At 52.9% G+C, this 57,671-nt stretch carries 50 protein-coding genes (2 of these 50 cut by a window edge); 31 read left to right on the top strand and 19 right to left on the bottom strand.

What is annotated here, in order from left to right; genetic code table 11:
- Nucleotides 1–309, bottom strand: the start of a protein-coding gene (locus PSE_RS04275) for a nucleotidyltransferase family protein (protein ID WP_014283733.1). 369 nt of this gene lie to the left of the window's left edge; 309 of the gene's 678 nt are visible here — the first part of the coding sequence; it begins with the start codon at nt 307–309; its stop codon lies beyond the left edge, outside the window.
- A gap of 403 nt (nt 310–712) precedes the next feature.
- On the opposite strand from PSE_RS04275, the gene pyrC reads away from it, so the two are divergent.
- From pyrC to PSE_RS04260, 3 genes are all read left to right on the top strand, one after another.
- Complete coding sequence (gene pyrC, locus PSE_RS04270; protein WP_041767949.1) at nt 713–1,765, top strand: dihydroorotase; 1,053 nt, start codon at nt 713–715, stop codon at nt 1,763–1,765.
- 185 nt (nt 1,766–1,950) lie between these two features.
- Complete coding sequence (locus tag PSE_RS04265; protein ID WP_014283731.1) at nt 1,951–2,646, top strand: orotate phosphoribosyltransferase; 696 nt, start codon at nt 1,951–1,953, stop codon at nt 2,644–2,646.
- A gap of 346 nt (nt 2,647–2,992) precedes the next feature.
- A complete protein-coding gene (locus tag PSE_RS04260) occupies nt 2,993–5,860 on the top strand; it encodes a pitrilysin family protein (protein WP_041767947.1) in 2,868 nt (955 codons plus the stop codon).
- A 56-nt stretch (nt 5,861–5,916) separates the two neighbouring features.
- On the opposite strand, the gene PSE_RS04255 is transcribed toward PSE_RS04260, so the two are convergent.
- Complete coding sequence (locus tag PSE_RS04255; RefSeq protein WP_083841547.1) at nt 5,917–6,717, bottom strand: MBL fold metallo-hydrolase; 801 nt, start codon at nt 6,715–6,717, stop codon at nt 5,917–5,919.
- Nucleotides 6,718–6,832: 115 nt separating this feature from the next.
- Between PSE_RS04255 and PSE_RS04250 the strand changes: the two genes are divergently transcribed.
- Nucleotides 6,833–7,825 (top strand): GlxA family transcriptional regulator, encoded by a 993-nt coding sequence (locus PSE_RS04250; protein WP_014283726.1) that lies wholly within the window; start codon nt 6,833–6,835, stop codon nt 7,823–7,825.
- Here the strand turns inward: PSE_RS04250 and PSE_RS04245 are convergent.
- Both PSE_RS04245 and PSE_RS04240 read right to left on the bottom strand, forming a co-directional pair.
- On the bottom strand, nt 7,822–8,307 hold the full coding sequence (locus PSE_RS04245) for a RidA family protein (RefSeq protein ID WP_014283725.1): 486 nt from the start codon (nt 8,305–8,307) through the stop codon (nt 7,822–7,824). The genes PSE_RS04250 and PSE_RS04245 overlap by 4 nt on opposite strands.
- A 94-nt stretch (nt 8,308–8,401) precedes the next feature.
- Entirely contained in the window at nt 8,402–9,376 is a 975-nt protein-coding gene (locus tag PSE_RS04240) for a hypothetical protein (protein ID WP_014283724.1), read from the bottom strand.
- Nucleotides 9,377–9,746: 370 nt separating this feature from the next.
- On the opposite strand from PSE_RS04240, the gene PSE_RS04235 reads away from it, so the two are divergent.
- The 4 genes from PSE_RS04235 to PSE_RS04220 all read left to right on the top strand — a co-directional run bounded on the left by PSE_RS04235 (nt 9,747) and on the right by PSE_RS04220 (nt 13,017).
- On the top strand, nt 9,747–10,058 hold the full coding sequence (locus PSE_RS04235) for a hypothetical protein (protein ID WP_014283722.1): 312 nt from the start codon (nt 9,747–9,749) through the stop codon (nt 10,056–10,058).
- 23 nt (nt 10,059–10,081) lie between these two features.
- Nucleotides 10,082–10,519, top strand: coding sequence for a cysteine rich repeat-containing protein (locus tag PSE_RS04230; RefSeq protein WP_014283721.1), 438 nt, complete (start codon nt 10,082–10,084; stop codon nt 10,517–10,519).
- 405 nt (nt 10,520–10,924) lie between these two features.
- On the top strand, nt 10,925–11,197 hold the full coding sequence (locus PSE_RS04225; RefSeq protein ID WP_162097433.1) for a hypothetical protein: 273 nt from the start codon (nt 10,925–10,927) through the stop codon (nt 11,195–11,197).
- A gap of 41 nt (nt 11,198–11,238) precedes the next feature.
- Nucleotides 11,239–13,017, top strand: a complete 1,779-nt coding sequence (locus tag PSE_RS04220; protein ID WP_148266084.1) for a M10 family metallopeptidase C-terminal domain-containing protein — start codon at nt 11,239–11,241, stop codon at nt 13,015–13,017.
- Between the two features lie 60 nt (nt 13,018–13,077).
- Here the strand turns inward: PSE_RS04220 and PSE_RS04215 are convergent, their stop codons facing one another.
- A complete protein-coding gene (locus tag PSE_RS04215; RefSeq protein ID WP_014283717.1) occupies nt 13,078–13,662 on the bottom strand; it encodes a DJ-1/PfpI family protein in 585 nt (194 codons plus the stop codon).
- Between the two features lie 238 nt (nt 13,663–13,900).
- Here PSE_RS04215 and PSE_RS04210 point away from each other — a divergent pair, with 238 nt between their 5' ends.
- Nucleotides 13,901–14,377, top strand: coding sequence for a hypothetical protein (locus PSE_RS04210; RefSeq protein ID WP_014283716.1), 477 nt, complete (start codon nt 13,901–13,903; stop codon nt 14,375–14,377).
- 47 nt (nt 14,378–14,424) lie between these two features.
- Here PSE_RS04210 and gltS read toward each other — a convergent pair whose 3' ends face one another.
- On the bottom strand, nt 14,425–15,642 hold the full coding sequence (gene gltS, locus PSE_RS04205) for a sodium/glutamate symporter (RefSeq protein ID WP_008548638.1): 1,218 nt from the start codon (nt 15,640–15,642) through the stop codon (nt 14,425–14,427).
- Between the two features lie 203 nt (nt 15,643–15,845).
- On the opposite strand from gltS, the gene PSE_RS04200 reads away from it, so the two are divergent.
- Entirely contained in the window at nt 15,846–16,664 is an 819-nt protein-coding gene (locus PSE_RS04200) for a methyltransferase (protein ID WP_041767945.1), read from the top strand.
- A gap of 162 nt (nt 16,665–16,826) precedes the next feature.
- Nucleotides 16,827–17,789 carry a 2Fe-2S iron-sulfur cluster-binding protein gene (locus tag PSE_RS04195; RefSeq protein ID WP_014283714.1) on the top strand — a complete coding sequence of 321 codons (963 nt, stop codon included), beginning with the start codon at nt 16,827–16,829 and terminating at the stop codon, nt 17,787–17,789.
- Between the two features lie 7 nt (nt 17,790–17,796).
- Here PSE_RS04195 and PSE_RS04190 read toward each other — a convergent pair whose 3' ends face one another.
- Together PSE_RS04190 and PSE_RS04185 are read right to left on the bottom strand one after the other, a co-directional pair.
- Nucleotides 17,797–20,715 (bottom strand): bifunctional diguanylate cyclase/phosphodiesterase, encoded by a 2,919-nt coding sequence (locus tag PSE_RS04190; protein WP_008548206.1) that lies wholly within the window; start codon nt 20,713–20,715, stop codon nt 17,797–17,799.
- 196 nt (nt 20,716–20,911) lie between these two features.
- On the bottom strand, nt 20,912–21,376 hold the full coding sequence (locus PSE_RS04185) for an Rrf2 family transcriptional regulator (protein ID WP_208608943.1): 465 nt from the start codon (nt 21,374–21,376) through the stop codon (nt 20,912–20,914).
- 333 nt (nt 21,377–21,709) lie between these two features.
- On the opposite strand from PSE_RS04185, the gene PSE_RS04180 reads away from it, so the two are divergent.
- The 6 genes from PSE_RS04180 (at nt 21,710) to PSE_RS04155 (ending at nt 28,778) form a co-directional block, all read left to right on the top strand.
- On the top strand, nt 21,710–23,044 hold the full coding sequence (locus tag PSE_RS04180; RefSeq protein ID WP_083841546.1) for a globin-coupled sensor protein: 1,335 nt from the start codon (nt 21,710–21,712) through the stop codon (nt 23,042–23,044).
- Between the two features lie 435 nt (nt 23,045–23,479).
- Nucleotides 23,480–24,826: a substrate-binding protein gene (locus tag PSE_RS04175; protein ID WP_193384386.1), complete on the top strand. Its 1,347-nt coding sequence runs from the start codon at nt 23,480–23,482 to the stop codon at nt 24,824–24,826.
- Between the two features lie 221 nt (nt 24,827–25,047).
- Entirely contained in the window at nt 25,048–26,076 is a 1,029-nt protein-coding gene (locus tag PSE_RS04170) for a branched-chain amino acid ABC transporter permease (RefSeq protein ID WP_014283711.1), read from the top strand.
- Nucleotides 26,077–26,079: 3 nt separating this feature from the next.
- Entirely contained in the window at nt 26,080–27,234 is a 1,155-nt protein-coding gene (locus PSE_RS04165) for a branched-chain amino acid ABC transporter permease (RefSeq protein ID WP_008548761.1), read from the top strand.
- A 12-nt stretch (nt 27,235–27,246) separates the two neighbouring features.
- Nucleotides 27,247–28,002 (top strand): ABC transporter ATP-binding protein, encoded by a 756-nt coding sequence (locus PSE_RS04160; RefSeq protein WP_008548698.1) that lies wholly within the window; start codon nt 27,247–27,249, stop codon nt 28,000–28,002.
- Nucleotides 27,999–28,778 (top strand): ABC transporter ATP-binding protein, encoded by a 780-nt coding sequence (locus tag PSE_RS04155; protein WP_008548317.1) that lies wholly within the window; start codon nt 27,999–28,001, stop codon nt 28,776–28,778. The genes PSE_RS04160 and PSE_RS04155 overlap by 4 nt, the downstream gene beginning before the upstream one ends.
- 186 nt (nt 28,779–28,964) lie before the next feature.
- Here the strand turns inward: PSE_RS04155 and PSE_RS04150 are convergent, their stop codons facing one another.
- Complete coding sequence (locus tag PSE_RS04150) at nt 28,965–29,960, bottom strand: hypothetical protein (RefSeq protein ID WP_041768867.1); 996 nt, start codon at nt 29,958–29,960, stop codon at nt 28,965–28,967.
- Nucleotides 29,961–30,171: 211 nt separating this feature from the next.
- On the opposite strand from PSE_RS04150, the gene PSE_RS04145 reads away from it, so the two are divergent.
- On the top strand, nt 30,172–31,503 hold the full coding sequence (locus PSE_RS04145; RefSeq protein ID WP_014283709.1) for a cyclic nucleotide-binding domain-containing protein: 1,332 nt from the start codon (nt 30,172–30,174) through the stop codon (nt 31,501–31,503).
- 50 nt (nt 31,504–31,553) lie between these two features.
- On the opposite strand, the gene PSE_RS04140 is transcribed toward PSE_RS04145, so the two are convergent.
- The 3 genes from PSE_RS04140 to PSE_RS04130 all read right to left on the bottom strand — a co-directional run bounded on the left by PSE_RS04140 (nt 31,554) and on the right by PSE_RS04130 (nt 37,041).
- Nucleotides 31,554–34,742 carry an efflux RND transporter permease subunit gene (locus PSE_RS04140; protein WP_014283708.1) on the bottom strand — a complete coding sequence of 1,063 codons (3,189 nt, stop codon included), beginning with the start codon at nt 34,740–34,742 and terminating at the stop codon, nt 31,554–31,556.
- A gap of 3 nt (nt 34,743–34,745) precedes the next feature.
- Complete coding sequence (locus PSE_RS04135) at nt 34,746–35,903, bottom strand: efflux RND transporter periplasmic adaptor subunit (RefSeq protein WP_208982232.1); 1,158 nt, start codon at nt 35,901–35,903, stop codon at nt 34,746–34,748.
- A 208-nt stretch (nt 35,904–36,111) separates the two neighbouring features.
- Nucleotides 36,112–37,041, bottom strand: a complete 930-nt coding sequence (locus tag PSE_RS04130) for an SDR family NAD(P)-dependent oxidoreductase (protein ID WP_014283707.1) — start codon at nt 37,039–37,041, stop codon at nt 36,112–36,114.
- Between the two features lie 231 nt (nt 37,042–37,272).
- On the opposite strand from PSE_RS04130, the gene PSE_RS04125 reads away from it, so the two are divergent.
- From PSE_RS04125 to PSE_RS04110, 4 genes are all read left to right on the top strand, one after another.
- Complete coding sequence (locus tag PSE_RS04125) at nt 37,273–38,058, top strand: ion channel (protein ID WP_014283706.1); 786 nt, start codon at nt 37,273–37,275, stop codon at nt 38,056–38,058.
- Nucleotides 38,059–38,218: 160 nt separating this feature from the next.
- Nucleotides 38,219–39,049, top strand: a complete 831-nt coding sequence (locus tag PSE_RS04120) for a PHB depolymerase family esterase (RefSeq protein ID WP_208998083.1) — start codon at nt 38,219–38,221, stop codon at nt 39,047–39,049.
- 197 nt (nt 39,050–39,246) lie between these two features.
- Nucleotides 39,247–40,530, top strand: coding sequence for a CaiB/BaiF CoA-transferase family protein (locus tag PSE_RS04115; protein WP_148266083.1), 1,284 nt, complete (start codon nt 39,247–39,249; stop codon nt 40,528–40,530).
- A gap of 2 nt (nt 40,531–40,532) precedes the next feature.
- Complete coding sequence (locus tag PSE_RS04110; protein ID WP_014283703.1) at nt 40,533–42,170, top strand: thiamine pyrophosphate-binding protein; 1,638 nt, start codon at nt 40,533–40,535, stop codon at nt 42,168–42,170.
- Nucleotides 42,171–42,190: 20 nt separating this feature from the next.
- Here PSE_RS04110 and PSE_RS04105 read toward each other — a convergent pair whose 3' ends face one another.
- Together PSE_RS04105 and PSE_RS04100 are read right to left on the bottom strand one after the other, a co-directional pair.
- Entirely contained in the window at nt 42,191–42,715 is a 525-nt protein-coding gene (locus PSE_RS04105) for a DUF302 domain-containing protein (protein ID WP_008548580.1), read from the bottom strand.
- Between the two features lie 113 nt (nt 42,716–42,828).
- Entirely contained in the window at nt 42,829–44,034 is a 1,206-nt protein-coding gene (locus PSE_RS04100; RefSeq protein ID WP_014283702.1) for a YeeE/YedE family protein, read from the bottom strand.
- A gap of 467 nt (nt 44,035–44,501) precedes the next feature.
- Here PSE_RS04100 and PSE_RS04095 point away from each other — a divergent pair, with 467 nt between their 5' ends.
- Together PSE_RS04095 and PSE_RS04090 are read left to right on the top strand one after the other, a co-directional pair.
- A complete protein-coding gene (locus PSE_RS04095; RefSeq protein ID WP_014283700.1) occupies nt 44,502–45,887 on the top strand; it encodes a tetratricopeptide repeat protein in 1,386 nt (461 codons plus the stop codon).
- Between the two features lie 100 nt (nt 45,888–45,987).
- Nucleotides 45,988–47,139: an OpgC family protein gene (locus PSE_RS04090; protein ID WP_051125875.1), complete on the top strand. Its 1,152-nt coding sequence runs from the start codon at nt 45,988–45,990 to the stop codon at nt 47,137–47,139.
- 108 nt (nt 47,140–47,247) lie between these two features.
- On the opposite strand, the gene mdoH is transcribed toward PSE_RS04090, so the two are convergent.
- Nucleotides 47,248–49,122, bottom strand: coding sequence for a glucans biosynthesis glucosyltransferase MdoH (gene mdoH, locus PSE_RS04085; protein ID WP_014283698.1), 1,875 nt, complete (start codon nt 49,120–49,122; stop codon nt 47,248–47,250).
- Nucleotides 49,123–49,236: 114 nt separating this feature from the next.
- On the opposite strand from mdoH, the gene PSE_RS04080 reads away from it, so the two are divergent.
- The 4 genes from PSE_RS04080 to PSE_RS04065 are packed head-to-tail and all read left to right on the top strand — an operon-like array spanning nt 49,237 to nt 52,572.
- Entirely contained in the window at nt 49,237–50,214 is a 978-nt protein-coding gene (locus PSE_RS04080) for a zinc-binding alcohol dehydrogenase (protein WP_041767940.1), read from the top strand.
- Between the two features lie 18 nt (nt 50,215–50,232).
- Nucleotides 50,233–50,652: a 6-carboxytetrahydropterin synthase gene (locus tag PSE_RS04075; protein WP_041767938.1), complete on the top strand. Its 420-nt coding sequence runs from the start codon at nt 50,233–50,235 to the stop codon at nt 50,650–50,652.
- Complete coding sequence (locus tag PSE_RS04070) at nt 50,645–51,754, top strand: glycosyltransferase family 4 protein (RefSeq protein ID WP_208998082.1); 1,110 nt, start codon at nt 50,645–50,647, stop codon at nt 51,752–51,754. Before PSE_RS04075 ends, PSE_RS04070 begins: the two co-directional genes overlap by 8 nt.
- Entirely contained in the window at nt 51,751–52,572 is an 822-nt protein-coding gene (locus PSE_RS04065; RefSeq protein ID WP_014283694.1) for a glycosyl transferase family 1, read from the top strand. Before PSE_RS04070 ends, PSE_RS04065 begins: the two co-directional genes overlap by 4 nt.
- Before the next feature lie 32 nt (nt 52,573–52,604).
- Here PSE_RS04065 and PSE_RS04060 read toward each other — a convergent pair whose 3' ends face one another.
- On the bottom strand, nt 52,605–53,174 hold the full coding sequence (locus PSE_RS04060) for an NUDIX domain-containing protein (protein ID WP_014283693.1): 570 nt from the start codon (nt 53,172–53,174) through the stop codon (nt 52,605–52,607).
- 84 nt (nt 53,175–53,258) lie between these two features.
- Nucleotides 53,259–54,086, bottom strand: coding sequence for a RibD family protein (locus PSE_RS04055; protein WP_014283692.1), 828 nt, complete (start codon nt 54,084–54,086; stop codon nt 53,259–53,261).
- 137 nt (nt 54,087–54,223) lie between these two features.
- On the opposite strand from PSE_RS04055, the gene PSE_RS04050 reads away from it, so the two are divergent.
- A complete protein-coding gene (locus PSE_RS04050) occupies nt 54,224–54,781 on the top strand; it encodes a cytochrome b (RefSeq protein WP_014283691.1) in 558 nt (185 codons plus the stop codon).
- Here the strand turns inward: PSE_RS04050 and PSE_RS04045 are convergent.
- Together PSE_RS04045 and PSE_RS04040 are read right to left on the bottom strand one after the other, a co-directional pair.
- A complete protein-coding gene (locus PSE_RS04045; protein ID WP_014283690.1) occupies nt 54,771–55,550 on the bottom strand; it encodes a cobalt-precorrin-6A reductase in 780 nt (259 codons plus the stop codon). The two genes, PSE_RS04050 and PSE_RS04045, sit on opposite strands and share 11 nt — an antisense overlap.
- Nucleotides 55,547–56,665 (bottom strand): cobalt-precorrin-5B (C(1))-methyltransferase, encoded by a 1,119-nt coding sequence (locus tag PSE_RS04040; protein WP_014283689.1) that lies wholly within the window; start codon nt 56,663–56,665, stop codon nt 55,547–55,549. Before PSE_RS04040 ends, PSE_RS04045 begins: the two co-directional genes overlap by 4 nt.
- A gap of 107 nt (nt 56,666–56,772) precedes the next feature.
- Here PSE_RS04040 and cobA point away from each other — a divergent pair, with 107 nt between their 5' ends.
- Together cobA and PSE_RS04030 are read left to right on the top strand one after the other, a co-directional pair.
- Nucleotides 56,773–57,603, top strand: a complete 831-nt coding sequence (gene cobA / locus PSE_RS04035; protein ID WP_083841545.1) for a uroporphyrinogen-III C-methyltransferase — start codon at nt 56,773–56,775, stop codon at nt 57,601–57,603.
- Nucleotides 57,600–57,671, top strand: partial view of a cobyrinate a,c-diamide synthase gene (locus tag PSE_RS04030; protein WP_014283686.1) — the 5' portion only. 1,287 nt of this gene lie beyond the right edge of the window; the window shows 72 of its 1,359 coding nt (coding positions 1–72); its start codon is at nt 57,600–57,602; its stop codon lies off the right edge, out of view. Before cobA ends, PSE_RS04030 begins: the two co-directional genes overlap by 4 nt.

Here is a 57,671-nt window from a genome sequence, read left to right as displayed (position 1 = left end):
GGAGTCATCATGATAGATCAGGTCGTAATCCTTGATGCCATGGCCTGCGTCCCTACCCGTCAGTGCATTCCAGACGCTTTGGTATATTGCGCCAGAGGCGAGCCATGCATCTGGCAGCCCCGCATCACGCAGGATTTTCAGCAGATCATAGAGGGTGGTGGAGCGGATGACCTCTTCAATAAAATACACGCGCCCCTGCTCACCTGCGCCATGGTGAACAGGGGAGACACGTGTTGGCAAGGAGGGGATCTTCTCCTTGGGAGTGGCATAGCCGGATGGAGCGGAGGTCGCAGAAACTGACATGGACATGATTTTCGTTTGAAAGAGATCAAGCTGCGAAGACTGCCGTAACGACTCGCCCTCAAAAACCAGAACCAAGAGTGAATTAATTTAGTACATAACGGGAACATTATGATAATCTACCACCCAAATCAATCCATGCAAATTTGGGGCTTGGCTGCCTGCGAGAATTGACAGGTAGATTCGCTCAGGGTTTATGCGGGGTGCTTTCGACCCACGAAGATGTGGATAGCAGAAACTGCATGATCACCTTATTTTTGACTGGTTACGCAGCGCATTTCACCCGAAGGTCCAGTTCCCTTGCATACGTATTTGTGCGAGATGCTCCCGAACCGCAGATTTTCCTTGAGATTTGGTGTCATTGGGCAGTAAACCGATGTCGCGCAGCCTTTCGACCACACGGAGCATGAAGATGACCGAGACCCGCCTGACCATTAGACGGCCTGATGACTGGCACCTGCACTTACGTGATGGCGACATGTTGAAGTCTGTTTTGCCATCAACTTCGGCAAACTTTGGCCGCGCGATTATCATGCCCAATCTGGTGCCGCCTGTAGTCACCAGTCAGGATGCTGAGGGTTACCGGGATCGCATTCTGGCAGCGATGCCAGAGGGCCACGACTTTACCCCACTCATGACGCTTTATCTCACCGAGACCACGGATGCTGATGATCTGGAACAGGCTGCCAAGTCTGGTCTTGTCACAGCGGTGAAGCTTTATCCTGCTGGCGCGACAACCAACTCGCAGAGTGGTGTACGCGACTTTGATAAGGTGGCTGGCGTTCTGGAGCGGATGGCAGAGATTGGTCTGCCGCTTCTGGTGCATGGCGAAGTGACCACACCAGACGTGGACATCTTTGACCGTGAGGCGGTGTTCATTGAAACTGTGCTGGACCCGATCCGCCGCAAGTTTCCTAAGCTGAAAGTGGTGATGGAACACATCACGACAGAAGAAGGCGTCAATTACGCCAAGTCTGGCGGTGACAATCTGGGCGCGACGATCACCACGCACCACTTGATCATCAACCGCAATGACCTTCTTGTTGGCGGCATCAAGCCTCACTTCTACTGCCTGCCAGTGGCGAAGCGTGAAAAGCACCGCCTTGCGCTGCGGGCTGCGGCAACCTCCGGTGATGCACGGTTCTTCCTTGGCACAGACAGTGCTCCGCACCTTGACCAGAACAAGCTGTGCGAGTGTGGCTGTGCGGGTATCTTCTCTGCACTCAACACAATGAGCTGTCTGGCGCATGTGTTTGAAGAGGAAGGTGCTCTCGACAAGCTTGAGGCCTTTGCCTCGCTCAACGGCCCGGCGTTTTATGGCATGGCGCCCAACACAACCACCGTTGATCTGGTGAAGACCGATGAGAAGGTTGTTTACCCGCCAAACATTCCGACGCCGGAAGGGCCGGTGACCCTCTTCAATCCGGGATTTGATATATTCTGGAAGGTTGAGAACGAGAAATAAGTTTCAAAGCAGTTTGCACCTAATATGGCCGGGGCAAGCTGCTTTTTTTTGATGTGAACGCGGGCGGCATCTGCACCAGATCCCCGCTCGTGTTTCAGATCTTTGTTTGTGCGCGTATTCCCGAGGACCGGAACAGCTTTTAGGGAATACGCTCTAAACCACCTACTGTGACTTGAGGGACAGCGATGTTTTCCAATTCTTTTCCTGACCGCGAAGTGATGGCGGAACTGACCGCAAAAATGCTCATGGAAATCAAGGCGGTGAACTTCCGTCCAGAAGAGCCGTACATTCTGGCTTCCGGCCTTGCGAGCCCGGTTTATATCGACTGCCGCAAGCTGATCTCCTACCCACGCATTCGTGGCACCCTGATGGAGTTTGCTGTAGCAACCCTGCTGCGTGATGCGGGCTTTGAGAAGTTTGATGCGATTGCAGGTGGCGAGACTGCTGGCATTCCGTTTGCTGCATGGATTGCAGACAAGATGGCCCTGCCGATGCAGTATGTGCGCAAGAAGCCAAAGGGTTATGGCCGTGATGCGCAGATTGAGGGCGACATCCACGAAGGGCAGAACGTGCTGCTGGTGGAAGACCTGACCACTGATGGCGGTTCCAAGATCAAGTTCTGTGAAGCGCTGCGCACAGCTGGTGCTGAAGTGACCGACACGCTGGTGGTGTTCTACTACGACATCTTCCCGGAGACGAAGGGCAAGCTGGCAGAGCATGGTGTGAACCTGCACTACCTTGCCACCTGGCACGACATCCTGCGTGTTTGCCGCTCCAACGACTACTTCTCTCCTGAGAAGCTGAATGAAGTTGAGAAGTTCCTCAATAACCCACTGGAATGGTCCGCAGCCAACGGCGGCGTCAGCGAGCTTCCGATTTAACGGATTACGGCCTGACAAACTGGCTCAAAGAAAACGCAGGGCTTTGGCTCTGCGTTTTTTGTTGGGTGAGCGGCTTTGATGTTTCTGCCTGCGCTGCTTTGCCACAAAAGCAACATGAAGCAAAAGCATATGAAAAACAGCGAAGTTTATGATAATTACGCTGATGTAGCTTTTGCCAAGCCAAGCTCTTACGGGACACTCGGGTTCAGCTCGCACTCAAACAACTGGATTTCTTGCAGATCCACTGCGTGCAAAGCATGGGGTTGTGCTGTGTTGAACAGCAGCACACGTGGGGCGCCATTACAAAAGCAAACAAGCGATTCTGGCGGCACGCAGGGAAGAAAATATGCATGTAATCCGACACCTTATGGTGCCAGCACTGCTGAGTACCGGACTGGCCTTTTCTGTTCCTGTTTTCGCGCAGGATGCTGCCACGCCGCCTCAGCCCAAGCCGACTGCCGCTGTCCAACAATCACAATGGTTTCCTGAAACCGATCTGAAGCTGCATCCGCGCGTTATCTCCCGCCAACTGCCCAATGGCATGCGCTATCTGATGGTGCAGAGCCAATCGCCGAAGAACCAGATTGAAGTTCGCATGGCTGTTGATGCTGGCTCTTCCCTTGAAAAAGCACCGGAACCGGGCACGGCGCACTACCTTGAGCACATGGCTTTTAACGGTTCCACCAATGTGCCGGAAGGTGAAATGGTTGCCTTGCTGGAGCGTGAGGGACTGGCCTTTGGTGCGGGAACCAATGCAACGACCACACTGAACACCACAACTTATCGCCTGTCCCTGCCCTCCGCCGATGCTGAGCTGTTGGATACAGCCCTGTTCATCATGCGCGAGACTGCCAGTGAGCTGACCCTTTCTGACAGTGCGATTGATCGTGAGCGCGGGGTTGTTGCCTCTGAAATTCGCGGCAATTACGGGCCGGGCTATGACGCGATGGTTTCCCGTTTTGCCTTCCTTTATCCGGGCATCAAATCACGCACCCTGCTGCCAGTGGGCACCATGGAAGGCATCGATGCCATGGATCAGGCCACGCTGCGCGATTTCTACCAGAATTACTACACACCGGGCAGAACCACTCTGGTGATCACCGGTGACATTGATGTGCAGGCAACTGACGCTGCTATTCAAAAACACTTTGCGGATTGGAAGCGCCCTGCCAATGCAGAGGAGCTGGACAGCAAAGAGCCTGATTTCGGCACACTGCAGGTGGCGCAAGAACCACGTGCTGCAATCTTCGTTGAGCCTTCTTTGCCAACCGTGGTAAGCCTTTATCTGGTCAAGCCCTCTCAGGAGCGTGTCGACAATCTGCAGACCCGCATTGATAACGCAGTGCGCGGTATCGGGATCAGCATTTTGCAGGAGCGTCTGCGGGATGCAGCGCTTGCATCTCACGACACCATGGTGAGTGCCGGAACAAGCTATTACCACGAAGATTTTGCAGACACGATTGTTGCCAGCGCGACGCTTGCCACAGACAAATGGCAGGAAGGCTTTGCGCTGCTGGAGCAGAAGCTGCGCCAAACTCTGGCTTATGGCGTGACACAGGAAGAAGTTGATCGACAGTTGGTGGACCGGCTCAACTCTTTGGAAGTTGCCCTAAAGGCAGAAGAGACGCTGCCAAACCGGACCATTGCCAATATTCTGGTGCGTGATGTGCTCAATGAGCGGGTTACCACCTCATCTGCCGATAATCTGGCGTTCTTCAAAGATTATTTATCTGACTTGAAAGCGGCGCGGGTCTCTAAGGCTCTGCTGGAGCTTTGGGACAACGCAAAGCCAAACCTTTTCATGACCACCGCTGAGGCTATTCCAAATGCAGAGGAGACGCTTCTTTCTGTGTTTGCTGAAAGCCAGAAGCAGCCGGTTGCAGCTTTTGAGGCCAAAGCTCTGAGCAGCTTTGATTATGAGAGCTTTGGTGAGACAGGCAAAGTGGCCCAGCAGACCATCAGCAGCTTTGGTCAGATCCGCTCCTACACCTTTGAAAACGGTGTGGTGCTGAACTTCAAGCAGACGGATTTTGACAAGGGCAAGGTGTTTGTTTCACTGCGCACCGGCCATGGTATTGAGGATCTGCCTGCTAACAAAGATGGTTTGGCAGGTTTCTTCCAGAGCGCGTTTATTGTTGGCGGGCTTGGCAAGTACTCGGTTGCGGATCTGGACAAGGTTCTTTCCGGCACGCAGGTTGGTGTTGGTCTTTCCTTTGGTGAAGATGGCATTTCTGGCCAGTACAGCACGACGCCGGACGATCTGAAGCTGCAGTTGCAGGTGATTGCAGCGTATCTGACTGATCCGGCTTATCGTCCTGAGGGCGCGGCGTTTTACAAGAAGAGCCTGAAAGAAGCCTATAAGCACTCCCGCATTTCGCCGGAGGCTGTTCTGGGCCGTGAGTTCTCCCGTATTCTCCATGGCGGTGACAAGCGCTGGGGCACAGGCACCGAAGAAGAGCTGCTGCAGCGGAACTATGAAGAGCTGAAGCCGATCATCAGCCGTATTGCTCAAAACGGGCCGGTGGAGATTGGCATTGTAGGTGATCTGGAGGTTCAGGTGGCGCTTGATGCAGTTGCCGAAACCTTTGGCGCTTTGCAGCATACCTATGAGGTTCCGGCACACAGCTATGCGGCTGGCATTACGTTTCCTGATGCGCAGGCGGTGTCGTTGACGCACGAGGGCGACAAGGATGCGGCTCTGCTGCAGTATTACTGGAAGACCAGTGACGATGCAGATGCGGCGCAGAGCTATACCCTGCAGCTGCTGCAAGGGGTGATGGAGCTGCGTTTGCGCGATAAGCTGCGCGAGGCGATGGGTGCTTCTTACAGCCCTTATGCTTTCAACCTGAACTCCAACACGATCAAAGACTTCGGCTACATTGGCCTGTCCAGTTCGCTCAAGGTGGATGACGTTGAGGTGGCGGAGACGGTGTATCGGGATATCGTCAAAGGACTGCAGGTGACGGGTAACATCACCGAGGATGAGCTGCTGCGCGCACGCCAGCCGATCCTTGAGGCGATGAACAACGCTGAGCACAGCAACGGATTGTGGTTTGAGCTGGCCAGTCAGGCAGTCAGTTATCCGGAAGCGATCCAACGCTATCAGGATTACACGAAGATCCTGAAGCAGATTACGCCAGAAGATCTGGTGGTGGCAGCCACAGATTTCCTCGTGCCAGAGCGGAACGTGACGCTGAAGATTTTGCCGGAGTAAGGCAATTTGAAAAAACGCAGGGTTTGGGCCCTGCGTTTTTATTTGGTGCTGGCGGTCTATATAGCTTGAGCAAAGGCAGGTTCGGCGCTGAAGCTAAGGGTTTCTCCGTCTGCGGGGATCAGGAGTTTTTCGCTCAGGCCTGCTTTTTGGGCCAGTTCGCGCAGTTGAGGGCGGGTGACCGGGCAGTGGTTGATGGCTTCCAAGTGGTTGGCGATCACCTTTCCGGGGGCGATCCTGATGAACTCCATGATCTCATCCAGTGACATGAGGATGTCCTTACCGATATCCAGACTGGCGTTGCCTGCTGCGACGACGGCGATATCCGGTTTCAGCGTTTTGAGGCAGTGGCGGACGTCTTTGGTGAGGATGGTGTCACCGGAGATGTAGATGGTGGGGGCGCCCGGGAGTTCCAGAAAGTAGCCGACACCCGGCCCCATGAACCTTGCAATCCAACCGTAGCCGTGAATTGTTGGAATTGGCGTGATGTGGCCGTCGAAAAACGGCTGGCGGTGTTCGTCTTTGAGCGGAACTGTTGGAATGCCTTTCTTACCGATGAAGGTTTCATCATCCAGACGGCAGAAGACCGGGATTTTCTGAGACAGCAGGAACTTCTTGGCGGCGCCGTCCAGATGATCGGAGTGCCCCAGCTGGCAGTGGGTGACCAAGGCGGCGGTGATACCTTGCAGGTGGTCTTGCGCAACATCAGGCAGCGGAACCATAGGGTTCCGGCGGCTTTTGTGACGGATGAAGCTGTAGCTGGGGAGCGAGCCTACTTTACCCAACATGGGGTCTACCAGAATCCGGTGCTGTTCATGCTGGATGATGAGGGTTGCGTTGCGAAGAAAGTGAAGTTCCATCCTGACCTGCCGCTCTTAAAACTCTTCGGTATCTCCTGATCCTAGTTTTTGACGTGGAAGCTGATATAGTCTGACTAGACATAAACCATACATAATCCGCCAAGTGAGACCACGCATGCCTTCCACTATTGCCATATTGCTGCTGGAGAACTTTCTAGGGCTCGCAGCCTTTGGGTCGGCGGACATGTTTGAGACCGCCAACGAGATCGCCAGGGTGCGCGGTGATGAGGGCGCGCCGTTTGAGGTGAAGACTTACTCGTTGGACGGCCAGCCAGTGCGATCTTCCAACGGCATTCTGGTAACACCAGACGGTTCACTTGAAGACATCACCGCACCGGATGTTGTTTTTCTGCCGGGCATCGGCACCGCGACAGCTCCGCAATGCACGCTCAACACCAGCTGGTTTCAGGGCGTTGCGGAGACGCTTCAGCGCCTGTCTCAGGGCGGTGCGATTGTTGCGGCGAGTTGCACTGGCACGTTTTTGCTGGCGGAGGCCGGGTTGCTGGATGGCAAGAAGGGGACAACGACCTGGTGGAAACAGAAGGAGTTTTCATCGGCCTATAACGATGTTGAGTTGGATGGCGATGAGATCCTGATTGATGCGGGCAATGTGATTACCAGCGCAGCGGGGACATCTGCACTGGACCTTGCGCTCTACCTGATAAAGCGGTTGAAAGGCCCTGCCCTTTCCCGGCTGTGCGCACGGTTTATGGTGTTGGAAGAGAACCGCGGTTCTCAGCAGCCCTTCATGATCCCGTGGCATCAGAAGACCCGGGATGAGACGATTGAGCGGGCAGATCAGTGGGTGCAGAACAACTTGTCCTCTCAGCCCATCAAGGTGCAGGATATGGCGACTTTTCTTGGCATGAGCACTCGCAGCCTGTTGCGCCACTTCCAGCGCAAGCTTTCATTGTCGCCACAACAGTTCATCCTGAACATTCGCTGTGAACGCGCCAAGTCTCAGCTGGAGTATACGAACACTGCCATCGCGAAGATCGCAGAGGTGCTGGGGTATTCCGACGAGAATGCGTTTCGTCGGTCCTTTCTCTCACAGGTGGGCGTTTCCCCGGCACAGTACCGGCAGAAATTTCGCAGAGAAGCTTATTAATCGCCGGAGGACTTGTCTGGCACGACAGCAACTGCGTCGATTTCAAACTCGATGATTTCAGTTGCCAGTGCTGGGACTGGAATGAGTGTGCTTGCTGGTGGGCTGGCGCCAAAGACTTCACGGCGTTTTTTGTTTACGTAGTCCAGTCTGTCCTGATTGATGCCTTTGACCAGCACCGTGATCTTCACAGTGTCTTCAACACTGCTGCCAGCGGCTTCCAGCGCTTTGATGACGTTCTCAAAAGTGCGATCGACCTGATCTTCAAAAGTGTTGGACCCATCTTTATCAATGCCAACCTGCCCGGCCACATAGACCATGCGGGTGTCTGGTGCGACGACAACAATCTGCGAGTAACCAGAGCTGCTTGAATCTGACAGGGTGTCCGGATTGATAATGGTTTTCTGATCTGAACTTGCCGCCAGTGCGGAACCACTGAACAGGAGTGCGGCACAAAGGCCAAGCGCTTTGCTGGTAAGTTTCATAGGGGACTCATTCTTTAATTTTGAAGATGTTAAAGTCATTCGTGGTGGAGAGCCTAAGCAGGCTCTCCAAAACGCGTTGCTGAACTGTTGCAAGCTACTTCTTGCCAGATTTGCCTTTTGGCGGAGCTTTGGGCTTTGGCTCTTCTTTGAAGCAGGCTTTCATCTTTTCAACTTCAGCCTTCAGCTTTGGAATGTCAGAACGAACAGACTTGACCTTGCCGTTCTTGAGGGCTGCGTCGACTTTGGTCATGATTTTGTTTGCAGCTGCTTTGTGCTTGTCAAAATCCAGCTTTTTCTGCGGATCGGCCAGTGTCGCAAGTTTGCCAGAAAGCTTCTTGATTTCTTTGCGCGCATCTTCAACTGCGGCCTGATACTGCTTCTTGCGCTTCGCAATTTCCTCGCTGTTGCCAGGCTGTAGATCCAGCATCACGGTTTTGGCTTCTTCCAGTTCCTCTTCTGCTTCTAGGAACTTGTCCGCCTCCAATGTCTTTAGGGTCTGATCAAGGCCTGCCTTGGCTTCCTCGAAGATATCCTGAAACTCTTCGCGCGCGTTGTCGTCCTGGATCTTATCTTTTTCCTTGCCCAGCTCTTCCAGCTCAGCTTTTGCTTCATCAATCTTGGCACGCAGCTCTGCGAAGGCTTCTTCCGGATCTTTTGCTGAGGAGTAATAAGCCGCTTCCAGCGCGTCCCTCATGAACTCCAGCTGGTCCACCGCATCTTTGAGTGCATCACTTGCACCGCCCCTACCCGCACCGGCCTGGGCCTTATCAATGTTACTGTCTACGGCAACGTAGGCCTGATCGAAATATCGCAGCTGCTGTGCCAGATCGCGGTCGAGCTTGGCCTTGCCCTCGATCTCTGATCGTCTGGCGTAGGTGGCATTCAGTGTTTTTCGGAGATAATCAACATGCTCTGCAACAGGCGTTTTGCCATCAATGCGCAGGTTTTCTTTCTTGGGGCGGTCGAAGTTTGTTTTGGGTCCATCCCATTTGAGATTACAAGCGCTTAGGACTTCTTCAACCCATACATCAACCTCTGGAGAGATTGTTTGTTCGTCTACGTCAGACATATAGCAACTCCAGGTCAAAGGCGGTTACTGCTCAAAATTTTGCGGCATTATGCTTTGCTTCGAGCCATTTGAGTTCAGATTCCCTTGTTTGAGTGAAAACGGTTTGAAAGAGATGCCTCAAGCTTTGGGCAAACTTGAAGTGTTTGCCCCATGAAGCCTTGAGGCTGACTTGAAGCGAGGCCTCCCCCACCACTTTCAGACCCCAGATGGCTAAAACGCGATTGCACGCCGCAAGAGAACCCTAAGATTTGTGCCCAAGCATCAGCGCAGGCGCGAAAGCCAATGGCTGATGCGATTGGCGACAACACCAGTGCAGCTGTTGATGTGTCTGGTCTGGTGCCGATGACCGCATCAATAAAGGGAAACAAACATGCGACTGAAGTTACTCGCAGCAGCAGTCATTGCCGGTTCACTCGGCTATACCAGTCAACTCGACTTTGCAGATGCTCCAATGGGTGTCTCTCTCTTCTTTGGGATTGGCAAAGCCAACGCTCAGAACCCGCAAATCAATCAGTCCCGACGCGTCGCTCGCCGGACGTCACGCAGAACCTCCAGACGCACCAATTACCGCCAATCCATCTCGGGCTGCACACCTTACAACTCTTATTACAATTGCGGCGGCGTTTACTACCGGCCTGTCGTGCAAGACGGAGTAACCGTCTATGTGGTTGTTAATCCTTGATTTTACTGTTTTGGAGATCTGATATGATGAAATCAGTTAGCACTGCTTTGCTCGGCGTTGGCCTGATGTTTGCCGCCACCAGCTTCAATGCCTCCGCGCAGGATGCGACCAGAGGTGTGTTTCAGGCCTGTGAGCCGGAGATCAAAGCTCATTGCAGCGAGGTGACACCCGGTGAAGGACGCATCTTCGCCTGCATGTACGCCTATGAAGACAAGCTGAGCGCCAAATGCTCTCATGCAATTGATGATCTTGCTGATGCAATGGACTTCCTGTTTGCCAATGCCAATGAGGCTCTTGCAATCTGCGCGCCTGATATTGAGGCACAATGCTCAGAGACAGAGGTAGGCGGAGGCCGCATTCTGACGTGCCTGAGTGAAAAGCAAGACAACGTCGGTGCTGAATGCAAGCAAGTGATTGATGTCTTCAGCGAGAAGTTTGGCTTGAAGGATGACGGCTCCTAATAGTCTGCATGAGTTGCTGGGCGAGTTGATCCGCTTGCCCAGCCTCCTGCTTTCCAGCTTTTTCTAATGAAGAAAACTAAGCCAGCGCACTTTCCGCGAAACAATATTATCTGCACAACGCATGTTTTATTATAAAATAATGCACGATAAATCTGCCTAATCTATCGATCGCGTCAGGAGACTGACGAATAATGCTTTTTGCATTTATTCCCTTAAAGATAATTCGTTTTTCTGACGCTACGTAAGTTGCTAGAAAAACTGCGTACGCATGATCATTACATAAATTGTGGAAGGTCATCGGTAGGAGCCATTTCTGCCGGTCATGGATCATTGTTGCTTGTTGCCTGACCAGTGTTTTGTTCTTCTCTGACGATCTGTGAGCTTTTGACCTGGATGCTGTGACACATGAAGACCACCAGATTGTTTTTTGCGGTTGTTGTTTTCTGTTTTTCCGTTTTTGGTGCGAAAGCCTCCATGCCGGTCAATCCTGACCGGCCCTACTCAGAAACCACCTGTTCCTATGCCATTGAACGGTTGAAGGAGGCTGTGGCTGGCAGCCCTTTGCAAAGTCGCAAAGAGCAACAGCGGACTGTTCAATACGCCACCGAGCAAGTGGAGCGTGCGTGCCTGGAAGATGCTGGGCGGACGGACAAACCACCGAAGCCCCAGCGGAAATGAACTCATTCATCTGAATGTCCATTTTTAAGCTGGAGAACAGAATGACAAATCTCTACGAGACCAGAGATGCCGCAGACGACGCGTCAACATCCTACCGTTTGAGGGACACGGGGCAGGATGCGCAGGGCACTCAAGACAATATCTTCGAGACGGTTCAAGGCACTATTTCCAACGATGGCGATCACGACTGGTATAAGGTTGAGCTGGTCACCGGGCAGACCTACACCTTTGCGGCCATTGGAACTTTTGATGGCGAGAGCCGATTGGTAGACCCTTATCTGCGCCTGCGCGATGCAGAGGGCAACCTGTTGATGGAAGACGATGATGGCGGGCCGGGAGCTCATTCCAGCATCACTTTTACCGCAACCACCAGCGGCACCTACTACCTTGATGTGGCGAGCTATGGCGAACAGGGAACCGGACAGTATGGCCTTTCTGTCGTGGAGGGCGACAAGGCTTATTATGATGGCAACATGGGTGCCGGTGCCTTGCTTCGTCCGGGTCTTTCGTGGAGTGGACCGGGCACGCCTGCGACCGTGACCTATGGATTCCGTGAGAACAACAACGGGGTTGAGGATACGTTTGCCCACGTGACGGATGCGCAGATTGCCGCCATTGAAGGCGTGTTGGCTTCTTATTCTGAAGTGGCCAACATCTCGTTTGAGCGGGTGAACCCGGACGGTTTCACGGATGATGCGACCATTCTGTTTTCTAATTATCACTCCACCACAGACGGGGCTGGCGCTTATGCCTACTATCCGGGCTCCGCGGAGGCTGATGCCTATGAAGGAGATGTGTGGCTGAACACAAACAGTGTCTCCACCGAAGAGCTGCCAACTGGATCCTACAGCCACTTTGCAGTGATGCATGAGGTTGGCCATGCGGTTGGACTGGCGCATCCGGGGGATTACAACGCCGGACCGGGTGTTCGCATCACCTATGATGATCATGCTCAGTTCAGACAGGATACGCAGCAGTATTCCGTGATGAGCTACTTTGATGAGAGCAATGCGGACTCCAATCTTGGTTACGGCGGTTTCCCGGACACTCTGATGCCACTGGATATTCTGGCTCTGCAGCAGCTTTACGGCGTGAACACCACCACCCGTGCGGATGACACGGTGTATGGCTACAACTCCAATGCCGGAGGTGTCTATGACTTCTCCGAGGGTATGCCGAGCGCACTGACCATCTGGGATGCTGGCGGGAATGACACCATCGATATGTCTGGCGCTGGCAAGGTGAACCAGATGATCAGCCTGATCGACGGCTCATTCTCTAATGTGGGCGGCGGCTTGAGCAATCTGGCGATCGCTTATAATGCCGTGATCGAGAATGCCATTGGCAGCGGCGGGAATGACACCATCATCGGCAACGCAGCTGGCAACACGCTGACGGGTAAAGCTGGCAATGACACATTGATCGGCAATGGCGGCAAAGACAAGCTGATTGGCGGAAATGGCCATGACACCCTGCGCGGTGGTTCTGGCAGCGACGTGCTGAAAGGTGGTGCCGGAGACGATACGCTGGATGGTGGTTCCGGGGCGGATAAGCTGATCGCTGGAGCAGGTGACGATACTCTTACTGGCGGTTCTGGCTCTGACAACTTCTGCTTCTTCAACGTGGGTGGCGATGACACCATCAACGACTTTGAACTTGGCAATGATCTTATCTCCATCAAGAGCCATATGGCAGAGTTTGCGAACCTAACCATCTTTGATGATGGCGGGGACACTGTGATCACCTTTGGAACCAACTCCATTTCTCTGGTGAACGTGGATGCTGCGCTGCTGAGCGAAAGTGACTTTGCTTTCGTGTAAACAGCCAGATCTGGTCAGTGCCCCTCCAACCCAGGGCACTGACTCAGCTTCTGAGATGACTTAGGCAACAATGGGTTCTTTGTGCTCCGCGGACAGCATGCCGTTGAACTGTGCAATGGCTTCTTCATTCAGCCCAGCGGCCTGGAATACAGCTTCGGTGAAGGATACAGGCGCCGTGCCCGGAGCGGTGATGATGTTTTGATCTGTTATGGTAGCCGGTGTTTGACGAAAGTATTCTGCACCAGCATAGCTCTTCACATTTTGCGGCAGAAACTCGGCGTTGTTAGACGTGTGTGCCACCTTATTGAGCAGGCCCGCTCTGGCGAGTGCCAGCGTGCCACCGCAGATGCCTGCAACCGCAACACCGCGCTGATGATTGGCTCGCAGCAGATCAGCAACATCCGGCGCCTGGTCGGTTTCCCAAATGGTGCCGCCAACAACAACGATGACGGTTGGCTCAAACGCTCTGATCTCATCCAGCTTACGTGAAACAACGGCAGGGAGGCCGCCCATGGACCTCACAGTCCCAGCTTGCGGCGTGAAGAACTCAACCTGCATACCAAAATAAGGACCGCCTGTTCCTGCAATCAGCGCGTATTCCCAATCCGCAAAGCCCTGGGTGAGGATCACTGCAATCTTCGTCATTTCCAATAGCCTTATGTGTAATCCATCCAATGGATCGTCTTAGTTATAAATATTTTGTTCACTATATGTTCCGAATCATATCCTGACCACCCTTTTCTTCTCAGGACAGCTAAACCGATGCCACCCCATCCCTTTACGCAAATTCCTTTGATCTGAACTACCACGCCCTTTCTTAGGGATTTTGGAAAGCCTCGAGATGTGCTGCGTTAATGGTCACCGTCTGGTTGGGGAGGCCTAAATGGGGCAATGGAAACTTCCTGTTCAGGCTGCAATCGCGGCACTGATGATGGGATGTGCCACGTTTGTTGCCTTTGCAGTCGATGGAAAACCACCACAGCATTATCCGGAGCTGGTTGGGCAATGGGTGGTGATCAAAAAGGATGCCGTATATTGGCATCGTGACATTCAAACCCAGGAAAACGGACCATCACATCTGCGGATCGATGAGCAGACTGGTCCAGTGTTGGAAGGGGTGTTTTTCTGGCAGGTAAACCCCGGCTCTGGCCGCGACCATGATGGGCGAAGTGAGGTGTCCAAGTCCAAAGAGCCCGTGATCGGAATGATCGGGTGGGACGGCGCCTCAATCACGCTGGTGGAGCATCCTGATACGGGTACGATGCAGGGGCGCATGATCAACTCAGACACCATGGAGCTGGTGCACTATGAGGCAGGGCCTTACGCTACGATCTCGCGTTATCTACTTGTTCGGCCTTAGATAACATCCAGATCGCTGCGATCTTCTAGTGGCTGGCGACGAGAGCCTCAAAGGGCGATCAGATTTGAGATCACCCAGGTGTTCATCAGGTCGATGAAGAAGCCGCAAGTCAGCGGAACGATGAGGAATGCCTTGGGTGATGCACCGAACTGGCGGGTAACGGAGGTCATGTTCAGTACTGCCGTTGCTGTGGAGCCGAGGGCGATACCGCCGAAGCCGGCAGAAATGACGGCAGCATCATAATCTTTGCCCATGGAGGTGAAGACAATGAAGATGGCATAGCCGACTGCCAAGGCGATTTGCAGTGTCATCACCAGTGCGACGAAGCCCATGAATTGCCAGACGACCAGAAGGTCCATGGTCATCAGGGCGATGCTGAGGAAGATGCCGAGGCTGATATCGGAGATCATCGCCATACCTTTTTCACGGCCAACGTTGTCATAGTTGCGGAACAGCAGGCGACCGGTGTTGTTGATGATGATGCCAGCAACGAGGATTGGCACGAACACCGGAATAACGACGCCTGCTTCCTGCAGGCCGAGGTACATCATATAGCCGATGAAGATGGCCATGTTGATGAAGAACACGGCGCCGAGAACGTCGTAATAATGTAGGTTTAGCTTGCCGTCGTCCTTGAAGTTCTGGCCGACAGCCTCATCAGTGCTGAGTGATCCGGCGAGTTTGTGTCGGCTCATAAGGAACTGGGCGATAGGGCCACCGATGATACAGGCCGAAACAATGCCGACGGTGTTGCAGGCAATGCCGATTTCCTGTGCGTTTTCAACGCCGAGCTCAGTAGCAAATATAGGCGCCCATGCCAGAGTGGTGCCTACTCCGCCAGAAAGAGAAACCGAGCCGGCGATAATGCCGGTGTGGACTGGGTAGCCGTAGAAGCTGGCAGCCCCCATGCCGACGAAGTTCTGAATGCCGAGGAAAACAGAGGAGATGATTATCAGGATCACAAGGGGTTTGCCGCCCGTGAGGAGATCGCTGACTTTTGCGCGTAGACCAATGGCGGCGAAGAAGTAGATCAGAAAGAAATCAATCGGTTCAGTCGAGAATTTGAATTTGACGCCCCACCATACTGTCAGCACGGTGACGAGGATCGCGCAGAGCAAACCGCCGGCCAGCGGGTCAGGGATTGTCAACTTTCGCAGGGCTACGTTTTTTCGAACAAGCTCACGCCCGACAAACAAAACAAGGATTGCGATCGTGATTGTCGTAAATGGATCAATCTCAATAAGCTCGGGTTGCGCAGCTTCCATGCGGGCCTCAACTGTTCACCAGCCTTGGTTCTATCAGTTCAGCCTCACCTCCCGTTTAAAAGTGAACAGCGTATTTTAATCGGGGTGATCCGTTTTATTTACTCTGATGCGGCAACAAAACCTTTTGTGCTGCGTAGATTTTCGAGAAGTTCTTGTGTAAGGAAGAGCGTCAATTTCAATATTACAGCGGCTCAACTGTCACCATGACACAACTAGACAATGAAGCACTTGCCGAAGCATATAACCGGGCTTTGGACTTGGAAAAAGCAGGCAAGTTTGATGAGGCTGCTGAGGCCTACAAGCATGTTCTGGAGTTAGATCCTGAAGATCATGGTGGCGTTGCGGTTCGTCTGGCAAGCATGGGCAAAGGCGCTTCGCCAACCAAGGCGCCGGATGCCTATGTCAGTACGCTGTTTGATCAGCATGCCGAAGTGTTCGACATGGTTCTGGTGGATCAGCTTGGTTACTCTGTGCCGCTGATGGTGCGAGACAAGATTGAGAAGCTGGAGCTTGGGGCATTCAAGCGCCTGCTCGATCTTGGTTGCGGAACAGGCCTTTCCGGTGAAGCCCTGCACGATCTGGTGCCTCATAAAACCGGCGTAGATATTGCTGAAGGCATGGTTGAGGTTGCGGACGAAAAGGAAATCTACGACGACCTTTATGTGGGCGAAGTGGTTGAGTTCCTTAAAGTTGATGAGGAAGAACGCTGGGATCTTATCGTCGCAACGGATGTGCTGCCTTACATGGGTGAGCTGGAAGAGTTCTTTGCCGGAGTTGCTGAGAACATTGAAGATAAAGGCGTTTTTGCATTTTCGTCAGAAACACTGCCAGCTGAGGTTCTGGTCGATCAAAACTTCATGGTTGGCAAGTACCATCGGTTTGCCCATGCAGAGAGCTATGTGCGGAACCTGCTGAATAAAAACGGCTTTTCTGTTCTTGATCTGTCACCAATCATCGTGCGCTACGAGCAAGGTGAGCCTGTACCAGGCCACCTGGTGATGGCGAAGTACGATAAGGGCTGAGCCGCGATAAAATAACTTCACAAAGGCGCGTGACTATTAATTGTTAAAATTGTATTAATGTCGCGAATGACTTAGATTTCCCACTAGGAAATAAGCGTGTAGTTATATAACCTGCACAACCTTAGATACGTAGGCCACATTTGTGGAGCAACATGGGTGCCCATGACCAGTCTGAATATCAATGGCAAATCAATTGATGCCAAGCTTGGTGAAACTCTTTTAGACGTCGCCGAGCGTGGTGGACTAGCTTTACAATGTGACTGCGGGAACATCACCTGCGAAAGCACACGTGTGACGGTGATATCCGGCGAGGTTGAGGCGAATGGCACACGGCTGAAAAGCACGGTGCTTGCCTGCAAAGCAACGGTTGCAGGAGATGCGGAGATCAAACTGCCAGCGTCTTCTGAGCTGCAATCACTCAAAGGGCATGTTTCTGCAATTCGTCAGGTCTCTGATGACCTTATCGAGTTGCGTCTGAGCTTCACCAAGCCAGTTTCCTGGCGTCCGGGCCAGTATTATCACGTTGAGTTTCGTGGTCAGGAACGGGTGAACATGTTCGCCAGCTTTGCGCTGGATGCGGGCACTGAGTTCAATACGCTGATTTTCCTGATTGAGCGGGCAAACACGCCAGATCTCTTCGCGATGATCGTGAAGAAGGGGGACGTGAAAGGCCGTGTTGGCATTACCGGCCCTTATGGTTCGTCTTTCCTTGGGCATGATGATGAGCGACTGATTATGATCGCCGGGCCGAACAGTCTGGCGCCGATCTGGGCGATGGCTCTCAGCTCTGTTATGGGCCAGCCGCGGCGTGAGAAGGTGCTCATCCTCGATAAGTCTCTGAAGCAGGATCAATTTCAACAGATGTTTAACTGGCTGAACCGCCGTGGTTTGCAGCCAACCTTTGTTGATCTGCAGGGCGAAAATGCCGAGACAGAGCTGAAAGCGCTGCTACCAGATCTGACTGAATTCGATATGGTGTACACCGCTGGATCTCATGGATTTATTGCGGGTCTCGAGGGCATCTTCGTTGAGGCGCTGGCGACTTATGCCCGCATTCCAAACTTCCAGCCATGGCATGAACTTGAAGCACAGCCAGACGATGCTTCTGCTTTGGAACCAGCTTAATAGCGCTTTAGCCAGCAGCTTTTTTCGTTAGCTTGGAGCTGTTTACCTGCTCTTCGAGCGGGATGCCGCGCGCTTCTTCCAACAGCCAGAACAGGGCCTGATTTGGTGGTGCTGGTTTGCCGAAGTAATAGCCTTGCGCTTCGGTGCAACCTTCCCGCTTCAGTTGCTCTGCAATCTCTTTGCTTTCAACACCTTCTGCCGTTGTGGCGATGCCGAGGCTGTTTGCCAGATCTATGACTGAATTCACGATGAAGTAGGCGTCCTCATCCTTGCTCATGCTCATCACGAAGGAACGGTCGACCTTGATGCGATCAAACGGGAACCGGCGCAGCGTGCTCAGGGATGAATAGCCTGTACCGAAGTCATCCATGGAGATCTTCACACCACTTTTCTGCAGTTTGGCAAGAGTTTGGCGTACGCGCAAATGGTCAGCCAAAAGCACAGTTTCTGTTACTTCCAGTTCCAGACGTCCCGGGTCCAGGCCAGTGCGTGCCAGCACATCATCGACAACAGGTAGCAACTGCTCGCAATAGATCTGGCGTGGAGAGAGGTTGACTGCGAGGTTCACCCGCTTTGGCCAGCCAGCCGCCAGAGAGCACGCCTCATCCAGCACCCAAGCGCCAATTTCAAGGATCAGGCCGGTTTCTTCTGCCAGAGGGATAAATTCAAACGGCGAAATGAAGCCGTAGCGTGGATGGTTCCAGCGCAGGAGTGCCTCAAAGCCGGAGATTTCACCTGTCGCCAAATTGACTTGCGGCTGGAAATAGACCTCCAGTTCGCGGTTTGCAGTGGCTTTGTAAAGGTCCGTAATGAGGGTCTGGCGCTGTTTGATTTTGGCTGCCATATCATCTTCAAAGAAGCGGAAGGTGTTGCGGCCATCATTTTTCGCCTGATACAGCGCGAGGTCAGCGAAGCGGATCAGCTCGTCAACATTCTGATGCTCTCGGCTGAACATGGCGATGCCAACACTTGCGGCGACCACGATCTCATGTCCCTCCAGGAAGCACGGAGAAGCCACGACTTTCAGCACCTCCTTCGCAAGCTGTTCCAACTGCTCCCGGGAGGCGGGCAGTTTGGAGAGAATGGCGAATTCGTCCCCTCCAAGACGAGCGACCATTTCTTTGTTCGTTACCTTCTCTCGCAGGATTTTAGCTACGTGGACCAATAGCTTATCGCCGACAGCATGACCCAGAGAGTCGTTGATGGTCTTGAACTCATCAAGATCCATCCAGAGGATGCCGAAGTGTTCGTCCTGCTCGAGCGCCGCCTGCTTCATTTCCTGCAGGCGCTCGTTCATCAGCAGGCGGTTGGGCAATTTAGTGAGGGCATCGTGAGTGGCGAGGTAGCTCAGATGGTCACTGATGCGCTGTCTGTCGGTGATATCTTCGAAAATCGCGACCCAACCGCCGCCATCCTGAGGTTCCAGCGTCATCAGAATGACCTGCTCACTTTGCAGTGTCAGAGTGAATGTGCTTCGAACGGTGCTGGGCCAGTGTTGTTGTGCGACGGAGTTTTCGCCTTCAGCCTCCAAAAACTCCTGCGCTAATGGCATGCATTGGACCATTTCGTCCCACGTCATGCCGATTTTGCCCTCACCCTGCTCACAAGCGAAGATATCGTCAAAGCGCTGATTGAACACGATCAATCTTTTCTGTGTATCGAACATACACAATCCATGGGACATGTTGTTCAATGCAGCGTCGAATAACGTATTTTGCTTCACCAATTCCTGCTCTTGCTTGCGCAGTTCCTTGTTCTTTCGCTGGATGTTGAGGCGCAAACTGTCGCGTTCGCGAGCGGAGGCTTGGAGCACTTTTACGGCGCGGGCGATCTCTCCAACCTCGTCCATTCTTCGTGTACCTTCCACCCGCACATCAAAGTTGCCGCCTGCCACATCAGACAAAGCATCGGCAATGCGTTGCAGTGGCTGGGACATCTTGCGGGAGACAAACAACGCTACAATGAAGATGATAAGACAGGCTGTGAAGCCAAGAACGATAAGTCTTTCAAAGGTTTGCGAGCTGGTTTCTTCCCCGACATTGCGCAGGCGCTCTTGGGCATCCAGCAGGACTTCCAGAGGCTTGAATGCGCAGATGACAAGGGGAGATGGGCCGTTATCGCAATACTCGAAGGCGGTGTTTAAGATCTTGAGTTTGCGAAGGTTTTCCGGCATTTGCAGGGCTTCTACCGGGGCATTGGGAGAGGCTCCGACGAGCTTGTTGTTGTAGAAGATGGCGATCTCAGCGCCGGAGATCTTGCTGTATTCGTCGATCACACCGGAGTTGAAGGGAAACCACCTCTGGGCAACCAACGCTCCGCGCCATTGTGTGCCGGGATCGATGAGCGAGGAGTAGAGCACTTGAGAGACGCCTGCATCAGGCTCTCCGGGGAGCAGCGGGCCGAACTGGGTGGCAGGTAGAAGCGTGTATCGTACGGCTGGGCCGGTGCCGGTAGATGGGGTCCATACGGTGCTAAGCGATTGTTTCAGATGGACTTTGAGCAACTGCTTCTGGATCAGACCTGGATCTGCACGCTTGGATGCCCCGACGATCTGGCCGCGATAATTCAGCAGGATGATGGCATCGAGCGGGGTGCCCTCTTGTACCAGCGAGAGGATGTTGACATCACCTGCCCAGACCCGGGTTTCTGCGGCTTTCACGATGTCACCGCGCTCGCCAATGGCGGACAGGCTGGCTGCGGTTTCGGATAGCTGAGACTGAATACGGTGTCTGACCAGCGCCACATCACGCTCCAGCGTGGTCGAGAACTGATTGACGGCGATCTGGGAGAGCTGCTCGCTTTGCAGCTGGAGGGTTCTTTCCCATTGAATTACAACGAGAAACGTCAGTGCGAAATAGGATAAAGCTATCGCGACAACAGAGATGATTGCGAGTTTCAGAGAAATTGAGTGCCGGACTCGTCTCATAGAAATTGCCTGCGCCGAACAGTTCGCTATTCGCCAAATGCACAAAAACCCCGTGCGTGCGGGCACAGAGGTCACATGAACAAGGTTTGATTGTCGCGGAACTGTCTTAAGCAGGCGTGAGCACTACGAAACTATGAGTTTTGTCGGTTAATGCTCACGAAAGCAGGTTGGTTAAATGCGCTTAAAATACATTAGGCTAGGCGGAAAGCTCGACTTTACGTTCGATATTTGACTCCACACTCGTTCTGATTTCATCTGCGTTTTCAATAATCTGCGTCAGGTTGATTGCATCCAGTTCTTCCATGAAGGAATCCAGCGCATGCTTGAGTTTACCTCTGAAGCGGCAGACGCCTTCAAGCGGACATGGTTTGGATGGACTGCAGGCAAAGCACTCTACGAGAGCAAAATTATCTTCAACATTCCGAATGAGTTTGCCGATGTTGATGGAAGCGGGTGCGTGAGCGAGCATGAGGCCTCCCAACCGCCCTCGCCTGGATTTGATGTAGCCTTTTCGGTTTAAAATCTGCACGACCTTGGCGACCTGCGGACGCCCACTGTTGGTTGCCTCAGACAAGCGGTCAATCGTCCACTTGTCGTTCCGGTTGACAGCCATGAGCATCAGTATGCGTACTGCTACATCTGTCATCCCAGTTAATTTCATAGGTACCTCGACCTTACTCTAAAGCTGAAATTGCTTCATCGAATTACAGTTAATAAAAACATTTGGGGTATTATTTTTATTGATGGACACCGGTCATATACTACAAAAGAGCAGTACTCGCATGGGAACATTGATCTCCATCAAAAGTTATCAAAATATAAATACAATTACCAACTACGCACATTCGAACCATTACGCCAAGGTAATTAGAATTTTGCTTCTATACTTAGCGTAAATAACTTTTTTCGCGTTTTTTTCTTTCGTGACCCCAGTATTTCCTTACGTAATAACTGAAAGAAACGAAAACTATGATTTGATAAATACGGACTTTTAATGAGCGAAACTATCGATGATCGGTTGAGATATCACAGTATATCTTCGACGGAATTGGAAGAACTTGGAAACTCTCAAAACATCATCATGGCGATCATGCCAGAGGTCTTGGATGAGTTTTACAGGCATATACGAAACTTCCCGGAAACTCTGAAGTTTTTCAAAAATGAAGCGCATATGCAGCATGCGCGGGAGAAGCAGTTTGAGCACTGGCGACTGATCAGTAGTGGCAAGCTGGATGAAGACTATGCTCAGTCCGTGCAGCGGATTGGCAGAGCGCATCAGAAACTGGGGCTGACGCCGCAATGGTACATCGGTGCTTACAGCAGATTAGGGAATCTGCTCAACAGTGCATTGCTGGAATACCTAGGGGGACGGTTGTTTTCGCGGTCCAGCAAGGCCAGCCGGAATCTGCCGGGCATTTTGAACAAGGTGATCATGCTGGATATGGATCTGGCACTGGCGGTTTATGAGCAGACAGGCGCGGATGAGCGTCGTGAGTTCCTGACTGATCTGGCAGAGCACTTTGAGGGATCTGTTGGGCAGGTCACCTCTTCCATTGCCAGCGCGGCGGATCAGCTGCATGGATCTGCGGTTTCGCTTTCCGGCAACTCTGAGCACACCAACCAGATCAGCTCCAGCGTGGCAGCTGCGTCTCTGGATGCGTCCCAGAATGTGGAGGCGGTGCGCAGTGCGACGGAGGAGCTGGGGACTGCTATTTCTGAGATTGCTGAGCAGGTTCACAAAACCACAATCACGGCTTCCAATGCGACGGATGCTACGACCAAAGCGTTCCAGCAGGTCAACCATCTGTCTCAAGTGGCTGTCGAGATTGGCGATATCATTGATTTGATTACCCAAATATCCGAACAGACCAACTTACTGGCCCTCAACGCAACCATTGAAGCTGCACGTGCAGGTGAGTTGGGCAAAGGCTTTGCTGTTGTCGCGCATGAGGTGAAATCACTCGCACAGCAAACAGCGAACGCCACCGTACAGATCAGCGATCAGATCTCTGGGATTCAGGAAAGTACGAGTGAATCGAAAGAGGCGATCTCTGAGATTAAGGTGATCATTGAAGAAATGAGCTCCAGCGCTAACGCCATTGCCAGTGCAGTGGAGGAACAAGGCATCGCGACGCAGTCCATTGCGATGAACATTCAAGATGCGGCTATGGGCACGAGTCAGGTCTCTGAAAGCATCGGTCAGGTGCAGCGGGCGGCAGATGAAACCGATAAAACGGCTTCAGGTGTTTTGGATGCTGCACAAATTTTGTCCAATCAGGCTGCGGATCTTCGGTCTTCTGTTGGTACATTTCTTGGCAATCTGAGATAGAGCGGCTTTCGCACTTGCATTAGCTGCATCACAAAAAACTGGTGTTTGTCTTTCATTGATAGGACAAACACCAGCACCACATATGCAACAAGCACTTTTATCAGTTTTCTATAAAATATCAGTAGATTGCAGTTTTCAATCTCACCTTCCCTAAACTGTATAAATTTCGCCTAAGTCACTTTTGCAGTGCAACACCAATCAAAATATCATTTAGACAAAAGAATTACAGCAAATAATTGAATCTTACTTGGTATTAACCTTTGGTTTAAAAACCATAAGTCGAATTGCGATTCATTATACTACCGAACTAGGCTTTCCTTTGCGTGAGCTGACGTAACTGTTTTTCGTGAACAAGGAACAGTGATGGCAGCGGGTTCTTAGGAGGACGGAGCCCTCTCACGTCATTTCGGGCATTTTGCCCTTCGGGAGGATTTCATGAGCATTATTCGTAGGCCGATGAATCGGCGTAGTCTATTGAAGGCGGGTGCAGCCAGTGGCCTGGTTCTCGCTACACCAACAATTATTAGTCGCAGTGCATGGGCAGAAACCAATTTCCGCAATGACCCAACAAACTCCAAAAGCGTTACGTTTGGTTTCAACGTGCCGCAGACCGGCGCATATGCTGATGAAGGTGCAGACGAACTGCGCGCTTATCAGCTGGCTGTAAAGCACCTGAATGGTGATGGCGACGGTGGCATGCTGAACACCATGAAGCCGCTTTCTCTGAACGGTAATGGGGTTCTTGGCAAGAAAGTTGAGTACGTTACCGGTGATACTCAGACCAAGTCTGACGCTGCGCGTGCATCTGCCAAGCGCATGATCGAAAAAGACGGCGTTATCATGTGGTCTGGTGGCTCATCTTCCGGCGTGGCGATTGCTCAGCAGTCTCTGGCGCAGGAAATGGGCGTTGTTTACATGTGTGGTCTGACCCACTCCAACGACACCACCGGTAAAGATCGTCGCCGTTATGGCTTCCGCCATTTCTTTAACGCTTACATGTCCGGTGCTGCGCTTGGCCCAGTGCTGAAAAAGGAAATGGGCACTGATCGCCGCGCTTATCACCTGACAGCTGACTACACCTGGGGCTGGACACAGGAAGAGTCCATCGCCAACACCACAGAAGGCCTTGGCTGGGAAACCGTCAACAAAGTCCGCACCCCACTGGGTGCTGGTGACTTCTCCCAGTACATCGCGCCAGTTCTGAACTCCGGTGCGGATGTTCTGATCCTGAACCACTACGGTAAGGACATGATCAACTCGCTGACACAGGCTGTTCAGTTTGGTCTGCGTGACAAGGTTGTGAACGGCAAAAACTTTGAGATCATCGTTCCGCTGTACTCCCGCCTCATGGCGCAGGGTGCGGGCGAAAACATCAAAGGCATCTATGGCACAACCAACTGGAACTGGTCCTTGCAGGATGAAGGTTCCAAGGCCTTTGTTAAGTCGTTCGGCCAGGAGTATGGCTTCCCACCATCTCAGGCCGCACACACCTGCTACGTACAGACTCTGCTTTATGCAGATGCCTGTGAGCGTGCGGGTACCTTCAATCCAGCAGAAGTTATCAAAACTCTGGAAGATCATCAGTTCGACGGTATGGGCAACGGTCCAACCCTTTATCGCGGCGCTGATCACCAGTGCTTCAAGGACGTGCTGGTCGTGAAAGGGAATGAGAACGCAACTTCTCAGTTTGACCTTCTGGAAGTTGTTGAAGTTACGCCAGCCTCTCAGGTCACCTATGACCCAGAGATCTTTGGTGGCGAGCTGGGGCCTTACAAGGTCTAACAGCACCATTCTGCCCGGCTGCATCCGTTTTGCAGCCGGGTCATGGCTCCCGCATGAACCTTTAATGTTCCGCAATGGATGCCTCGCACCCTCTCACGGATTTAAAGAGACTTGCCGTCAAACTGATCAGGCAAAACGCTTTAATCTTTTGTTTTGGCGTATCTTTTCCGATTACCGGTTTCTATTTTTTCGGGAGTGCGCCCTAAAAGGGAGAAGAGCGGATGGACGCCATCGTTCTTCAAATTCTCAACGGCCTTGATAAGGGCGGTGCCTACGCTTTGATTGCGCTTGGGCTCACGCTGATCTTCGGTACGCTTGGAGTTGTGAACTTCGCCCACGGGGCTCTGTTTATGCTTGGTGCGTTCTGTGCCGTTGCTTTCAACCACCTCATCGGCCTTGAGCAAGTTGTTGTTGATCCAACCAAAACAACGGCATGGGGCACACCTTTGGAAACCCGCGTGCCCTACATTGAAGCGTGGCTGGGCGACACGGGCACGGCAATGCTGAACTACTCTGTTCCATTGTCCATTCTGCTGGCCATTCCGGTGATGCTGCTTGTTGGCTACATCATGGAGCGCGGCCTGATCCGCCACTTCTACAAGCGACCACATGCGGAACAGATCCTTGTCACGTTTGGCCTTGCAATCGTTCTGCAAGAGATCATCAAGACATATTTCGGGGCCAACCCAATCCCACAAGCAGCACCAGACATGGTGCGCGGTGCGATGGATCTAGGGGTTCTGATTGGCTTTGATCCGGGAACCGTGGTTTATCCGCAGTGGCGTATCGTTTATCTGTTCTTCTCGCTCAGCGTCATAGGTGCAGTGTTTGCCTTCTTGCAGTTCACAACCTTCGGGATGGTGGTTCGCGCTGGCATGGCTGACCGGGAAACTGTTGGCTTTCTGGGCATCAACATTGAGCGACGCTTTACGCTGGTTTTCGCCATCGCTGCTGTGGTCGCCGGTTTGGCTGGCGTCATGTACACGCCCATTTTGCCGCCGGACTATCACATGGGCATGGACTTCCTTGTGCTGTCGTTTGTGGTGGTGGTTGTGGGCGGCATGGGCTCCCTGCCCGGTGCGGTTTCGGCTGGTTTCCTCCTTGGCATCTTGCAGAGCTTTGCGAGTATGAATGAGGTGAAGACCATTCTACCCGGCATCGACCAGATCATCATCTATCTTGTTGCAGTTATTATCCTTCTGGTTCGTCCGCGTGGACTTATGGGCCGCAAGGGTGTGATGGAGACCTGAGCCATGACGACCAACATTTCTCCTCGCTCCGACCTGCTCATGTTTGTTCTGTTTGCCGCTGCAATCCTGACCATGCCGCTGTGGCTGGCACCGATTGGAGCTGGTTATCCGGATCTATTGCAGAAATTTGCGATTTTCGGCCTGTTTGCTCTTGGCTTCAACCTGCTGTTTGGCCTCACCGGCTATCTCAGCTTTGGTCACGCAGCCTTTCTGGGCATCGGGTCTTACGCCGCGGTCTGGAGCTTCAAGTTGCTGGGTATGAACCCACTTCCAGCACTGCTCTTTTCCGTGGTGTTTTCCAGCCTCTTTGCGGTGGCAATTGGCTATATTTCGCTGCGCCGATCAGGGATTTATTTCTCCATTCTGACGCTGGCCTTTGCGCAGATGAGCTATAATCTGGCTTATTCCGTGCTCACCCCAATCACCAATGGCGAGACAGGCCTGCGGGTGTTGCAGTCTGATCCACGGTTGTTTGATGGGGCGTCCGCCTCTTCCGGTCCGCTCATCTCCAACCTGTTTGGCATTGAGATGACTGGTTACTCGGGCTTTTATTTCTGCGCAGTGCTGCTCATCATCGGGTTTTACATTTCGCAACGGATCTTCCGCAGTCCGTTTGGCATGATGCTTCGGGCAGTTAAATCCAACCAAAACCGCATGAGCTATACCGGCCTGAATACACGGCCTTACACGCTGGCTGCCTTTGTCATTTCCGGTACGTTTGCTGGTGTGGCGGGTAGTCTGTTGGCCGTTACCGATCCATTGGCTGGTGCTGAGCGCATGCAGTGGACAGCATCTGGTGAGGTGGTGCTGATGACCATTCTGGGCGGTGCTGGCACGTTGCTTGGGCCGATCCTGGGTGCAGGCCTCATCAAGTACTTTGAGAACATCTTCTCTGCCTACAACGAGCAGACATTGCATGCGATTTTCTCGTTCCTACCTGATTTCATGGAGGGACCTGTGGTCAGCATTGCGAGCCTATTTGTGGGTGAAGGGTGGCACCTGACGCTTGGCTTGCTGTTCATGGTGATTGTGATCTTCCTGCCCGGTGGCATCATGGAAGGCTTTAACCGGATCTCCAAGATGTTCCGTGGCAAGCCTTCACGCCGGAAAGGCGCAGGTCGTTCGCATGCACCAGCATCAGCCAATGCTGCGGAATAAGGGGAGGCAACCATGGAAATTCTTAGTGTTAAGGGCGTGAACAAGCGCTTTGGTGGCCTCAAAGCTCTCAATGATGTGAATCTTTCCATCGAGCAGGGTAACGTACATGCCATCATTGGCCCCAATGGCGCGGGCAAGTCCACCTTGCTCAACTGCTTTGTGGGGCGGCTGATCCCTGATACCGGGTCTGTGACCTTTCTGGGTAAGGATCTAATTGGCGCAAAGCCGCATGAGATCAATCAGGCGGGCGTGTCCCGTGTGTTCCAGACTCCCGAGATCTTTGGCGACCTGACCCTGCTGGAAAACGTGATGATCCCAACGCTGGCCAAGCGGGATGGTGCCTTCACCATGAATGCGTGGGCTCGTGTGGATGGCCAAGCGGAGATCCGCGACAAGGCCATGCATCTGCTTGAGGATGTGGGGCTTGCCGAGAAGAAGGACATGACGGCGGACTCGCTCTCGCGCGGTGATAAGCGGCGGCTGGAGCTAGCGATGTGTCTGGTTCAAGACCCGAAGCTTCTACTGCTGGATGAGCCGACGGCGGGGATGTCCCGTGCGGATACCAACAACACCATTGATCTGCTGAAGCGCATTGGTGAGCGTGGCATCACCAAGATCGTCATTGAGCATGACATGCATGTGGTGTTCTCCCTTGCCAGCAAGATCAGCGTTCTGGCGCAAGGCACAGTGATTGCTGAGGGGCAGCCGGAGGACATCAAGGGCGATCCGCGCGTTCAGGAAGCTTATCTGGGAGGGGCGCACGTATGACCATTCTCGAAGATCAATTCAAAGGCGCGAAGGCTCCCGGTGTTTCGCCAGTTCGCTCCAAAGGTGGTGCTCCGGCGTACTTCTCCGCCTGGGATCTGCATGCGTACTACGGTGAAAGCTATATCGTTCAGGGTGTTAGCTTTGATATTCGTGAGGGCGAAATCCTTGCGCTGCTGGGGCGCAATGGTGCTGGTAAGACTTCGACCTTGCGTGCGATTGCGCGTGCCAGTGACCCACAGCTGACCCATGGCGAGATCTGGCTGGATCACAAACCGATCCACGAGATGCCGAACTATATGGCCGCCCAGAACGGTATTCAGCTGGTGCAGGAGGATCGCCGGATCATTCCGGGGCTGACGGTGGAAGAGAACCTGCAGCTGGCTCAGATTGCTGAGCCGCATGGCTGGTCGATCGAGCGGCTTTACGATCACTTCCCTCGCCTTGCTGAGCGCGCCAAGCAGGAAGCGGTAACCATGTCAGGTGGGGAGCAGCAGATGCTGGCCGTGGCTCGTGCGTTGGCCCGTGATGTGAAGCTGCTGCTGCTGGATGAGCCATATGAAGGTCTTGCTCCGGTGATCGTTCAGGAGATTGAGCGCATTCTTGAGAACGTGAAGGAGCTGGGCATCACCACAATCATCGTGGAGCAGAATGCGGTGGCGGCGCTGCACCTTGCAGACCGCGCGGTCATTCTGGACATGGGCGAAGTGGTGTTTGATGGCACGGCACAGGAAGTGCTCGACAACGAAGAGCTTCGACAAGCTTATCTGGCTATTTAGGCGTCAGCTCCGCAAAAGCAGTTTGGGCTAGAACTGAGTCTGCAACTTGCTTTGTTTTACAGCGAGATTTCCGGGCGTTCTTCAGCATGTCCGGAGTCCCGATCAAGTTCCCCCAAGGGCTATTGACCCTTTACCTGAGCCAGAGGATTCGTTCCTCTGGCCTTTTTCTTTTTCAGGCTCAATTTCTCAAAGTGAGCTCAGGAACTGCTGATAGCTCATAGGTTCCAAGCGGTTTGGTTCATTGCCCGCAAAACGATCCTGCCAGAAGCTGAGATAGAGGCTGGAGAAGTCGAAGGTCTCATTCAGAATGCGCTGTTTTTCTTCCAGCAAGCGCTCCTTGGTTAGCTCGCTCCACTCCTTTAGAACTACAACGGGCAAGCCTTCGTACAGCGAGTTCAGACTTGAGGACTTGACGATGGGAATGGCACCGAGGAAGAGGGCTTCCCATGTGCGATGGCAATCCATGCCCTCCCCGAAAGGGCTGATTGTGAAGAGGAACTGAGCATTCTTGCGCCAGGACAGCTCACGGGGGAGATGCTCGTTTTCGTAATAGGCGACGGTCTCACCAGCAACTTCCATCACCTCGGCACGATCTCCCCGATGTGCGGCATGGTGCCAGTTGCAGTAGCCACGGAGTTCGCGGTCTTCCAGAGCTGGCGCCTCAGCAACAACAGCGCGCAAACGCTCCTCCTGCTCCAGCGGAGTTTGGAAGGCGCCCCATGCGTGGGATTTGCGAGCAGTCATGGTGTGGTAGTCCAAGCCGATGGGCAAGTTGAAGACCTTCTCATGCTCGATGGCAAGGTTCTGCGCATACCACGCGATGAGGAGCGGGTGAGACAGTAGGTTTTTCAGATCGAGTGAGGATAGTGTATTGGGCAGTGTCGTATCTGGCCCAATGGGCAGATCGCTGTCGCCACTCAGCAGCACGAAAGGTTCGCGGATATGCAACAGCTTGGTGCGCACGAAGTTAGGCAAGGCATCTGTGGTGACATAAAGTGTGGCCCCTTCGCGATGATTTTCCAACAGGTCTTCATCCAGCTCAGGTACCGAGGATTTCAGCTTTCGGTTCCGGCTGGTGCAGCTTTTAGCGAGGCCTCTGCTGGAGATGAACTTGCAGTGGTTCTCCTCTCTGTCTCGCGGCATCCATTGATAGGATTTGTAGTGCAGCAATGATAAGACCAAACAACCCTCCCCTGCCTTTTGGATATCTAAGCGTGCTGCATTGGATGGCGCCACTCCGAAATCTTTCCCGTAAATTCCAGAGATACTGCTTTAAACCCTGAAGCTTGAGGCATAATCACTTCCGTAAACCAGAGCCGTTTTGGGAATACACTGTCGAGTTGAATGGAATTTGAGAGATCCCATTGGTGCAGGATTACCATGATTTGCCAAAGTGCATGCAGGATGGGATGGGCGCGGTAAACTCCTTGGCACTGCTGATCAGCCCAGCGTTTTACTGAAAGAAGGCCCGTGGATGCGCTTCCTGTCTCAGCGCGATGTCGAACAATCCTCGAAGAAAGCGAAGTCGCCGCTTGAGGTGAGCTACGGCAACATTCCGCGGCATCGCACACAGCTGCATCAACGCCTTCTGGATCTTGGCCTTCCCACTCAACCAGTCATTCGTGAAGTGCTGGATTGTGCTCAATACTTCTCTCTCAAAGCACATGAAAATCTGCTCGTTCAAGGGCAAAGTGCCGATCGGTTCTTCATCATTCTGGAGGGGGAACTGGAGGTCATCAAAGTCGATCAGGATGGGGCTGACACGGTTCTTGGGCATCTGAAGGCCGGTGATGTGGCTGGAGAACTGGCATATATCCGCGCCCATGTTGGACCACAGCGGTATATTGCGACTGTTCGAGCCAAGCGGGATACGGTTGTTGCCTCGCTGAGTTGGAACCGGTACGGCACGCTGCCTACTTCGACTGAGACCAACTCCATGCTGTTCCGCTATTTTGCACGGCAAGCGGCGCATCAGTTGGAGCAGACCAGTTCGCGGGTGCTGGAAGAGATCAAGATCCGGTCGCGGCGGTTGCAGGCTTATGCGGTTTTGCTGGTGGCAAACATGATTGCCATGTCATCGTTTGCACTGTTCATCAGTCTCTACAAAAGCACCTTTGATGACTATGGCTATGGCTTTATTGCCATGACGATTTACAGCCTGAGTCTGAACTTCATACTGGCTGCCATCCTGTTCTACATCATGAAGAACCTCTATCTGCCACCGCGTATATTCGGGCTTGAGTTCACGCATCTACCGGGCCAGTTCGGCTATGGGCTGGTGATGACCATTCCGATCATTCTGGTGATGGCGGGCGTCCGTTACATCGTTCACCCCTCAGAAGAGTCTTTCTCCTTCTACTTTCTCAGCCATCAGGTGCAGGGGCCATTTATGGGATGGCCGGAGTTTGCCTTTGCGATTTTTTATGCGTTGGTGATGTGCCCAATTCAGCAGTTCATCGTGCGGTGTGGCATGCAGGTTCCGGTGACTGCGGCGCTGGGTCCGCATAAGATTTCTTCTGTCTTCTGGGGCAACTTTGCAGCATCTGTTGCCTTCTCCATTATCCACCTGCCCTACTCCAAGCTGGCCGTTCTGCTGACGTTTATGGTGAGCTTCTATTGGGGGCTGATGTTCCAGCGGCGGCGATCCTGGATAGCTGTTTCAACCAGTCATGCCATTGCGGGGCTTGCTGCGTTTTACTGGTTTGCTTTGCTGCGCATTGCATAGAAAAAGGCGCTCGAGGCGCCTTCTCCATTGTTGCTATGTTTTCAGCCAGATCAGCTATCAGATGGCTTTTCTTCTTTGCCATCGCTTGCAGCCAGTTCTCCGCCTGTGCCTTTAGCTGCGCGGCCCTCCTCGATGGTCCACCCAGCCTTTTCGCGCATCCATTGGAAGCTGACGTAAAGGGTTGGGATGAGGAAGATGCCGATGGTTGCTGAGAACAACATGCCAGCCAGCACCGGAACGCCCACGGCGACCATTGCGCCAGCGCCCGGACCAGACGCGATCACCAATGGCACCAGACCTGCGGAGAATGCCAGAGACGTCATCATCACTGGACGGAAACGCAGGCGTGCACCTTCAATGGCGGATTCGTAAAGCCCCATGCCATCAATGCGCTTTTCAAGTGAGAACTCGTTCATCAGGATCGCGTTCTTACCAGCCAGTGCAATCAGAATGACCATGCCGATCTGCGCGTAGAGATCGAACGCCAATCCGAAGATCCAGAGACTGAGCAACGCACCTGCCAAGGCTGGAGCCACGGAAAGCAGAACCGGTATTGGTGTGTTCCAGCTTTCATATAGCGCCACGAGGAACAGGTAGGCGAACAGGAAGGCCAGACCGAGCACCAATGCCGTTTGGCCTGCTGCTTCTTTCTGTTCTAACGCCAGACCAGTCCATTCATAGGCATAGCCCTTCGGCAAGGCTTCGGCAGCCACACCTTCCATTGCGGTCAGAGCTTCACCCAAGCCCGCTCCCGGAGCGGCGTTGCCGTTGAAGGACACTGCACGGTAGTTGTTGTAGCGGGTGATGGTGTTTGCACCTCGCGACAGCTCCGTGTGCACGACAGAAGATAGCTCCACCATCTCACCGGTGTCGGAGCGAACAAAGATAGTGCCAATGTCCTCAACACCAGAGCGATACTTCTGTTCTGCCTGTAGGCGGACAGTCCATGTCCGGCCATAGAGGTTGAAGTCGTTGATGTAGTAGCCGCCCAGCGTTGCCTGTAATGCGTTGTAGACGCTGGCGATGTTAAGGCCAAGCACCTGCGCGCGTTCACGGTCCAGCTGTACATTCAGCTGAGGGGTATTTGCGTTGAAGGTGGTGAAGAACGATGCGATATCAGGCGCTTCATTCGCCGCCACGATCAGTGAGCGGGAGATCTGAGCAAGAACTGTCGGGTCCTGACCTTCCAGCGCTTCCATGATGAACTCGAACCCACCTACGGTGCCAAGGCCATCAATCGCCGCCGGGTTGACCGGGAAGAAGGTTGCTTCCGGAATACCGGCCAGTGATCCGTATGTTCGATAGACGAAAGCGAAGGACGACAGTTCGCGAGATGGACGTTCCTCATAGTCTTTGAGTTTGACGAAGAAGACACCTGCGTTTGGTGAAGAACCGCCACCTGCCAACAGGTCGAGACCAATGATCATGGTGGTGGAGTCCACCGCTGGATCCTTGCGGATGATCTCATCAGCTTTGCGCATGACGGCTTCTGTCCGGTTGCGAGACGCACCCGGAGGCAGGTTGACCAGCACCATGGCATAGCCTTTGTCCTCATCCGGCACAAAGCCATCTGGCGTGTTGGACACAATCAAGAAGCCAAAGAGCGCAAAACCAACTACAGCAGGCAAAGAGTACAAAGACATCTTTGCGATACGTTTGATGAGGTTTGCATAGCCATGACCAACATCGTCAATTTTCTGAGAGATTTTGGCCATCACGCCCGTCAGGTTCTCTGACTTCATCAAGATTGCGCAAAGTGCCGGAGACAGGGACAGCGCGTTGATGGTGGAGATAACCATGGCTGCAGAGATGGAGACCGCGAACTCGCGGAAGAGCACGCCGGATGAGCCCGGCAGGAAGGCCACAGGCACAAACACCGAGAGCAGCACAAGCGTGGTGGCGAGCACGGGTGCCGCTATCTCACCCACGGCTTTGGACGTTGCCTGAGCTGGTGTGAGATCGGGATGCTCATGCATAATGCGTTCAACGTTCTCAACGACGATGATCGCATCATCCACCACGATACCAATGGCAAGCACTAGGGCCAGCAATGAGATTGTGTTGGCCGAATAGCCCATCATGTAAGCTACTGCGACTGCACCGATAATCGACACCGGAACCGCGATGAGCGGGATGAGTGTTGCCCGGAACTTGCCGAGGAAGACGTAGACCACAATGGTCACAAGCACGAAGGCTTCCAGCAGCGTATGGATCACCTTCGAAATCATCTCATTCACGAAGAGAGAAGTATCGAAGACAGAGATGTAAGTGAGATCTTCCGGAAAGCGTTCTGCCAGATAAGCAATACGCTCATTGACGGCTTCTGACACTGCCACTGCGTTTGCACCCGGTGACAAGTAAATGCCGATCATCGCAGTTGGCTGCTGATTGTATTCTGCCAGCACGTCAAAGGAGGCACTGCTGAGTTCTACGCGGGCCACGTTGCTCAGGTGGACGACAGATCCATCAGGATTGGCGCGTAGAACGATGTTCTGGAACTCCTCAACGGTATTCAAGCGGCCTTTCGCCGTGACCGTCAGCTGAAGTTGCTGGTCCGCAGCCAGAGGTGCTGCACCAATACGGCCTACAGCCGCCTGTTTGTTTTGAGATTGAACTGCAGAGATTACGTCTTCTGCTGTCAGATTGAGGGCTCTGAGTTTGACCGGATCCAGCCAGATGCGCATGGAGTAATCTTGCGCGCCAAATACGCTGGCATCCCCGACGCCCGGAATACGCTTCAGTTCGTCTACGATGTTGATGGTGACGTAGTTGGAAATGAAGAGGCCGTCGTGGGTTTGATCCGGAGAGTAAAAGGAGATCGCCTGCAGCAGGTCACCAGCCTTTTTGGTGACGTTGACACCCTGATCCCGCACTTCCTGTGGGAGCTTACTCTCGATGGTGCTTATTCGGTTCTGAACGTTCACCGCGTTGATATCGGGATTGGTGGTCAGGTCGAAATAAACTGTCAGGGAGTAGGTGCCATCGCTGGATGAAGACGACTTCATATAGCGCATACCATCCACGCCGTTGACCGCTCCTTCGATGGGCTGGCCCACACTCTCTTCCACCGTGAGCGCATCTGCACCGATGTAGGTGGCGTTCACCTGCACGGTTGGTGGTGCGATTGTTGGATACTGAGAGACCGGAATGGAAAAGATCGAGATCGCGCCGACCACGACGATCAGGATCGAAATCACCATCGCCAACCGAGGTCGGCGAATAAACATGTCATAGATCATGGTTTACTGACCTGCCAGCTGCGCGTTGACTTTAATTCCCGGACGGACTTTCTGAATGCCGGAGGTGATCACCAGATCGCCTTCTTCCAGACCACTGCCAACGATGACGAGACCGTTGATCTGATCAACAACGGTGATACGCTGCTGCTCCACCACATCTTCGTTGTTCACCTTCAGCACGTATGGACCTTCCTGATCCAGTAGTAGTGCGGATTGGGAGACGACGAGCACAGGTGCTGCATCTTTCGGGTTGGCGACCACATCAACCAGCTGATGATCGAAGAGGACATGATCAGGGTTCTCGAACACGGCATAGGCGGTGACGGTGTCAGTGCCCGGATTGGCTTCCGCTTCGAGGAAGTCCAGCTTGCCGTCGTGTTGGTAGAACTTGCCGTCAGACAGGCGAATGCGAATGAGGATGTTGTCTGTTTCCAGATTATCTGCCCGCTGTGCCTGCAGGATCAGAGCCTGAGGCACGGGGAAAGCAACGCGGATCGGATCCAAAGAAGTGATGGTCGCCAGCGTGCCGCTGTTGGCATTGACGTAGGCCCCTTCTTTGAAGGCTGATGTGCCGATCTGCCCATCCAGCGGAGCGCGGATTTCAGTGTAGCTTAAGTCAAGTTCGGAGAGTTTGAGGTCTGCCTGACGGAGAGCAAGGGTGGCGTTGGCTTCTTTGAGGTTGGCACGGGCTGTATCCAGTTCTGAGACCGAGATCGTGTCCCGATTGACCAGCTGCTCCTTACGGTCGAAGTCGACCTTTGCCAGATCTACCTTGGCCTGAGCGCTTTCCAGATTGGCCTGCGACTGCTCAACAGCGAACTCGTATGGCTCCTGCTGGATCACGTAGAGAAGATCGCCTTGTTTGACGGTCTGGCCTTCCTTGAACTCCAGCGGTTCCAGAAACCCACCAACACGTGCGATGAGGGCAACCTGACTGATTGCCTCTGTACGCCCTGCGAAAACGCGTTCTTCTTCAATAACTTCTTTGCGCGCGGGTTCTACAAGAACACCCGGCGGCGGGGGCGCTGCCTCTTGCGCGTTGACCACTCCTGAAATGAGGAAACTGCCAAGAGACGCCACCAGAAATGAAGCGGCGACTTTACGAGCAGATGAAATCAAACTTCCATTCCGGCCGGCAGGGAATTCAATTTTATTTTTCATTTTTTACTCTTACACATTGAGAATTGCTGGCAGCACTTGCCTAACATTACCCTAGGGAAGTGACTCAATCCTTGATGGCTCGGGCACAGCTGGAGTCTTCGCTGCCAAGGTGCCCTGGCGACGTTGCGTTCAAGTCAGATTGAGAAGTGAAATTCTCCTCTCACTTTCGTGAAGGAAAGCCCGTGACCGCTGTCACAAAAAGCGGTTTCTAGGTGTTTTTACACTCACTCGCCTGTGCCAGTTGTACAAGCTGCTGCGTGTCCTCCCAGAACTTGCGCCGCGTTTCAGCATCCAGAAAATGCTTGTCCGGTGGGTATTTGGTGCCGCATTCGTAGAAGCCGCCGGTCTTCTCAGCAAAATCCTGCGAGAGCAGCATGTGCATGGCAGGCAGTGCCGCGTAGGGCGCGGACTTTCCGACCAGCGAACTCTTCATGCCTAGCCAGAAGCGCCTTGCTGCGCTGTAGGCTTGTATCTGTTTGGTGAGAACAAGACCGGGGCCAAAGGCATTGATGCAGATATTGGTGTCTTTCAGCTGCTCTCCGATTTCTGCGAGGAAGAGAAGGTTGCAGTTGGTGTGGGCCTTGCGGCGCTCCCAATTGCTGAGTTTGCAATCCGGATTGTTGAGCAGCGTCATGTTGGGCAGCTCGAACCGGGTGGCAGGGCTAGCGAAGGAGACAACACGAGGCGCTTCCTGTTTCTTCAGCAAAGACGTGAGTTTGTTGAGGAGTTGGAACCGGCTGAGATAGATGACAGCAAAGCCTGCCTCGATTCCCTCTTTGGTGATGCCGTGAAAGCCCGGTGTCTCACTGGCGCAGAGGACGACACGGCTCAGGTCTGGCAGTTTTTGCTGGATCTCGCTAGCGAGGTGATCCACTTCCGAGATAAGCGAGAGGTCAGCAACAAAGCTGCGATGGGAGCGATTGGGGCCAGCTTCGCCAACCTCCTTGAGGACGGATTTCAGTTTATCCTTAGATCGGCCTACGAGGACCAGACTTTGGCCAGCATCTGCCAGACGGATTGCAAGCGCCCTGCCGATGCCATCCGTTGCGCCCGTTACCAGACAGGTGTTGTTGGTTGCCCGCCATTCCTCCAAATACCCGGGAGGTGGCGGCACCGGAATGGCCTTGGCTTTTTTCATGCCGGAAGTAGAGCAGAAACCCTTTAATCAGTTGCAGAATTTTTCGATAAACTCACTGAGCGAAAGCGTAAGGGTTTACTTGCCACTTGGATGCATGGGCCAGCAGAGTTTTGGCGTTTGCGGTTCACACGAAAGTTTTTGCGCGAGGATCTTGAGTGACTTTGCAGAAAACCCCAGATTTGCTAGTAGATTTTGATCGGGCCTCACGTCGGGATTAGGGGATTTAGATTTATGCAGGAAGCAATAACCGATTTCAGGGGCGCGTTGCGACGTCTCTATTTCGGGCAGACCACCGCAGCGCGTTCCTGGCGTATCGGGCTGCTGATGTTTGATGTGGTAACGATCCTCTACTTCGTGCTTTCTGCCACGCTTCCGCAACTGGAAAGTTACCCAACGCTGGACTGGGCTATCGGCCTCATTCTGTTGATTGATTACGGCTTCCGCCTCGCGATTGCTCTGAGGCCTGTGCGAGCTGCCTTTGACAGTACGGCGATTGCAGATCTGATTGTGATCCTGTCACTCTTTGCTGAAGCGTTTATCGAGAACCTTGGCTTCCTGCGTGTGATCCGCATGTTGCGCTTGTTGCGGTCCTATCATGTGATGAAGGATTTGCGGGAGACGTTCTCGTGGTTCAAAGAGCATGAAGAGATCATCAACTCGGCCCTGAACCTGATGGTTTTCGTGTTTATGGTGAGCGCGGTTGTTTATGTCATCGAGGCGCAGCTGAACCCAGACATCAACTCCTACATGGACGCGCTGTACTTTACCGTTACCACTCTGACGACAACTGGCTATGGCGACATCACCATGACGGATACGATGGGCCGCGGGATTACGATCGTCATCATGGTGTTTGGTGTGGCGTTGTTTTTGCGGCTGATCCAGACCATTTTTCGTCCGTCGAAAATCAAATACGCCTGTCCTGATTGTGGCCTTAATCGTCACGATAATGACGCCGTTCACTGCAAGCATTGCGGCAATACCTTGCACATTCCCACTGAAGGGGAATGGCAGTAGGCCCTCTCGCGGTAAGCCGTAAATGACGGCATCATTTTTGAGAGTAAGACCGCCCTTGAGGCGTATGTTAGCATAATCAAAATTAATCTCGGCAATTCGTGGATTTGACCATGAATTTCAAAGAGTTAAACCCGAGAAACCGGCAAGAAGTGGAATGGGCATGAGCCTTATTACAAGTGCGATTACGTTTGCTACTGTGGTTATTTCCGGGTTGGTTCCTAATGCGACAATGGCAGAGGAAGCGACCTGTGGTGTGACAGCTCCCTGTGAAGTTGAGAGCGGTGAATACTATATTGCACTTCCGGATTCTCCTGCTGATGATGAACAGATTGGTGCCATAATCTACCTACACGGGTGGAAGGGCAAAGCTGATCGGGCGATTGAGAATAAGGCTCTGCGCAACCTTGCAAACGAGCTTGGTGTCGCTTTGATCGTGCCGCAGGGCGTTGGCGGTTCCTGGTCTTATCCGGGCTCCCCAAGTCAGGATCGTAACGAGTTCAAATTCTTCGATGAGCTGCTGGCAGACGTTTCTGACCGTTTCCCGATTGATCGTGAGAAGATCCTGCTTTCCGGCTTTTCCATGGGCGGCTCCATGGTTTGGAATCTGGCCTGCTATAAAGGCGAGAATTATGCCGGATTTGCCCCGATTGCCGGTGCTTTCTGGGATCCTATTCCGGAGAAGTGTCCATCTCCTTTGACCAATTTGTACCACACGCACGGTGTTGAAGATAAAACCGTACCGATGGTGGGCCGCGCGATTGGCGCGAACTGGCGTCAGTCTGATGTGTTTGACAGTCTGGATGTATGGAAGCGGCAAGCTGGTCTTTATGGCAGTGAGCCAACATCCATCACGGCAGGCGAGTTGGAGTGTGATGTATGGTCTGCCAAGGGCGAGAAGCTGGAGCTTTGCCTGCATGATGGTGGCCATTCCATGAAAGCCAACTGGATCCGCCGGGCATGGCTTGATCTTGCCAACACCAAGCACTGGTAAAACCCACAGGTCCATCACGCTGGAAACTGTAAATTTCACGGGTCATCACGATACTGTGTGATTTTTCAGATTGTTGTGGTGGGCCTTTTCTGAGTGCTCTAACGTCTCTCCAAAATTTGCTGGATTGCTGCATGTAACAGGGTCAGTCACCCTCCATTTGCGGTCAATCTCGCCTCAAAACCAATGGATTAGACGGTTTGAATTCTCAACGAGACGGTGAACAGCACCACTCTTCCACCACCAAAGGACCTTTAGATGGTCTTATGGTGCTTGACCTTTCCCGCATTCTGGCAGGCCCAACCTGCACCCAGCTGCTGGGCGACATGGGCGCTGAAATCATCAAGATTGAACACCCAACACGCGGCGATGACACCCGCAAATGGGGCCCTCCTTTCCTGAAAGGCAAAGGCGGCACTGATACGGGTGAGAGCGCGTACTATCTCAGCTCCAACCGTAACAAGCATTCTCTGGGCATCGACATGCGCTCTGAAGAAGGCGTGGAGATGCTGAAGGAGCTGGCCGCGACTGCCGACATGGTTATCGAGAACTTCAAGGTTGGTGACCTTGCCCGCAAAGGGCTGGGTTATGATGATCTGCGCGCGAAAAATGATCGTCTGATCTACTGTTCCATTACCGGTTTTGGCCAGACAGGCCCTTATTCTCACCGTGCAGGCTATGACGCGCTGATCCAGGCCATGGGCGGGATCATGAGCATTACCGGCTTGCCTGAGGAAGAAGGTGGTAGCCCAACCAAGATTGGTGTCGGCATTGCTGACGTGATGTGTGGCATGTACGCCTGTAACGCTATTTTGGCAGCCCTGCATCACCGAGAAAAAAGCGGTGAAGGTCAGCACATCGACATTTCCTTGCTGGATTGTCAGGTGGCTTGGCTGATCAATCAGGGCCTTTCTTATCTGACGGACGGCAACATCCCAAAGCGGCTTGGCAATGCGCACCCGACCATCGTGCCTTATGAGACCTTCCCGGCCTCTGACAAAGATTTCATGGTGGCTGTTGGCAACGATGCGCAGTATCAGCGTTTTTGTGAGGTTCTGGGGTGTCCCGAGCTGAGCACTGATCCACGCTTTGCGACCAATGCAGACCGTGTGCGCAACCGCTCTGAGTTGGTGCCATTGCTGCGTCAGTTCACAATCAAACAAGGTGCACAGCATTGGACGGATGAGCTGGAGGGTGTTGGTGTTCCGTGTGGTCCAGTGAATGATCTGGCCGGTGTCTTCAGCGATCCGCAAATCCTGCATCGCGGTATGAAGATTTCTGTGCCACACAAGCAGTCTGAGGATGGTCAGGTGAACCTAATTGGCAACCCGATCAACTACAGCAAGACGCCGGTTACATACCGGAAGGCTCCGCCGACCCTTGGCGAGGATAGCATTGAAGTGCTGACCAAGTACCTGCAAAAAACCAAAGAAGAAATTAACGATCTCGCTGCTCGCGGTGTCGTGTCACTGGGAGATTCATAAGTATGCGCGGCGCTGATCTTATTGCTCAAAAACTGCATCAGGCTGGTAGTCAATATGCGTTCGGGATTCCGGGCGGCGAAGTGCTGGCCCTTATGGATGCGCTGAACCTTGCTGGGTTGAAATTCAATCTGGTGAAGCACGAAAACGCTGGTGGCTTTATGGCTGAAGGGGCTTGGCATGGCCTTGCTCGCCAAGGCACGGATGCTCCTGTTGTTTTGCTGGCAACGCTCGGACCGGGCGTGACCAACGCAGTCAACGTTGTTGCCAATGCGTTTCAGGATCGCGTTCCGCTGATCTTCCTAACCGGTTGCGTGGATACCGCTGAAGCTGAGACCTACACCCACCAGGTGATGGACCACCAGCAGCTGCTGCGCCCTATCGTGAAGGCCAGCTTCAAAGCTGCTCCGGGTGCGTTGAATGCCATGATGGATAAGGCAATTTCCATTGCCATGTCTGGTCAGCCGGGCCCCGTACACATTGATGTGCCGATCTCCGTTGCTGAAGCCGAAAGCGACGAAACGCAGAAAACGCCGAACTACGGTGTTCGCGCTGCCCAACTGCCATTCGGTGATGTGCTGGAGCAGGCGCGTGATCTGCTGGGCTCCGCTCAGCGCCCTATCGCTATCGCTGGCGTGGACGCTGTCAACGTGGATGCTGGCAATGAGATTGAGGCCTTCTGTGAGGCCTATCAGATTCCGCTGATCACCAGCTACAAGGGCAAGGGGCTCATTCCAGAGAACCATAAGCTTTCGCTTGGTGGGGCTGGCCTTTCTCCAAAAGCCGACAAGAGCCTGATGCCATTGCTGGCGGATGCCGATCTTGTTGTGCTGATTGGGTATGACCCAATCGAGATGCGTGTGAACTGGCGTAATCCGTGGAGCGAAGAGACCTCTGTGATTGAGCTGACACCTGTGCTGCGCAGCCATGGCATGCACCATGTGAGCCATACGCTGGAAGGTGACATCAAGCCAACGCTACTTTCGCTGACACCTGAGGATGAAGCAGGTGTTGTTCCTGAGGAGAGTGATTGGCTTCGGGACCGTATCGCATCTGCCAAAGATAAGCTAAAGACGGACTTTGCTGCTGAAGAAAGCGGCTGGGGGCCGGCGACTGTGTTCCACGGCCTTCGTGAAGCCCTGCCGGATACCACTGTTGCAACGGCTGACAGTGGCGCGCACCGCATTCTGGTCAGTCAGATTTGGGAGAGCCTCTACCCGCGCACCATGCTGCAAAGTTCTGCGCTTTGTACAATGGCTTGTGCGTTGCCGCTTGGTATCGGGCATAAGATGGCGAAGCCGGAAGATCCGGTTGTTGTGTTTGTTGGTGATGCTGGCCTTGAAATGGGTCTTGGTGATCTGGCAGTTTTGCGTGACATGCAGGTGCCGTTCATTGTCTGCGTGCTGGTTGATGAGAGCTTGTCTCTGATTGAACTGAAGCAGCGCGCCAACCAGAACCCAAATCTGGGTGTGGACTTCTCCGCGACCAACTTCCCAGCACTTGCTGACGCTTATGGCGGGCATGGTGTTTGGGTGGATGATGCAGAGAGCCTGAAGGAAGAGGCGAAGGCAGCGCTGGAGCGCGATACCTTCACCGTTCTTGCTTGCCGCATAGACCGCCGCGCCTACGACGGTAAGTTATAGAGAATGCAGTTGATCGTGCCTCAGGTGTTGCCTGTGGCACGGTCCGCAATACGCTGGAAGACCACGTCCAGCTCCTCGCTCAGCGAGACCAGATCCTCAGATGCAGTATCCCGATATGGCTGGAAGACGAAGCTTGGTGTCTTCCATGAGAGCGTTGCGGATCCATCTGGATTTTCCGTCAGATAAAACCGGATTGGGGCCTCGATCCCGGCTTGCACGCTGGCTGCCAGCATGCGGCGCGCGAAGTCATTGCGGAAAACGCCGATGACATAGTTGCCGGGGATTTCGAAACCGTTGGCTTTGGCACCACGGGATGCACTCGCCATGCTGACCAGCAGCATGTCTTCCTCACGGATGGCTTTCTTGAGCGAATCCAGCAGTTCGTCGATTGCCTTGGTGGTTTCGATAACACGCCAGCCATTGCGCGGAAGGACCTTCCCCTGCTGCGCTTGTTCTGTTGTGATTTGAGCTTGTGATGGTTGAAAGGCGGCCATAACGAACATCAATGTTCCAACAAAGCCAAGCACACCCGTCAGAATTTTCATGGTTCAATCCTTCTCGTAATGAAATGAGTTTAAAAGTGGGAGTTGAACAGGCTGTTGTTCAGCCTCCCTCGATTTTAATAGGCCCAGTTTTAGTCGTATGCAGAGCTCAGCTGTCACTTTGCAGTAACAGGCGCTGGGTCCATACCGATCAAATGGCGGACACGGGTTCCGACCATGGAGCCGGCGAAGGCGAAAACAAGCCATAGCCAACCATGCATGGAACCTGAAGTTATCCCCCCAAGGTAGGCCCCGATGTTGCACCCGTAAGCGAGGCGCGCGCCGTAGCCGAGCATCAGACCGCCGACAATCGCGGTACCAGCATCTCTGAGGTTGATCCTCTTCACCGGATTAAACTTACCAGCCAGTCCGGCAGCGATCAGAGCTCCCAACACGATGCCGAAGTTCATGACGGATGTTGAATCTGCGAAGACCGATCGTTCAATTGCTGCTACCTGCCATTTCCAGTAGGGCCAGGTCTCTACCGGGATACCAACAGCGTAAAAAAACTTTGCACCCCAGAGTGCGAAACCAGAGGTGACACCCCATGGGCGACGCAGCACAATGAACGTAAGAACGCAAACCAACGCCAATATCAACGCACCCAGAACATAGCCCCACTGGCCCTGTAAAAAGCCGGTTGTTTTGCGGGGTTTCTCCAACTCACCCCATTGTTTTTTCTCGATAAACACCGAGAATATCGCAAAGGCGATGAGCGGTAGAATCGTGATCATCAGCGCTGGGACCACCCCAAAACCACGCACAAGCGAAAATGCCGGTAATCTTGGAAGAGAATTCCAGAACGGAAAGTGCGCTGTCGCGATCACACTGCCTAAAACGAAGAAGGCAAGAGTGGTCACCATGCGGGATGAGCCACCTCCAACGGTGAACAAAGTGCCTGACCCACACCCACCACCAAGCTGCATTCCGATGCCGAAAATGAAGGCACCGACGGCAGCTCCAACACCGAATGGAAACACGAAGCCACCGGTTGGTAAGCCGATGTCTGATCCGTATTGGAGAAGTGGGAAACTTATCAAGCAAACCAATGAGATAAGTAGGAATTGAGCGCGTAGCCCCTGCCCTCTTCGCTGGGTAACAATCCGGCGCCAGGCAGCGGTAAATCCAAAGCTTGTATGGTACAAAGCAAGGCCTGCCAGCGCACCTATCAGCGCAGCACCGAAGACGCGCCAGCCACTGTTTTCCAATCCCAACACGGCGACCACCGCCAGAGCCATCAGCGCACCAATGACGATTAATGTTTGTGGGGACTGAATCTGTTGATCGATATTAGTTTGTTGATAGCTACCGGTATCCGCCATGAATTCGCCACGTACTTAGTCTCTCTTGGGGCAATGACATTGCACAGTGGAGGCTAACTAGAAAATCAAGAAGCAGTGAACACTATTTTAACCAGCAAACAGAAGATTATCAAAGGGTAATAAAATACAGGTGTAATAGAGCCAAATATCTAAAATCTTACTTATTATCACTATTAATAATAGTAAGATTTTACAAGAGAGCTTCTATTTGCCGCATATTTTTTCTTACTCATTAGAATGGTGTTTTCTATTTCTTCATGAGGTTGAACTATATTTTCTACATAAACAAAGCTTGCTGATATTAAACACCTTTTTGTGTGTTGAACGTCATCGCCAGTTTTGAAAGGGTTCTGATCAACAGATTTCCTGGCAGACCTGTGTCGTAAGCAATGTGAACCCAATGGCTTATCTCATGAGCATTTGCACATTGCACGAATTACCGGTCGCCCTAACCACGGGTCGCATCCATGCGCATTGATGACCAGTTCGAATACGCGGTAACACTCTCCGATAAGGGTGCATTAACACACTGGAACAACACTATTCTTGCGTTCCTCGCACATAGTGCAGCAACGCCGGAGCATCTTGCGAAAACACTGGAGGCTGATCCAGATTTTGCGCTGGCTCAGGCCGCTCGTGGCCTGTTCTGCCTACTGCTCGGCAGACGCGAAATGACGGCAACTGCTTTTGAAGCTTACGCAATTGCAGACAAGTGCCGCAGAGATACTCAGATTACAGATCGTGAAGAAGCTGTTGTTGAAGCTTTGAACGACTGGCTCCAGGGCGCCCCAAGCAAAGCTGCTGATCGCCTTGATGAAATGCTTCTTAAATACCCACGCGATGCTCTTACTTTGAAGCTGGTGCACGCCATTCGCTTCGTGCTTGGCCAGCCATCCCGTATGCGCTCCTCCATTGAAGGTGTGATTGGCGCTTACGAAGAAGACCACGTTGCCAAGGGTTACGTTCACGGCTGTTACTCCTTCGCGCTTGAAGAAAGCGGCGATTTTGAGAGAGCCGAACGCATTGGTAAAGAAGCTGTCGCGCTTCAAAATGACGATGCGTGGGGCCTGCACGCAGTCGCTCACGTGCTGGACATGACCGGCAAGACCGAAGAAGGCATCAAATGGCTCGACGACCAGCCACAGGCCTGGGAACACTGCAACAACTTTGGCTATCACGTCTGGTGGCACCTTGCCTTGTTGCATCTGGACCGTGGCAATGTGGAGCGCGTTTTCGAGCTCTATGACCAGAAATTCCGCAAGGATCACACTGACGATTACCGCGATATCTCCAATGCCGCTTCCATGCTGGTTCGCCTTGAGCTTGAGGGCATCAAGGTTGGTCACCGCTGGGAAGAACTGGCGAGCATCAGTGAGAAGCGTATCGACGATTCCTGCAATGTTTTCGCTGACTTGCACTACATGCTGGCCCTGTTGGGCGATAACCGCCGTCAGTCATCTGACCGTCTTTTGGCCCGCATGCGCACCTTTGGTGAAGAAGACACCAATGAGATGGGGCATGTGACCAAAGTCGCTGGTTCTCCAACAGCTTCCGGCCTGATGCAGTTCAAGAACGGCAACTACTTCAGCGCTTATCATCACCTTGCAGAGGCCCGTCCGCTGCTTCGTACAGTTGGCGGCAGCCATGCTCAGCGCGATGTGTTTGAACGCATCACGATTGAAGCTGCTCTGCGCGCTGGCCTTTGTCAGGAAGCAAAACGCATGATTGATGAGCGCACTCGCCTGAGAGGTGGTTCAGACACCTATGGCGAAACCCGCATGGCTCAGGCGACCCGTATGATGGAAGCCACTGACCTTATGCAAAGTGAACACCTGCGATTCCGCATGGGATAATTGAAGGTGCAGCTTCGGGGGATTTCGGAGCTGCATTTTCCGACTTATAGTTTTTAGTTTCAGAGACACCGTGAACAAACACAATATACCGCCGACGCCTATGAAAACGGCAAGCCGCCAAAGAGATCCTCGCCTCGATTTTTTCAGAGGCATCGCAATGTTCATCATCTTTATAGCCCACCTGCCAGCAAACGGGTGGGCTCTTTGGATTCCGGCTCGTTTCGGCTTTTCCGATGCTACCGAGATATTTGTGTTCTGCTCCGGAATGGCCTCAGCCATCGCATTTGGTCGCGTGTTTGAACTACATGGCCTTGCTATGGGAAGTGCTCGCGTGCTCTTCCGCGTCTGGCAAGTTTACTGGGCGCATATTTGCTTGTTCCTTGCAGTAGCAGGCATGCTTGCGTTCCTGCAAATCAACGGCTGGACCAGTGATGACTATGTGGGCAAGCTAAACCTCTGGCATTTCTTTGAAGATCCAATCTTCCAGCTTCCAGGGCTGCTGACGCTGACCTACGTGCCAAACTACTTCGATATTCTGCCGATGTATCTGGTGATCCTTGCGATGCTGCCAGTGATTATGGTTGCGTATTACAAGGTTGGCCGTGGTGCAGTTGCTGCGATCATTGCTGCTTTCTGGTTGATTGCAACTTTCAGGCTGGTCGACTTCCCTGCTGAGCCTTGGTCAGATCGCCGTTGGTTCTTTAACCCATTTGCATGGCAGCTGCTGTTCTTCACCGGCTTTGCGTTCATCAAAGGTTGGATTCCAGCGCCTCCTGTCAAAAAACGCCTGTTGTTCCTGAGTGCTTCAATTATCATTTTGACAATCCCATTCGCTTACTTCCGCATTCTCAACGAAGTGCCTGAGCTTCGCCGAATTGCGAATGATATCAGTGATCTCACCGTGAAGTCCGAGATGGGTATTCTGCGCTACATCCACTTCCTCGCTCTTGCTTATGTTGCTTGGGTGGCTGTTGGTGAAGGCGGGCACCGCCTGCTCATGGGTGGCTTTGGTGGCAAAGTGGTCCGTGTGATCAAGAAGGTTGGACAGCAGTCTCTGGCTGTGTTCCTCGCCAGCCTCATCCTTGCGCAGGGCCTTGCAATCTTCCGCGATGAGCTTGGCCTGAAAGGCACCATCGCAGGCGGTATTTTGGCGAACCTTCTGGGTTTCGCTGGTCTGATCGCTGTTGCTTACATAGTAGCTTGGTTCAAGGGTGAGCCTTGGAGAAAACCAAAGGAAAAGCCTGCTTCCTAACAGACCTAGTTTTTCAGCACTGAAAAAGAAAAGCCGATTGCGTGAGTTACTCAAACGCAATCGGCTTTTTTGTTGGAATGCCTGAGGTTCCTTACTCAGGCAATGCTTTCATCGTGTAGCCGCCGCCCTGTTTGCCTTGGCCAACTCCATCTCAACCCTCCGCTGCTCCTTGCTGAGGCCCTGTAGCTCAAGCGGAGTTTTCTTCTCTTCTGGCAGAGCCCAAAGACCGGAATGCTTGAAGTACATGCCAAGCACCGGTTTTGACGTGATCATTGCAAACGGGATGGTCAGTAACGGCCCAAGGATTACGGGTAGCAAGAGCCATGTATCGGCCAATGAGTAGTCCATCATCCAGATTACACCGCACAGACCGAAGAGTGTTTGCGGCCAGAACTTCTTGGCTGCTAAAACCAATGGAATGCCGTGCGGCTGTCGTGACTGCCCACCCCATTGCGTTTTCCGGCCAGCAAACAGCTGCGCGATGAAGATGCTGTGCGCGATTGCCATTACAGGTGCCAGTAGCATGGAATAAACCAGCTCAAAGAATGCACTGATGAACACTGAGAGAAAACCGCCATATTCCTTGCGTTCACTGCGAACTGTGAGCACATGAGCCAGCGTTGCCAGCTTGGGCGCAAACACCATACTCATAACGGTTATGATCAGGATGGTGCCATAGAATGGATCAAACGGCATTGTCCCGGGTGCAGCGATGGATGCTGTAAGGATCGCCATCGCTATGAAGGTGAGCCATGCAGGTGAGCCGATAAACATAAGGATCGCCAAGGCAAGCTGAATACGGCCTAGTAATTTAAAGCCCGGCTCGCGGAGAAGCTTAAAGTACTGCAGGTTTCCGTGGCACCAACGCAGGTCTCTGCGGATAAACTCAATCAGATGCGGCGGGTTTTCCTCATAACTGCCGCCTTCAACAGGCCAGACGCGAACTTCATAGCCTGCATTTGCCATCATGGCGGCTTCGACCTGATCATGGCTTAGGATCGGGCCGCTCAAAGCATCCGTCCCCGGAAGAGGTTCCAACAGACAATGCTGTGTAAACGGCTTGATGCGGAAGATTGCATTGTGTCCCCAATACGGACCGGAAGAGCCCTGCCACCATGCAGCACCCAGAGTGTAAGAGCGCATGCCGAGACGCATGCCCCATTGGAAGACACGGGTGAAGAAGGAGTTGGTCGATAAGCCCAGTACAAGTGTTTGCAAGATGCCCAAACGCGGGTTCACATTCATCTTGCTCACAAGGTGACATAGAGCTTCAGCAGAAAGGAAACTGTCGGCATCCAGCGTGATGGCGTACTCGTGCCGATCACCCCAGTTGCGGCAGAAATCCTCGACATTCCCTGCTTTGAAGCCGATGTTTATTTCTCTTCTTCGATAGAGCACATCGATGCGATTTTGCCAACGAGCTCTGAGAAGAGAGAACTCTCTCATTTCCTGCCGGATATGATCGGGGTCGTTGCTATCACTCAGGATATACAGGGAGAAGCCATTCAGCTGCTCTAGACGATCCAGATCCTGCAACATTGCTTCCAGCTTGGCTGCAACCTCAGGAGAATCCTCGTTTCGCACGCATGAAAGCAAGGCAGTTTGCTTGTTCTGTAACGGCTTTTTCAGGTCCAGCGTACCAAGAGGCGTTCCAGCGTAGACCTGTGCAGTGGGGTTTGAGGAGAACCTCATCAGCGCCAGACCGATGACAGCATGCCAGAAGCCGATGATGAGCCACGGTAAGGTTACCAGAAATGCGAGAAGCATCACGACTTTTGAAAGGGCAAAACCACTGGAGAACAGTGTCAGAACCATGATGGTGGTGAGCGCTGCCAAAGTGGTGAGAACAAGCCCTCCAAAGATCAGTCTACGCCGGTATAAGCGCTTATTTTCCTGATGCTTGTCGATGATGTTGGTGGAGAGCAGCTGGTCAACAAGACGAGTGTGGGTGTTCTCTTCAGGAACCCGTGATTGTTTTGTCATGTCCTACCCAAATTATTATTGTTTTTAGAGGGACCTACATTTCTGCTAGTTTCCTTTGTTCACGTTTCCCTAGAGTATATTTGTGAAAGTTTAGCGATCCGGGGAGCGGGTTTCTTGTCTGAGATAGCCAGGGCGCTTTGGTATACTGCGCCTCAAACCATTGAAATAAGAGAGGAAAAACTCTCTAAATCATCTGGTAACCGTGTTTACTTAAAAACCCACGCTTCTGCAATCAGCCGGGGTACGGAGGCCATCGTTTTCAGCGGTGATGTGCCGGTGAGCGAGCGCGAGCGGATGACTGCGCCATTTCAGGAAGGCACCTTTCCGTTCCCCGTTAAGTACGGGTATGCAAACGTTTCCGAAGTAGCTGAAACAACAGGTGATTTGAGAGCAGGCCAACGGGTGTTTTCCCTCTATCCGCATCAAAGTAATTTCCTGCTTTCGGCCGAAGCGCTCTACCCTATTCCAGAGGATTTACCGAGTACCCGAGCAACATTGGCTGCCAATATGGAAACAGCGCTGAACATCATCTGGGATGCAGGTATTTTACCCTGTTCGCGTGTAGCTGTTGTGGGGACTGGGACCGTTGGCTCTCTGGTTGGATATTTGTGTGCCCGTATTGCAGGTGTACGCATGACCATGATCGATGTGAACCCAAAACGGCAAGACATTGCAGATGAGTTCTCCTGCGACTTTGCATTGCCCGAAGTTGCGCCGGAAAATCAGGATGTTGTGGTGCATTGCAGTGCGTCCGAGTCTGGCCTCAACACAGCTATTCGTATCGCAGGCAGAGAAGCCAAGATTGTGGAGGCTTCCTGGTATGGTTCACGCCCTTCTGGCCTGGTACTTGGCGGTAGTTTTCACAGCCAGCGGCTGAGTCTTGTCTCCTCGCAGGTGGGGCAGGTCGCCCCTGTCATGCGGCCACGCTGGACGCATCGCAGGCGGATGGAAGCCGCAATTTCTCTGCTGAAAGATGAGGTGCTGGATACTTTGCTTGCTCCGGCTATCGAGTTTGAGAAAGCCCCACATGATCTGAAGGATGTACTTTCCGGCAAGAAGGATACTCTTTGCCAACCCATTGTTTACTCTTAGTTTTACAAGGATTTTGAGATGTATTCAGTCGAGATCAGCAATCATATTATGATCGCGCATAGCTTGAAGGGCGAAGTTTTTGGTCCCGCCTCTCAGCTCCACGGGCTGACTGCCCATGTGCATGTGGCTATTTTTGCTGAAGAATTAGATGAGAACGGGATCGTAATTGACATTGGTAACGCATTGGATGTGCTTGCCGAGATCCTACACCCTTTCAACTACAAGAATTTGGATGACCTACCCCAGTTCAAGGGGCGCAATACCACCGTCGATTTTCTGTGTAGCTACATTTACCAGCGGGTGTGTGATGTTGCTTATCTGCATAAGCTGGGCCGTGAACCGGGCGAACTGAGCAAAGTGCGCGTAACCATCTCCGAAAATCCAAATGCCCGCGCCTCTTATGAAGCGCCACTAACTGCATCCGAGGCTCATGAGTAACGTGCTTCCATCCATTGAAACAGCGACAACAACACAACAAAAATCCTGCTACTTCGTGTTTCCGGGAGATCTCAACACGCCAACTGGTGGTTATCGCTATGATCGAGAGATCATTCGCGGGCTGCAAAAACACGATTGGAAAGTCTCACTCATCAGTCTTGAGGGGGATTATCCTACTCCATCAAATGGCGATAAGAAGCTGGCGCTGGATGCACTGGATGAGATCGAGGCTTCAGCCCTGATCATCGTGGATGGGCTGGCCTTGGGTGGTTCACCAGAGCTTGCGCGCAAGATTGCTGAGCACTCCACCCTGATCGCGCTGGTGCACCATCCGCTGTTTCTGGAAAGCGGGATTGAGCCTGAACCGGCAAAAACTCTGCGGATTGCAGAGACAGAGGCGCTGACGTTTGCAGAGCACATCATCGTCACCAGCCCTTCAACTCAGAAGACGCTTGTGACTGAGATGGGTATTGCTGCTGAGAAGATCAGCATCGTTTTGCCAGGGATTGATCGCCCTGATATTTCGGCAACCTCTCAAGCAGCAAAAGAGCCCGTTGGAACTGGCAAGTTGCTGTGTGTTGGATCGCTCGTTCCCCGCAAAGGGCAGCTTCATCTCGTTGAGGCGCTGGGACAGCTGAAAGATCTCGACTGGCATCTGGATCTGATTGGAGAAACGAAGTTTGATCCCGAGTACACGAGCCAGGTACGCGCGCAGATCAAGCGATATGGTTTGGCGGACCGTATTCAGGTGCATGGTGGAATCCCGAAAGCTGAGCTGACTGGCTTTTATAAGAGCGCCGATGTCTTTGTGCTTCCAACCTACTACGAAGGGTATGGAATGGCATTTGCGGAGGCGATGAGCTTTGGTCTACCGATTATTGCCAGCGGTGAGGGAGCAGTGGCGTCTACAGTTCCACCAACAGCTGGTTTTCATGTTGGAGCAGGTGATCCGGTGGCTCTAAGCAAAGCAATCGAGGCCCTGCTTACAAACAAGGAGTTGCGTTCCAAACTTTCCGAAGGCTCGTTGGCTGCTGCGGATACATTGCCAGATTGGAACGACAGCGCCAAAGCATTTGCAAGCACATTGGAGGCTCACCTTTGAGTGGATTTTCTTCTGAGTGGCTCTCACTGCGCCGCAAAGCTGACCGGCGCGCACGCAACAAAGACATTATGCAGAAATTCTGCAACTGGTTGGTGGAGCATGCCCCTAAGGACGGGCCCCTCAAGCTAATTGATGTTGCTGCGGGGACTGGTTCTTTTCTGCAGGATCTGGCTGAGCATATCGGGCCGAACAGGGAGCAGATCTGGCTACTGATTGATAACGACCCTGAACTGCTGAAGGTTGCGGAGGATACACCTCCTCCTTTCCCTCAGACCCGCACTCAAACAGACCTCTGTGAGCTGACTGACACCGGCTCTCTGGAAGTTCTTGAGGGCCATCATGGCGTTGTCACCTCAGCCTTCCTCGATCTGGTAAGCGCGCATTGGCTGGATAGTTTCGTGGCGCGTATGCGGCAGTTGAAGCTGCCTTTTCTTGCGGGGCTTTCTTACAATGGAATATTGCTCAGCCAGCCGCACCACCCGACAGACCGGCTCATTCAGCGAGCCTTCAACCAACATCAAGCGACAGACAAAGGATTTGGTTCAGCTCTCGGGCCATTGGGTGGTTTCCATGCGCACGAGCGATTGCTGAAAGCGGGCTACACCTGTTTCACAGGGCGGTCAGACTGGATCTGCACGCCAGAAGAGGATGAGCTTCAACTTGAGTTGATTAAGGGATGGGCTGAGGCTGCGCGGGAGATCGGCGTTTCCGACAATATCGTCGATGATTGGCTGGACTATCGCCTGACTGCTATCGGAAAAGGCAAATCGCAGCTGCAAGTTGGGCACGTTGACATTGTAGGCCTTCCACCGCTCTAATGGCATAGAAGCGGTGGTCATGTTGATGAGCTTTAGACCCCGATGCCTTTGAGAAGCAGTGCTTGTGTCAGCATGAAGAGGCGTGGGCAGCGGATTTCCTGATTATCGTAGAGACTGCGCAGTTCTTTAAAGGACAGTTCAACAACCTCAATATCTTCGTCATCATCCAGATTTCTGCTTTCAACGTTGAAATCACCAGAGGTGTACTCCGCCAGGAAGAAATGCGCCCGCTCTGCCAAGCGTGCCGGATTGATGAAGACATTTGCGATTTTTTGCAGGTTTGTCAGCTGACAACCCAACTCTTCCTGTGCTTCCCGCTTGCAGGCTTCTTCAATGGAGAGATCGCTGATCTCAATCCCGCCGGCACAGGCCTCCAGAATAATCTCTTCTTCCATGATGTAAGGTGCCACACGCAGCTGTTTGACCAGCAGCACCGTCTTCGCAGTAGGATCATACGCAAGCACTGCGATGGAATCGCCATAAACCCAAACCGGATCAGTCGTGATGTGTTCCCGGCCATCTTCATGGATAACGCGGACCTCAACTTCTTCAATCTGCCCTTTAACTTCGAGAAGAGAGGTGCGTCTGATGAGCTCTGGCATGCGTGCGTCCTTATTCGGAGATTCACGCAAGTTTATAAGTGCACTTTCTAGCGAAAGGAAATGCTTTTCCGCCTAAAGCAGGTGTTAGTTGTTTAGGCTCAGATCAGCAAGCATATCGACGCCTAGTAGGTGCCATGTCACGTCTGGCCGGATCGCTTGTGCCAGATAGTCGATGGCTGGGAGTTGTAGACCTCGGGGGCCAGATCCAATGATCAATGGAGCGATCATGAGATGCAGGCGATCAATCATTTTCAGCTCGATGAAACGAGAGAGTGTCCACGCTCCACCTTCTACCAGAATGCAGCGGAACTCACGCAAGGCGTGGCGGATTTCAGCGCATGACAGGCGGCCTTTTGCATCTGGTTGAAGCTGGAAACATTCAACACCTTCCGGATAACGGGCATGAGCATCCGTTCGTGTGATCACGATACGGCGGGTACTGTTATCCTGAAGCAAAGTGCTGTCTCTTGGCATTCGACCATAGGGGTCGATGACAATTCGGGCAGGATGACGTCCGCTAACATGCCTGACGGTGAGCTGAGGGTTGTCTGCTACAGCAGTGCCGACACCAACAACCACTGCGTCGCATAGGGCACGTAATCTATGAAGGTGGATCAGAGCCTCTGAGCAACTCACATAATTGGAGTCGCCCGTTACAGTAGCAATCCGGCCATCAACAGACTGACCTAACTGACCGATAACAAACTGTTTTTGTGCTTGGCACAAAGGTGCAAACACGCTGCCGTAACCTTGCAGATCTGGTGCACGCCTTTCAACGGAAGCGGCTAAAACCTCCTGCCAATCTTCGGGAGACAAGATACCCGGCGACTGAGCTTGTGGCTTTTCGCAGGTCAGCTGAGAGCCGTCCGCTTGTTCTTGCAGATGTGTTGGCGTTGTATGGCCCCTGTCCATCAAGCCCCCTTGTTTTACCGAGTTCACAGCCCACCTCACCTAAGGTTAGCCTAGTGGTAACGAACCTTGATTAATCTGTCGATCAGGAGATTGCAGGGGCTCTTGAGGAACCTCTGGGATTATCAGGAGAACAGAACATGGCCCATCAAGTTGCCGGATATTCTGCCATGGCGAAGACCTATCATTGGATCGTCGCCATTCTGGTTTTCATCATGGTTCCGATGGGTCTGGTTATGACCGATCTTGGGCCGGGCGCTCTTCAGAACACGCTTTACTTCTACCACAAGAGCATCGGTATACTGTTGTTTTTGCTAGTAGTTCTGCGTCTGTTGCAGCACTGGATTACACCAGCACCTCCACCGCCTGCCTCCCTTTCACCGGCACTGCGGATCGTTTCACGGTCGGTGCATGGGTTGCTTTATCTGGTGTTGATCGTCAATCCCATTCTCGGATGGATTGGGCTTTCACTTTACGGCGCGCCCATTCCATTCTTCGGCTTGTTTGATCTGCCCAGCTTAGTGCCGCAGGATCGTCCGAATGCAGAGGGTATTCTGGACTTTCATGCTACCGTTGGCGTTGTTTTTGCTTGGCTTATCGTCTTGCATGTGCTTGGCGCATTTTATCACTGGCTGATAGCAAAAGACGGCATCATTGAGCGCATGACGACAGCGCCCTATCAGAAGCCTAAGAACTAACTGAGGTTGTCTGCTCTGTGCCAAAACACATTGGCAAAGCATTCAGGACTTCATCAATGGAAGAGCACTTCACGCCACCATTATGCTCAGGGCGCTTGATCATGGCGACAGGTAAGCCCAGCTCTCGTGCAGCCTTGATTTTGCCATAAGACATTGACCCACCACTATTTTTGCTGATGAGCCAATCGATCTGCAACTCTTGAAACAGCTTAACCTCTGTTTGCCAGTCGCTGTTTGGCAGACCTTCGATGTAGTTTGCGTTTTTTATGGCGTTAGTTTGCGTTGGTATGTTGAGAGTGCGGATAATGAAGGTGAGATCCGGGCGTTTTTTAAGCGGTGCAGCTACTTTTGAACTTGCTGCGAAGAAGACTTTTTTATCTGGGGGCACCAACTTCAGAGCTGCTTCGATAGTCTCAGCAAACTGCCAGTTATCGTCTGTTTCCTGCTTCCACGGCGCACGCTCAAAGCGGATCAATGGTAGAGAGAGGCGCGCAGTTGCTACAGCTGCATTATGAGACATTTGGGCAGCATACGGGTGGGTTGCGTTGATTACCGTTGCTATGTTCTGAGTTTGAAGAAACTCTGCCAAACCTTCCGCACCACCGAAGCCTCCGGTTCTGGTTGGTGCCATCAGATCTGCTGGGCTTCGTGTCACGCCTGCAAGTGAGGCGATGAGTTCATATTTTGAAGTGGTAGCGAGAGCCTCAACCAGTTTCCGCGCATCTTTTGTACCGGCGAGCACGAGGACTTTCGGTTTCTTGAGCATCATGACTGCTCCAGTTGAAGGGGTTCGTTGGCTGGCGCGTGGCCTTGAACCTGACCTTGTCGATCAACCACGATAATCTCAATGCTTACGGGTGCTCCGCGGAGGATGTTCAAAGCAGCTTTTTGTGCGCCTAGGGCTATTGTTTCTCCGATTTGGATCCCCTCTTTTGCTGCTTGTTGGGCAACATATGAGACGAGTTTCGCTTCCCTAGTTTCTTTGAGAAGCGCATCTGAAGCCCCTGCTTGTTGCAGCACATCAGCCAGAGCGGCGAAATCTACAGCAGAGCGGGCTGAGTGAAGATCCATGGCGCCTTGGGTAAGTTTTGTCAGCTTTGCTATGCCGCCGGAAATCGTCAGTTTGGAGACTGGATGCGCGCGCAGGTACTTCAAGAGGCCACCAGCGAAATCTCCCATGTCGAGGTAAGCCTGCTCCGGCAGATCTGGGTAGTAAGCACGCAGAACATCTTCAGATGTGGCACCCGTTGCAGCTGCCACATGGGTGAGGCCGGTGGCGCGAGCAACATCAACTCCGCGATGGATTGAGGCGATCCAGGCTGCGCAGGAGAAGGGGCGGACGATGCCTGTCGTTCCAAGAACCGAGAGGCCGCCGACAATGCCGAGCCGTGGGTTCATGGTTTTTTGGGCAAGTTCCTCACCATTTTGGATCGCAATCTCAACATCCACAGCTAATGAAATTCCATGAGCATCTGCAAGTTTTTGTAGTTCACTGGTGATCATCTGGCGTGGGACAGGATTGATCGCAGGTTCACCAACCGGGATTGGCAGCCCCGGCTTTGTGACTGTGCCTACGCCCGCACCGGCAAGGAAACGGATTCCGTTGGCTTGGGCGTTGGGCCTTACAGTGGCCTGAATGCAAGCTCCGTGTGTGACATCCGGGTCGTCTCCAGCGTCTTTGATGATGGCTGCTATCGCTGCGTTTTCTTCCAGCTTTTCGAAAGCCAGAGCGAAGGCAGGTTGCTCTCCGCGAGGCAGTGTGATGGTAACCGGATCAGGGAACTCACCCGACAACAAAGCGGCATAGGCTGCCTTGGCTGCGGCTGTTGCGCAGGCGCCTGTGGTCCACCCTGTTCTCAGTTTTTTCTGCCCAGTTTCAGCCATGTGGCGACTATACAGATTTAGCGGAAGATACCAAGCAGAAGGCTTTGGACTTCCAATTGGTTTCCAATTAAATTGCTACGCAAAATCACATAATATGCGAGAGCCGCTTGATCGATATCTCCCTCCCCCAGTTTGAATTTCCAGTTCTTGATTCCGGATGGGTTTGGCTTGCGGGTGCCGGGCCCGGTGATCCCGGCCTTCTCAGCCTGCATGCATTGAATGGCCTGCAACAAGCTGACGTGATTGTTTATGACGCGCTGGTGGATGAGCGTATTCTTCAATTGGCCGGGAATGGGACTGAAATCATTTATGCGGGCAAGCGCGGCGGGAAACCCTCACCCAAGCAGTCCAGCATCTCGATCAAACTGGTGGAACTGGCAAAAGCTGGCAGGCGCGTGTTGCGTCTTAAAGGCGGCGATCCGTTTGTGTTTGGTCGCGGTGGTGAAGAGGCGCTTGCGCTGGTAGAAGCCGGAGTTCCTTTCCGTATCATACCCGGCATTACGGCGGGTGTTGGTGGGCTAGCCTATGCTGGTATTCCAGCGACCCACCGTGGGGTTAATCAAGCAGTTACGTTCCTCACAGGTCATGATCAGAATGGGGTTGCGCCAGACCAACTGGACTGGGATGCTCTTGCCAAAGGATCACCTGTGATCGTGATGTACATGGCGATGAAGCATATTTCGCTGATTACAGAGAAACTGATGAATGGCGGACGAAGCGCTGCCGAGCCTGTTGCAGTGATTTGCAACGCCACGCAACAGCATCAACAGGTTCTGGAAACTACGCTTGGTTCCTGTGCTGATGACATTGCGAAGAGCGGATTGAAGCCACCTGCTATTGTCGTTGTGGGTGATGTCGTAAATTTGCGAGAGCAACTGAACTGGATTGAGCCAGCTTTGGCTCGCACCTCTCAAAAGGAAGAGGAACCTGCCCTATGACCATCGCGAAGGGTTTCGTCATTGCAGCGCCATCCTCAGGGTCTGGCAAAACAACCATTACTCTGGCG

The sequence above is a fragment of the Pseudovibrio sp. FO-BEG1 genome (assembly GCF_000236645.1).
GTDB lineage: Bacteria > Pseudomonadota > Alphaproteobacteria > Rhizobiales > Stappiaceae > Pseudovibrio.
The sequence above is the reverse complement of the archived record's forward strand: the minus strand, read 5'-3'. Positions and strand labels throughout refer to the sequence as shown.

Coding starts and splice junctions, on each gene's coding strand:
- PSE_RS04260 (WP_041767947.1), top strand. CDS start 2,993: ATGCATGTAATCCGACACCTTATGGTGCCAGCACTGCTGAGTACCGGA.
- PSE_RS04185 (WP_208608943.1), bottom strand. CDS start 21,376: ATGAAATTAACTGGGATGACAGATGTAGCAGTACGCATACTGATGCTC.
- PSE_RS04175 (WP_193384386.1), top strand. CDS start 23,480: ATGAGCATTATTCGTAGGCCGATGAATCGGCGTAGTCTATTGAAGGCG.
- PSE_RS04105 (WP_008548580.1), bottom strand. CDS start 42,715: ATGAAAATTCTGACGGGTGTGCTTGGCTTTGTTGGAACATTGATGTTC.
- PSE_RS04070 (WP_208998082.1), top strand. CDS start 50,645: ATGAGTAACGTGCTTCCATCCATTGAAACAGCGACAACAACACAACAA.
- PSE_RS04155 (WP_008548317.1), top strand. CDS start 27,999: ATGACCATTCTCGAAGATCAATTCAAAGGCGCGAAGGCTCCCGGTGTT.
- PSE_RS04190 (WP_008548206.1), bottom strand. CDS start 20,715: ATGAGACGAGTCCGGCACTCAATTTCTCTGAAACTCGCAATCATCTCT.
- PSE_RS04040 (WP_014283689.1), bottom strand. CDS start 56,665: ATGGCTGAAACTGGGCAGAAAAAACTGAGAACAGGGTGGACCACAGGC.
- mdoH (WP_014283698.1), bottom strand. CDS start 49,122: ATGACAAAACAATCACGGGTTCCTGAAGAGAACACCCACACTCGTCTT.
- PSE_RS04125 (WP_014283706.1), top strand. CDS start 37,273: ATGCAGGAAGCAATAACCGATTTCAGGGGCGCGTTGCGACGTCTCTAT.
- PSE_RS04230 (WP_014283721.1), top strand. CDS start 10,082: ATGATGAAATCAGTTAGCACTGCTTTGCTCGGCGTTGGCCTGATGTTT.
- PSE_RS04130 (WP_014283707.1), bottom strand. CDS start 37,041: ATGAAAAAAGCCAAGGCCATTCCGGTGCCGCCACCTCCCGGGTATTTG.
- PSE_RS04075 (WP_041767938.1), top strand. CDS start 50,233: ATGTATTCAGTCGAGATCAGCAATCATATTATGATCGCGCATAGCTTG.
- PSE_RS04225 (WP_162097433.1), top strand. CDS start 10,925: ATGAAGACCACCAGATTGTTTTTTGCGGTTGTTGTTTTCTGTTTTTCC.
- PSE_RS04135 (WP_208982232.1), bottom strand. CDS start 35,903: ATGAAAAATAAAATTGAATTCCCTGCCGGCCGGAATGGAAGTTTGATT.
- PSE_RS04050 (WP_014283691.1), top strand. CDS start 54,224: ATGGCCCATCAAGTTGCCGGATATTCTGCCATGGCGAAGACCTATCAT.
- PSE_RS04120 (WP_208998083.1), top strand. CDS start 38,219: ATGAGCCTTATTACAAGTGCGATTACGTTTGCTACTGTGGTTATTTCC.
- gltS (WP_008548638.1), bottom strand. CDS start 15,642: ATGGAAGCTGCGCAACCCGAGCTTATTGAGATTGATCCATTTACGACA.
- PSE_RS04110 (WP_014283703.1), top strand. CDS start 40,533: ATGCGCGGCGCTGATCTTATTGCTCAAAAACTGCATCAGGCTGGTAGT.
- PSE_RS04045 (WP_014283690.1), bottom strand. CDS start 55,550: ATGATGCTCAAGAAACCGAAAGTCCTCGTGCTCGCCGGTACAAAAGAT.
- PSE_RS04095 (WP_014283700.1), top strand. CDS start 44,502: ATGCGCATTGATGACCAGTTCGAATACGCGGTAACACTCTCCGATAAG.
- PSE_RS04165 (WP_008548761.1), top strand. CDS start 26,080: ATGACGACCAACATTTCTCCTCGCTCCGACCTGCTCATGTTTGTTCTG.
- PSE_RS04250 (WP_014283726.1), top strand. CDS start 6,833: ATGCCTTCCACTATTGCCATATTGCTGCTGGAGAACTTTCTAGGGCTC.
- PSE_RS04210 (WP_014283716.1), top strand. CDS start 13,901: ATGGGGCAATGGAAACTTCCTGTTCAGGCTGCAATCGCGGCACTGATG.
- pyrC (WP_041767949.1), top strand. CDS start 713: ATGACCGAGACCCGCCTGACCATTAGACGGCCTGATGACTGGCACCTG.
- PSE_RS04215 (WP_014283717.1), bottom strand. CDS start 13,662: ATGACGAAGATTGCAGTGATCCTCACCCAGGGCTTTGCGGATTGGGAA.
- PSE_RS04220 (WP_148266084.1), top strand. CDS start 11,239: ATGACAAATCTCTACGAGACCAGAGATGCCGCAGACGACGCGTCAACA.
- PSE_RS04195 (WP_014283714.1), top strand. CDS start 16,827: ATGACCAGTCTGAATATCAATGGCAAATCAATTGATGCCAAGCTTGGT.
- PSE_RS04200 (WP_041767945.1), top strand. CDS start 15,846: ATGACACAACTAGACAATGAAGCACTTGCCGAAGCATATAACCGGGCT.
- PSE_RS04255 (WP_083841547.1), bottom strand. CDS start 6,717: ATGGAACTTCACTTTCTTCGCAACGCAACCCTCATCATCCAGCATGAA.
- PSE_RS04180 (WP_083841546.1), top strand. CDS start 21,710: ATGAGCGAAACTATCGATGATCGGTTGAGATATCACAGTATATCTTCG.
- PSE_RS04265 (WP_014283731.1), top strand. CDS start 1,951: ATGTTTTCCAATTCTTTTCCTGACCGCGAAGTGATGGCGGAACTGACC.
- PSE_RS04160 (WP_008548698.1), top strand. CDS start 27,247: ATGGAAATTCTTAGTGTTAAGGGCGTGAACAAGCGCTTTGGTGGCCTC.
- PSE_RS04240 (WP_014283724.1), bottom strand. CDS start 9,376: ATGTCTGACGTAGACGAACAAACAATCTCTCCAGAGGTTGATGTATGG.
- PSE_RS04170 (WP_014283711.1), top strand. CDS start 25,048: ATGGACGCCATCGTTCTTCAAATTCTCAACGGCCTTGATAAGGGCGGT.
- PSE_RS04245 (WP_014283725.1), bottom strand. CDS start 8,307: ATGAAACTTACCAGCAAAGCGCTTGGCCTTTGTGCCGCACTCCTGTTC.
- PSE_RS04055 (WP_014283692.1), bottom strand. CDS start 54,086: ATGGACAGGGGCCATACAACGCCAACACATCTGCAAGAACAAGCGGAC.
- PSE_RS04100 (WP_014283702.1), bottom strand. CDS start 44,034: ATGGCGGATACCGGTAGCTATCAACAAACTAATATCGATCAACAGATT.
- PSE_RS04090 (WP_051125875.1), top strand. CDS start 45,988: ATGAAAACGGCAAGCCGCCAAAGAGATCCTCGCCTCGATTTTTTCAGA.
- PSE_RS04140 (WP_014283708.1), bottom strand. CDS start 34,742: ATGATCTATGACATGTTTATTCGCCGACCTCGGTTGGCGATGGTGATT.
- PSE_RS04060 (WP_014283693.1), bottom strand. CDS start 53,174: ATGCCAGAGCTCATCAGACGCACCTCTCTTCTCGAAGTTAAAGGGCAG.
- PSE_RS04235 (WP_014283722.1), top strand. CDS start 9,747: ATGCGACTGAAGTTACTCGCAGCAGCAGTCATTGCCGGTTCACTCGGC.